At 68.2% G+C, this 57,423-nt stretch carries 49 protein-coding genes and 1 riboswitch (2 of these 50 only partly in view); of the genes, 19 read left to right on the forward strand and 30 right to left on the reverse strand.

What is annotated here, in order from left to right; genetic code table 11:
- Positions 1 to 158: the beginning of a M14 family zinc carboxypeptidase gene (locus ACIQCY_RS06075; protein ID WP_400482993.1), read on the reverse strand. Its footprint begins 1,255 nt before the window's first position; the window shows 158 of its 1,413 coding nt (coding positions 1–158); it begins with the start codon at positions 156 to 158; its stop codon lies off the left edge, out of view.
- Between the two features lie 82 nt (positions 159 to 240).
- Complete coding sequence (locus ACIQCY_RS06080; RefSeq protein WP_400482994.1) at positions 241 to 1,827, reverse strand: ABC transporter substrate-binding protein; 1,587 nt, start codon at positions 1,825 to 1,827, stop codon at positions 241 to 243.
- Positions 1,828 to 2,031: 204 nt separating this feature from the next.
- Here ACIQCY_RS06080 and ACIQCY_RS06085 point away from each other — a divergent pair, with 204 nt between their 5' ends.
- The 6 genes from ACIQCY_RS06085 (at position 2,032) to ACIQCY_RS06110 (ending at position 7,016) form a co-directional block, all read left to right on the forward strand.
- Positions 2,032 to 2,646, forward strand: coding sequence for an FMN-binding negative transcriptional regulator (locus ACIQCY_RS06085; protein WP_400482995.1), 615 nt, complete (start codon positions 2,032 to 2,034; stop codon positions 2,644 to 2,646).
- Positions 2,643 to 4,133: an amidohydrolase gene (locus tag ACIQCY_RS06090; RefSeq protein WP_400482996.1), complete on the forward strand. Its 1,491-nt coding sequence runs from the start codon at positions 2,643 to 2,645 to the stop codon at positions 4,131 to 4,133. Before ACIQCY_RS06085 ends, ACIQCY_RS06090 begins: the two co-directional genes overlap by 4 nt.
- Positions 4,134 to 4,201: 68 nt before the next feature.
- Complete coding sequence (locus tag ACIQCY_RS06095; protein ID WP_400482997.1) at positions 4,202 to 5,053, forward strand: helix-turn-helix transcriptional regulator; 852 nt, start codon at positions 4,202 to 4,204, stop codon at positions 5,051 to 5,053.
- A 99-nt stretch (positions 5,054 to 5,152) separates the two neighbouring features.
- On the forward strand, positions 5,153 to 5,773 hold the full coding sequence (gene hxlB, locus ACIQCY_RS06100) for a 6-phospho-3-hexuloisomerase (RefSeq protein ID WP_400482998.1): 621 nt from the start codon (positions 5,153 to 5,155) through the stop codon (positions 5,771 to 5,773).
- 42 nt (positions 5,774 to 5,815) lie between these two features.
- On the forward strand, positions 5,816 to 6,439 hold the full coding sequence (gene hxlA / locus ACIQCY_RS06105; protein WP_400482999.1) for a 3-hexulose-6-phosphate synthase: 624 nt from the start codon (positions 5,816 to 5,818) through the stop codon (positions 6,437 to 6,439).
- 166 nt (positions 6,440 to 6,605) lie between these two features.
- Positions 6,606 to 7,016: a hypothetical protein gene (locus ACIQCY_RS06110; RefSeq protein ID WP_400483000.1), complete on the forward strand. Its 411-nt coding sequence runs from the start codon at positions 6,606 to 6,608 to the stop codon at positions 7,014 to 7,016.
- Between the two features lie 56 nt (positions 7,017 to 7,072).
- Here ACIQCY_RS06110 and ACIQCY_RS06115 read toward each other — a convergent pair whose 3' ends face one another.
- The 9 genes from ACIQCY_RS06115 to ACIQCY_RS06155 all read right to left on the reverse strand — a co-directional run bounded on the left by ACIQCY_RS06115 (position 7,073) and on the right by ACIQCY_RS06155 (position 18,046).
- Entirely contained in the window at positions 7,073 to 7,720 is a 648-nt protein-coding gene (locus tag ACIQCY_RS06115; RefSeq protein ID WP_400483001.1) for a class F sortase, read from the reverse strand.
- 39 nt (positions 7,721 to 7,759) lie between these two features.
- Positions 7,760 to 8,176: an excalibur calcium-binding domain-containing protein gene (locus ACIQCY_RS06120; protein ID WP_400483002.1), complete on the reverse strand. Its 417-nt coding sequence runs from the start codon at positions 8,174 to 8,176 to the stop codon at positions 7,760 to 7,762.
- Positions 8,177 to 8,403: 227 nt separating this feature from the next.
- A complete protein-coding gene (locus ACIQCY_RS06125; protein WP_400483003.1) occupies positions 8,404 to 8,877 on the reverse strand; it encodes a cupin domain-containing protein in 474 nt (157 codons plus the stop codon).
- A 189-nt stretch (positions 8,878 to 9,066) separates the two neighbouring features.
- Positions 9,067 to 10,194 (reverse strand): hypothetical protein, encoded by a 1,128-nt coding sequence (locus ACIQCY_RS06130; RefSeq protein ID WP_400483004.1) that lies wholly within the window; start codon positions 10,192 to 10,194, stop codon positions 9,067 to 9,069.
- Positions 10,195 to 10,663: 469 nt separating this feature from the next.
- On the reverse strand, positions 10,664 to 12,082 hold the full coding sequence (locus ACIQCY_RS06135) for a hypothetical protein (protein WP_400483005.1): 1,419 nt from the start codon (positions 12,080 to 12,082) through the stop codon (positions 10,664 to 10,666).
- A gap of 139 nt (positions 12,083 to 12,221) precedes the next feature.
- The gene (locus tag ACIQCY_RS06140; protein ID WP_400483006.1) at positions 12,222 to 13,307 is read right to left on the reverse strand and encodes a putative glycoside hydrolase; all 1,086 of its coding nucleotides are present in this window, start codon (positions 13,305 to 13,307) and stop codon (positions 12,222 to 12,224) included.
- The gene (gene pelF, locus ACIQCY_RS06145) at positions 13,304 to 14,998 is read right to left on the reverse strand and encodes a GT4 family glycosyltransferase PelF (RefSeq protein ID WP_400483007.1); all 1,695 of its coding nucleotides are present in this window, start codon (positions 14,996 to 14,998) and stop codon (positions 13,304 to 13,306) included. Before pelF ends, ACIQCY_RS06140 begins: the two co-directional genes overlap by 4 nt.
- Before the next feature lie 88 nt (positions 14,999 to 15,086).
- A complete protein-coding gene (locus tag ACIQCY_RS06150) occupies positions 15,087 to 16,550 on the reverse strand; it encodes a hypothetical protein (protein WP_400483008.1) in 1,464 nt (487 codons plus the stop codon).
- A gap of 461 nt (positions 16,551 to 17,011) precedes the next feature.
- Positions 17,012 to 18,046 carry a nitronate monooxygenase gene (locus ACIQCY_RS06155; protein WP_400483009.1) on the reverse strand — a complete coding sequence of 345 codons (1,035 nt, stop codon included), beginning with the start codon at positions 18,044 to 18,046 and terminating at the stop codon, positions 17,012 to 17,014.
- A gap of 129 nt (positions 18,047 to 18,175) precedes the next feature.
- Here ACIQCY_RS06155 and ACIQCY_RS06160 point away from each other — a divergent pair, with 129 nt between their 5' ends.
- Together ACIQCY_RS06160 and ACIQCY_RS06165 are read left to right on the forward strand one after the other, a co-directional pair.
- Positions 18,176 to 19,411, forward strand: a complete 1,236-nt coding sequence (locus ACIQCY_RS06160; protein WP_400483010.1) for an amidohydrolase — start codon at positions 18,176 to 18,178, stop codon at positions 19,409 to 19,411.
- Positions 19,408 to 20,817 carry an amidase gene (locus tag ACIQCY_RS06165; protein WP_400483011.1) on the forward strand — a complete coding sequence of 470 codons (1,410 nt, stop codon included), beginning with the start codon at positions 19,408 to 19,410 and terminating at the stop codon, positions 20,815 to 20,817. The genes ACIQCY_RS06160 and ACIQCY_RS06165 overlap by 4 nt, the downstream gene beginning before the upstream one ends.
- A gap of 15 nt (positions 20,818 to 20,832) precedes the next feature.
- On the opposite strand, the gene ACIQCY_RS06170 is transcribed toward ACIQCY_RS06165, so the two are convergent.
- Entirely contained in the window at positions 20,833 to 22,020 is a 1,188-nt protein-coding gene (locus tag ACIQCY_RS06170) for a hypothetical protein (RefSeq protein ID WP_400483012.1), read from the reverse strand.
- Between the two features lie 40 nt (positions 22,021 to 22,060).
- Positions 22,061 to 22,888, reverse strand: coding sequence for a nuclease-related domain-containing protein (locus ACIQCY_RS06175; RefSeq protein WP_400483013.1), 828 nt, complete (start codon positions 22,886 to 22,888; stop codon positions 22,061 to 22,063).
- A 279-nt stretch (positions 22,889 to 23,167) separates the two neighbouring features.
- Between ACIQCY_RS06175 and ACIQCY_RS06180 the strand changes: the two genes are divergently transcribed.
- Positions 23,168 to 24,184 (forward strand): exonuclease domain-containing protein, encoded by a 1,017-nt coding sequence (locus tag ACIQCY_RS06180; protein WP_400483014.1) that lies wholly within the window; start codon positions 23,168 to 23,170, stop codon positions 24,182 to 24,184.
- Between the two features lie 3 nt (positions 24,185 to 24,187).
- Here ACIQCY_RS06180 and ACIQCY_RS06185 read toward each other — a convergent pair whose 3' ends face one another.
- A complete protein-coding gene (locus ACIQCY_RS06185) occupies positions 24,188 to 24,775 on the reverse strand; it encodes a TetR/AcrR family transcriptional regulator (protein ID WP_400483015.1) in 588 nt (195 codons plus the stop codon).
- Positions 24,776 to 24,887: 112 nt separating this feature from the next.
- On the opposite strand from ACIQCY_RS06185, the gene ACIQCY_RS06190 reads away from it, so the two are divergent.
- The gene (locus ACIQCY_RS06190) at positions 24,888 to 26,141 is read left to right on the forward strand and encodes an MFS transporter (RefSeq protein WP_400483016.1); all 1,254 of its coding nucleotides are present in this window, start codon (positions 24,888 to 24,890) and stop codon (positions 26,139 to 26,141) included.
- The gene (locus ACIQCY_RS06195) at positions 26,142 to 28,616 is read left to right on the forward strand and encodes a beta-glucosidase (RefSeq protein ID WP_400483017.1); all 2,475 of its coding nucleotides are present in this window, start codon (positions 26,142 to 26,144) and stop codon (positions 28,614 to 28,616) included.
- A 112-nt stretch (positions 28,617 to 28,728) separates the two neighbouring features.
- On the opposite strand, the gene ACIQCY_RS06200 is transcribed toward ACIQCY_RS06195, so the two are convergent.
- The 8 genes from ACIQCY_RS06200 to ACIQCY_RS06235 all read right to left on the reverse strand — a co-directional run bounded on the left by ACIQCY_RS06200 (position 28,729) and on the right by ACIQCY_RS06235 (position 38,854).
- Positions 28,729 to 31,281 carry an AMP-binding protein gene (locus ACIQCY_RS06200; protein WP_400483018.1) on the reverse strand — a complete coding sequence of 851 codons (2,553 nt, stop codon included), beginning with the start codon at positions 31,279 to 31,281 and terminating at the stop codon, positions 28,729 to 28,731.
- Positions 31,278 to 32,468 (reverse strand): ABC transporter ATP-binding protein, encoded by a 1,191-nt coding sequence (locus ACIQCY_RS06205; protein ID WP_400483019.1) that lies wholly within the window; start codon positions 32,466 to 32,468, stop codon positions 31,278 to 31,280. Before ACIQCY_RS06205 ends, ACIQCY_RS06200 begins: the two co-directional genes overlap by 4 nt.
- Positions 32,465 to 34,165, reverse strand: a complete 1,701-nt coding sequence (locus tag ACIQCY_RS06210; protein WP_400483020.1) for an ABC transporter permease — start codon at positions 34,163 to 34,165, stop codon at positions 32,465 to 32,467. Before ACIQCY_RS06210 ends, ACIQCY_RS06205 begins: the two co-directional genes overlap by 4 nt.
- On the reverse strand, positions 34,162 to 35,184 hold the full coding sequence (locus ACIQCY_RS06215) for an extracellular solute-binding protein (RefSeq protein ID WP_400483021.1): 1,023 nt from the start codon (positions 35,182 to 35,184) through the stop codon (positions 34,162 to 34,164). Before ACIQCY_RS06215 ends, ACIQCY_RS06210 begins: the two co-directional genes overlap by 4 nt.
- A gap of 136 nt (positions 35,185 to 35,320) precedes the next feature.
- Complete coding sequence (locus ACIQCY_RS06220) at positions 35,321 to 36,166, reverse strand: ABC transporter permease (RefSeq protein ID WP_400483022.1); 846 nt, start codon at positions 36,164 to 36,166, stop codon at positions 35,321 to 35,323.
- A gap of 7 nt (positions 36,167 to 36,173) precedes the next feature.
- A complete protein-coding gene (locus ACIQCY_RS06225; RefSeq protein ID WP_400483065.1) occupies positions 36,174 to 37,169 on the reverse strand; it encodes an ABC transporter ATP-binding protein in 996 nt (331 codons plus the stop codon).
- Complete coding sequence (locus tag ACIQCY_RS06230; protein ID WP_400483023.1) at positions 37,169 to 38,383, reverse strand: outer membrane lipoprotein carrier protein LolA; 1,215 nt, start codon at positions 38,381 to 38,383, stop codon at positions 37,169 to 37,171. Before ACIQCY_RS06230 ends, ACIQCY_RS06225 begins: the two co-directional genes overlap by 1 nt.
- A gap of 210 nt (positions 38,384 to 38,593) precedes the next feature.
- Positions 38,594 to 38,854, reverse strand: coding sequence for a GlsB/YeaQ/YmgE family stress response membrane protein (locus tag ACIQCY_RS06235; RefSeq protein ID WP_400483024.1), 261 nt, complete (start codon positions 38,852 to 38,854; stop codon positions 38,594 to 38,596).
- Positions 38,855 to 39,032: 178 nt separating this feature from the next.
- Between ACIQCY_RS06235 and ACIQCY_RS06240 the strand changes: the two genes are divergently transcribed.
- Complete coding sequence (locus ACIQCY_RS06240; RefSeq protein ID WP_400483025.1) at positions 39,033 to 39,530, forward strand: PGPGW domain-containing protein; 498 nt, start codon at positions 39,033 to 39,035, stop codon at positions 39,528 to 39,530.
- Between the two features lie 41 nt (positions 39,531 to 39,571).
- Entirely contained in the window at positions 39,572 to 39,982 is a 411-nt protein-coding gene (locus ACIQCY_RS06245; protein WP_400483026.1) for a four-helix bundle copper-binding protein, read from the forward strand.
- 61 nt (positions 39,983 to 40,043) lie between these two features.
- Here ACIQCY_RS06245 and ACIQCY_RS06250 read toward each other — a convergent pair whose 3' ends face one another.
- From ACIQCY_RS06250 to ACIQCY_RS06275, 6 genes are all read right to left on the reverse strand, one after another.
- On the reverse strand, positions 40,044 to 41,270 hold the full coding sequence (locus ACIQCY_RS06250) for a helix-turn-helix domain-containing protein (protein ID WP_400483027.1): 1,227 nt from the start codon (positions 41,268 to 41,270) through the stop codon (positions 40,044 to 40,046).
- A gap of 353 nt (positions 41,271 to 41,623) precedes the next feature.
- On the reverse strand, positions 41,624 to 42,073 hold the full coding sequence (locus ACIQCY_RS06255) for a hypothetical protein (protein WP_400483028.1): 450 nt from the start codon (positions 42,071 to 42,073) through the stop codon (positions 41,624 to 41,626).
- Positions 42,074 to 42,168: 95 nt separating this feature from the next.
- Entirely contained in the window at positions 42,169 to 43,014 is an 846-nt protein-coding gene (locus ACIQCY_RS06260) for an NAD(P)-dependent oxidoreductase (protein ID WP_400483029.1), read from the reverse strand.
- A gap of 70 nt (positions 43,015 to 43,084) precedes the next feature.
- Positions 43,085 to 43,912, reverse strand: a complete 828-nt coding sequence (locus tag ACIQCY_RS06265) for an SDR family oxidoreductase (protein WP_400483030.1) — start codon at positions 43,910 to 43,912, stop codon at positions 43,085 to 43,087.
- A gap of 62 nt (positions 43,913 to 43,974) precedes the next feature.
- Complete coding sequence (locus ACIQCY_RS06270; protein ID WP_400483031.1) at positions 43,975 to 44,640, reverse strand: SDR family NAD(P)-dependent oxidoreductase; 666 nt, start codon at positions 44,638 to 44,640, stop codon at positions 43,975 to 43,977.
- Between the two features lie 51 nt (positions 44,641 to 44,691).
- Positions 44,692 to 45,831 carry an ROK family protein gene (locus ACIQCY_RS06275; RefSeq protein WP_400483032.1) on the reverse strand — a complete coding sequence of 380 codons (1,140 nt, stop codon included), beginning with the start codon at positions 45,829 to 45,831 and terminating at the stop codon, positions 44,692 to 44,694.
- A gap of 204 nt (positions 45,832 to 46,035) precedes the next feature.
- Here ACIQCY_RS06275 and ACIQCY_RS06280 point away from each other — a divergent pair, with 204 nt between their 5' ends.
- The 5 genes from ACIQCY_RS06280 to ACIQCY_RS06300 all read left to right on the forward strand — a co-directional run bounded on the left by ACIQCY_RS06280 (position 46,036) and on the right by ACIQCY_RS06300 (position 51,850).
- On the forward strand, positions 46,036 to 47,322 hold the full coding sequence (locus ACIQCY_RS06280) for an ABC transporter substrate-binding protein (RefSeq protein ID WP_400483033.1): 1,287 nt from the start codon (positions 46,036 to 46,038) through the stop codon (positions 47,320 to 47,322).
- 1 nt (position 47,323) lies between these two features.
- On the forward strand, positions 47,324 to 48,250 hold the full coding sequence (locus tag ACIQCY_RS06285; protein WP_400483034.1) for a carbohydrate ABC transporter permease: 927 nt from the start codon (positions 47,324 to 47,326) through the stop codon (positions 48,248 to 48,250).
- A complete protein-coding gene (locus ACIQCY_RS06290; RefSeq protein ID WP_400483035.1) occupies positions 48,250 to 49,155 on the forward strand; it encodes a carbohydrate ABC transporter permease in 906 nt (301 codons plus the stop codon). The genes ACIQCY_RS06285 and ACIQCY_RS06290 overlap by 1 nt, the downstream gene beginning before the upstream one ends.
- A gap of 113 nt (positions 49,156 to 49,268) precedes the next feature.
- On the forward strand, positions 49,269 to 50,927 hold the full coding sequence (locus ACIQCY_RS06295; RefSeq protein WP_400483066.1) for a glycoside hydrolase family 13 protein: 1,659 nt from the start codon (positions 49,269 to 49,271) through the stop codon (positions 50,925 to 50,927).
- A 233-nt stretch (positions 50,928 to 51,160) separates the two neighbouring features.
- Positions 51,161 to 51,850, forward strand: a complete 690-nt coding sequence (locus tag ACIQCY_RS06300) for a DUF1992 domain-containing protein (RefSeq protein ID WP_400483036.1) — start codon at positions 51,161 to 51,163, stop codon at positions 51,848 to 51,850.
- Positions 51,851 to 51,857: 7 nt separating this feature from the next.
- Here the strand turns inward: ACIQCY_RS06300 and opgC are convergent, their stop codons facing one another.
- On the reverse strand, positions 51,858 to 54,446 hold the full coding sequence (gene opgC / locus ACIQCY_RS06305) for an OpgC domain-containing protein (protein ID WP_400483037.1): 2,589 nt from the start codon (positions 54,444 to 54,446) through the stop codon (positions 51,858 to 51,860).
- Positions 54,443 to 56,506, reverse strand: a complete 2,064-nt coding sequence (locus ACIQCY_RS06310; RefSeq protein ID WP_400483038.1) for a glycosyltransferase — start codon at positions 56,504 to 56,506, stop codon at positions 54,443 to 54,445. Before ACIQCY_RS06310 ends, opgC begins: the two co-directional genes overlap by 4 nt.
- 293 nt (positions 56,507 to 56,799) lie before the next feature.
- A riboswitch (cyclic di-GMP riboswitch) is annotated at positions 56,800 to 56,874 on the forward strand.
- 17 nt (positions 56,875 to 56,891) lie between these two features.
- Here ACIQCY_RS06310 and ACIQCY_RS06315 point away from each other — a divergent pair.
- Positions 56,892 to 57,423, forward strand: partial view of a hypothetical protein gene (locus tag ACIQCY_RS06315; RefSeq protein ID WP_400483039.1) — the start only. Its footprint extends 656 nt past the window's final position; only the first 532 of its 1,188 coding nucleotides appear in the window; the start codon lies at positions 56,892 to 56,894; the stop codon falls past the right edge of the window.

Genomic DNA, 57,423 nt, shown 5'->3' on the forward strand with positions numbered 1-57,423 from the left:
CCGGGATGCGCAACGGCGATGGCGTCGAAGCGGGCCAGGAGGTCGTCGACGCAGGGGAAGTCATGCAGGGGTGCCATTCTGGTGGCCCGGTCGAGGATGTCGCCGATCGAGCCGGTGACGACGTCGGCCGTTCGGGTGCTGGTGGCGGTACTGGTCATGCGGGGACGTTCCTCCCTGATCGAACGGGTGCAGCTCGGTGGCGGGCCGCCGGATCCACGGGAATCCGGCGGCCCGGTTCCACTAGCCTGCGAGCTCGATGTGCGTCAGTCGCGGGTTCCCGACGGGGGACGTCACCAGCTCACTCACCTTGTCCGAGACCACGTACGAATAGGTTTCGAAGAAGAGGGGCGGTGCGGGGAACTCGGCAAGAATCAGTTCCTGCACGGCGGCGTAGGCTTCGCCGTCCTCGGTGGCCTCGGCGTCGGCGGTGTCGATCGCAGCTTTCACCTCGGGGTCGTACCAGGGGATGCAGTTGGCGCAGCCACCGTTCTCGACGAAGAACGGACGCATCGTTGCCTGCTGGCTCGGGTACAGGGCGCCCCAGCGGGAGAAGAACGGTCCGTCGATGGTACCGGCGGTCCGGTTGTCCGAGAACTCGGCCCAGTCAGCGCTCGGCACCGCCGAGGCATCGATGCCGAGGTTCTGGCGGAGATTGTTCGCTATGGCGTTGTAGAACTCGTCCAGTCCGCCGCCGCCGGGGAAGGAGATCTCCATGGTGCCCTCGAAGCCACCCGCCTCGTCGAGCAGGGCGGCCGCAGCCTCGGGGTCGTACTCGCAGAACTTCCCGCAGATGCCCTCGGGAGTCCCGGGCTCGATGGCCGGCGTGAAAGCGGTGGCGGGCGTGTTGGCACCGCCATAGATGACCTCGTTGATCGTCTCTCGGTCGATGGCCATCGAGATGGCCTGGCGGACCCGGATGTCCTGGTATCGCTCGTCCCACAGCGGAAGGCCGAGGTAGGAGATGCCGGGTGCCTCGAAGGAGTAGAAGGCGTCCCCGAAATCCTTACTCGCCTGAGGCAGGCGGCTGGCGGGCACGCTGGCGACGTCGAGGTTGCCGGCCTGCACATCCGTGTACGCGGTCACTTCGTCCGTGTAGGGCACGAAGCTGATCTGGTCGGTCGTCGGGGCGTCCCCGGCGTAATCCTCGAAGGCCGTGACCACGATGGTCTCGTTCTCGACGTAGTCGTCGACCATCTCGAACGGCCCATTGCCGACCGGGTGGCTGTTGTAGGCGTCGAGGTCCTCGAACGCCGACGGGGGCATCGGATACATGGCGGTCTGCGCCTGGCTGAGCTGCAGCGGGAACTGGCTGTCGGGGCCGATGAGTTCGACCGTGAACGTGAGATCGTCGACGACGGTCAGCCCGGACATCTCTTCCGTGGCGGGCTCGCCCTCCGCGGGGTTGAGGTCGGTATAGCCGACGATGTTCGCCACCTGGCCGGAGTTCTCGAAGGCGTTCGGGCCATAGGCGACGGTGTTCCAGGAGTCGACGTAGGACTGCGCCGTCACCGGAGTTCCGTCGTGGAAGGTCCAGCCGTCCTTGAGCGTGATCGTCCAGGTGGTGTTGTCGTCGGATTCGACCGACTCGGCCTGCACGTAATTGAGGGTGCCGTCCGACTCGAGGAACGTGAGCGGAGCGAATACGGCCATGGAGAAGTCGTAGGCGACCAGCTGGCGACCGGGCGTGAGGGTGCCGGGATCGGTGACACCCATCGTGATGGAGCGGTCTTCGGAATCAGAGGCTTCACTTCCTCCTGACGAACACGCTGACAGGGCAAGCAGAGCGACCGTAGTGGTCGCCGCCATGGTGAGCAGTTTCTTTCTCATCGTTCTCCTGTTTCGGGGGCAGAACCCGGTGCTGGACGGGAGCTGAAGCGGGAAGTATCCGTCGGCACGGGGGTCGGCGGTATCGCCAGCAAACTCGGCACCGGGCGTCGGGTCAATGCATTCCGCGTCGAAGTTTCATTACTTAATGAAACCTGAACAAGATGGAAACAAACCAAAAAACAGTTTCGTGGCAGAGTGACGAGCATGCGCCACACGCCACACTTCGTCCTGTCCGACGTCGGCGAGGTCAAGCGACTCGTCCGCGAGAATCCCTGGGCGACGATCGTGTCCTCACCGGCCGGCGGACTCGTGGCGTCCCACTATCCGGTGATGCTCGAGGAGACGTCCGACGACAGCATCAGCATCATCAGTCATGTGGGGCGCCCCGACGAGCAGCTGCACGACCTCGGGAACCACGAGGTACTGGTGATCATCCAGGGCCCGCACGGCTACATCTCACCCGGCTGGTACCCCGAGGACCAGATCATCCCGACCTGGAACCACGTCACGGCCCACCTGTACGCGACGCCGGAGATCCTGTCCGAGGAGGAGAACTTCCGGGTGCTGGGGAGGCTCGTCGATCACTTCGAGGGCGTCATGCCGGAGCCCAGCTCACTGACCCTGGACCCCGAGGCATCGCGCCGCGTCGCCCGGGGAACGGTGGGCATCCGCCTGCGCGTGACGCGCTTCGACGCGAGGCTGAAGCTCAGCCAGGACAAGGCTCCCGCGGTGGTCGAACGGATCGTCGACGAGCTCGAGCACGGCGAGCACTACGCGAACCCTGCCCTCGCTCGCGAGATGCGGCGCGTCCACGGATGAAGAGCGAGACGGGTGACGTCCTGCTCCGCTCCGCCCGGCTCGTTGGGACGGCGGGAGATCCGCTCGACATCCTCGTCGAGGACGGCGTCATCTCGGCGATCGGCGGATCCATCGGTTCCCGCAGGGCCCGGGTGGTGGAGGTCGATGGGCGGTGGGTGTCACCGGGTCTCTGGGACTCGCACGTGCACATGGGCCAGTGGGCCCTTCTGCGACAGCGGCTCGACCTGTCCTCGGCGACATCCGCCGCTGGTGTGGCAAGGCTGGTGGCCGAACGGCTGCGGGCGGCGCCACCGCCCGCCGGACAGCCCCTGATCGGCTACGGCTTCCAGGACGGGTTGTGGCCTGATGCACCGTCGGCACAGCTGCTCGATGCCGTCAGCGCCGACGTCCCAGTTGTCCTGGTGAGCAAGGACCTCCATGCTGCGTGGCTCAATTCGAGGGCCCTCGCCCACCACGGTTCCGCCGGCCATCCCACGGGATTGCTGCGCGAACAGGCCGCGTTCGACGTCAACACCCGCATCAGCGCGGTTCCCGACGATCACCTCGACGCCTGCGTGGCAGAGGCTGTCGACGCGGCGGCCGCCCGCGGCGTCGTCGGCATCGTCGACCTCGAGATGACGCTGTCCATCGACCGGTGGGTGCACCGTGTCGCCGGCGGCACGCGCGGCCTGAGGGTGCGGGCGTGTGTGTACCCGCAGGATCTCGACGCCGTCATCGCGCGGGGCCTGCGCACAGGGGACGTCATCGACGGCACCGAGGGCCTGGTCACGATGGGACCCTTCAAGATCATCACGGACGGGTCGCTGAACACCCGCACCGCGTTCTGTCACGACCCGTATCCCGGACTCGAGGAAGCAGACGGAGGGCACGGGATCTCCACCGTGGACGGGCCCGGCCTCGTCGATTATCTGCGCCGCGCGTCGTCGGCCGGGCTCGTGCCCGCGGTCCACGCGATCGGCGATGCCGCGAATACCCTCGCACTCGACGCGTTCGAGGAGGTCGGCTGCGGCGGCAGCATCGAGCACGCCCAGCTCGTCCACGCGGACGACGTCGGGCGGTTCGCACGGCTGGGCATCACGGCCAGCGTCCAGCCCGAGCACGCGATGGATGACCGCGACGTCGCGGACCGCTACTGGCCCGGGCGGACGCACCGGGCCTTCGCCTTCGCGAGCCTGGCGGCAGCAGGGGCGAGGATCACCCTCGGCTCGGATGCACCCGTCGCCCAGCTGGACCCGTGGGTCTCGATGGCCGCTGCCGTCTCCCGGGCGCGGGACGGGCGGGAAGCCTGGCACCCGGAGCAACGCGTGCTGTCATCGGTGGCCCTCGCAGCATCCACCGACGGGCGCGCGACGCTCCGAACAGGGTCGGTCGCCGACCTCGTGATCACCGAGCTGGACCCGCTCGTCGCCAGCGACGCTCAGCTGCGGAGCTTCGACGTGTCGGCGACGATGCTCGGCGGGCGCTGGACGCACTTCGCCCTCGACTGACAGCCGGAGCGGCCCCGGGATAGATGCCGGAGTCCGGCCGACGTCCCGGGTACGGCAAAATGGAAGGCATGGACCGGGCCGCAGAGATCTCCGCTTTCCTGCGCTCGCGACGCGCACGGCTATCCCCAACCGAGCTCGGAGCACCGTTCGACGGCAGGGTGCGCCGCGTGCCCGGGCTCCGCCGGGAGGAGGTGGCCCGGCTCGCCGGGATGAGCCCGGACTACTACATGCGGATCGAGCAGGGCCGCGGTGGCGCGGTGTCGCTGGAGATCATCGATTCCATCGCCCTGGCCCTCCGCCTGGACACGGTGGAACGAAATCACCTGCTGAACCTCTGCGGCACGCCCACTCCACACCACACGCCGGGCCTGGAGCCCCAGCGCGTGCGTCCCGGGCTGTACGACCTGCTCGCCGTCATGGAGTCGGTTCCCGCGATCATCCTCGGACGACGCACCGACGTGCTGGCCAGCAACCGCCTGGCGAGGGCCCTGATGACCGACTTCGAGGCGATTCCCGCCTCGCGCCGCAACTACGCCCGCTTCATCCTCCTCGACCCGAAGGCCCGCGAGCTCTACCAGGACTGGGAGCAAGTCAGCGAGCAGACCACCGCGATGCTCCACCTCGACGTCGGACGCTTCCCGGAGGACCGCCAGCTCGCAGAGCTCATCGCCGATCTCCGGAAGGGCTGCCCGGAGTTCACCCGGTTCTGGGACGACCAGAACGTGCACGAGAAGGACCAGGGCGAGATCCGCTTCAACCACCCGGTCGGTGGGGAGTTCGTGCTGCACTACCAGACCCTCCTGGTTCCGGGGGAGGCGGACCAGAGCGTCTGCACCTACTACGGGGCGCCGGGATCCAGCAGTGAAGCGGCGCTCGCGCGCCTGGCCGGAATGACGACGTCGTCCCCTGCACCTGCCTGACCGGTCCGCCGCTGTGGCACAGACCACGGTCCAGGCTAGCCCTGCGAAAACTAGGTCCAGCGGGGTAGGTCTTGCGCGCTGGGACGCTCCGGGGGAGTGATGGACTGGAGTCCGGACCAATCCCCACAGGCAGGAGCACCACCCGTGACGAAAACATCGGATACACCGTCGGTTGCAGCCGGCCTCCGACTGATCCAGGACGAGCTCGCCGGAGCGGCGGACGGACTGCAGGAGGACCAGGTCGCAGCGCTGGCTACCGAGATCCAGCGGGCCCGGCGCGTGTTCGTCACCGGGGGAGGCCGTAGCGGTCTCGCCCTGCGGATGCACGCGATGCGCCTCATGCACCTCGGACTCACGGTGCACGTGGTGGGCGAGACGACGACGCCGGCCATCGCCTCCGGTGACCTCCTGATCGTCGCTTCGGGCTCCGGTACCACCGCCGGTGCAGTGGCCGCCGCCGAGACGGCAGTGTCCGTGGAGGCACGCGTCGTGGCGCTGACCACCGACGGCGAGTCGAAGCTCGCGGGCCTCGCCCACCACGTGGTGGTCATCCCCGCTGCGCAGAAGACGGACCATCGCGGCACCGCATCCCGCCAGTACTCCGGCAGTCTCTTCGAGCAGGCACTGCTCCTGGTCCTCGACGCCACGTTCCACACCCTCTGGAAGGCCGACGGCACCTCCGCCGAAGACCTGTGGCCCCGGCACGCCAACCTCGAATAGGCGCGCCCCTCCCTCTCATCCGCAGCTAGCAAAGGAAACACCATGAAACTGCAACTCGCCATGGACGTACTGACCGTCGAAGACGCCCTCGAGCTCTCCGGGAAGGTCGCCGAGTACGTCGACATCATCGAGCTCGGCACCCCGCTGGTCAAGAACGCCGGACTTTCCGCCGTGACCGCCATCAAGGAAGCCCACCCGGACAAGATCGTCTTCGCGGACCTGAAGACCATGGACGCCGGCGAGCTCGAAGCCGACATCGCCTTCAAGGCCGGCGCCGACCTCGTGACCGTCCTCGGTGTCGCGGACGACTCCACCATCGCCGGAGCCATCAAGGCCGGCAAGGCCCACGGCAAGGGCGTGGTCGTGGACCTCATCGGCGTCGACGACAAGGCAGCACGCGCCAAGGAGGTCACCGACCTCGGCGCCGAGTTCGTGGAGTTCCACGCCGGACTCGACGAGCAGGCCCAGGACGGCTACGACCTCAACACCCTCCTGGCCTCGGGCAAGGAGGCCGGCGTCGCCTTCTCCGTGGCCGGAGGCGTGAAGCTCGCCACCGTCAGGGATGTGCAGGCATCGGGTGCGGACGTCGCCGTCGTGGGCGGCGGCATCTACAGTGCCGACGACCCGGCCCAGGCCGCGAAGAAACTGCGCGCAGCGATCAGCTGACCGACCTGGTTGCACCCAAAAGGCCCGTCCCGACGACGTCGGGGCCGGCCTTTCGGCTCCCACGGCTGTGCCGGCAGGTGCCGGGTTTTTCGCCATTGCCTCGTCGAATCTGTAATGTGCCGAGCACGCGTGTGATCACAAGGGGGTAGTGAGCATGGGGCACGGAGTGACAGTATCGCGGTCGGCGCCGGCTGGAACGCCAGGGCTGGCGGCGGAGACGGAGCCGTTCACGGCGGCGATGCGTGACGGCGTCCTGTGGGTGAGCTGGAACCGGAGCACGAGCGTCACCGACGAGGACGCACGGGCGCTGGTGCGGCGCGCCGATGCGGTCTGCCCGGGCCTCTGCCCGCCCATGCTGGTCCAACTCAACGGCATGGTCTCCCTGAGCCGCTGCGCACTCCAGACCTTCGCGACCGAGCTGAACATCGCGGCGATGGCGATCGTCGGGCCGTCTGCCGTCGATGAGACCCTCGCCGAGTTCTTCATCCAGGTCCACGAGCCGCCCTACCCGACGTCCCACTTCACCTCGACCGACGAGGCGCGAACCTGGCTCACCGAGCATCCGCACGCCCCCTGACGAGGGCCGAGCGGGCCACCTGGCGGTCCTGTGCATCCTCTCCGCCGGAGGCCGACCTATCCGGCGATGAGCGTCGCGTAGACCACGTAGTTGTCGTCGAAACGACCCGACTCGGGGTCGAAACCGTCGCAGGTGATCAGGCGCAGCTCGGCGCCGGCGGTGTTGCCGTACACCTCCTGCGTGGGGAAGGCGTCCTTGGCATACTGCTCGCCGCGCTGGAAGGCGAATATCGCCGTCGTGCCGTCCTCCCTGGTCACCGAGACGGTGTCACCCTCGCCCAGGTCCCGCAGGTCCGCGAAAACACCAGGGCCGCCGTCGGTCGCGTTCACATGCCCCAGGAGGACCGCTGGTCCACGCTCGCCGGGCGTGGGGGAGAGGTTGTACCAGCCGGACGGAGCGCCCGGATCACCCGGCGGCACGTCGAGCGTGCCGTCGTCCCGCAGTCCGAGGGAGATGAGCTCCGACGTCGTGCCCGTCGACGGGATGTGGACGGAGACCGGGCGGGACGCCGGCAGGACCTCCGGAAGGTGCTCCACGGGCTGCTGCGACGAGGCCTGAGGAAGCCCGGTGGGTGCTGGACCCGCCGTTGCGGAAGGTTGTCGGAACGCAGGATCGGGTGCCGCGGCGCACCCTGCCAGCAGGCCGACGGCGATCGCCACAGCAGCGACAAGGCTCCTGCGGCGATCGCCTCGCCTGATCGTCATGGGCAGTGCGTTTCTGTGCTGTGGTCCTGGTCCTGCAGGTCAGGCCCCGGTTCCGCGGCGGCGGACGACGAAGGTGCCGCCGGCCACGGCTGCGAGCAGGAGTCCGGCGCCGAGGGCCAGCGGCGCAGTCCCGGTAGCAGGATCCTGGGCTACACCGGTGTCCGCTCCGCCGACGGGCATCTGGCCCACCTGCGTGGGTTCCGCTCCCCGGATCTCCGTGGTGCCGCCCGGGACGAACTCGGGACGGTAGTCGTAGAGATCGCTCTCGCAGGCAATACCGTCGCCGTCGACGTCGAGCGCCGCGCTGTAGGCCGGCGATCCGACCGGGATGTTGTAGACAGCCGCAGCGGCTGCCTGGTCACAGTTCTGGTAGGGGAAGGCGTGGGCCGGCGCTGCCGACAGTGCGGTGAATGCCGCTGCTGCTCCCAGGGTGATCGTCGCGGTGCTCTTCTTCATGATTGCCCCTTTGCACTCGAGAAATCGCTCCTGGCATCGCCGGAGCGGATGACAGCAAAAGGTATAGCACATGGACTATCTCGATGGTCCTCTGTCTGGAACTGTGACAGCTCTCGCATCGGCTGGTTCACACCCGAGCACCATCAGCAGAGCGGTCGCCCACAGAAGATACTGTGCAACGGACGAAGGCAGCCCAACGCTCGGCGGTGTCTTCGCGGTGCAGAGACTCAGGCGCTCTCTTCGCCCTTGTCGTCGACTTCCTCGACCCACGACGGCGGGTCGTCGCGGCCCTGCTCCTCATCCTTCTCGGCGTCCTCCGGTGTCTCCTGCACTATGCCCTGCGCGTGATGCGTGGGTGCATAGATGGTGTACAGGCGCAGTGGTTCGTCCCCGATGTTCTCGACGTCGTGCCATGTGCCGGCGGGAACCTGAATGCTCCAGCCGTCCTCGACGTCCTGCCGGAACGGGAGGTCGTCCTTCGAGGGGCCCATTTTCACGCGGCCCCTCCCGGCATCGATGCGCAGGAACTGGTCGGTACCGTGATGCACCTCGAGGCCGATCGCGCTGCCGGGCTCGATCGACATGAGCGTCACCTGCAGGTGCTTGCCCGTCCAGGCAACGCGGCGGTAATCGGCGTTCTGCGTGGTAGCACTCTCGATGTGGAACGCATTCGGGTTCGGTCCGTTGTCGGTGATGTCCATGAACGCATTCTGTACCACTCCCCGCCGGGGTCGCCAGATCGGGACCACGGGGCCGAGCCGGTTCGCCCAGCGAAGGGATCAGGGGTATGCGGTGGGGCATCGAGAATTCGGACATCGATGACGGCGAAACCATCGCCCCTCCCACCCGGCGGGTGAGAACCGGGATGGTCAGTGGAGGCCCGGGGTGAGCTACCGGACCATGAGCTCGAAGGGCGACTCCGCCGCACCGGTCCAGCGGTAGAGATCGAGCACGGCGGTCTGCTGGGTGACGCCGTCCTCGACGACCCTGCCCTGGGTCGCGATGTAGAAGTAGCCGCCACCGAGGGACTCGAGTCCGACGTCGGCCGTGAAGTTCCAGCCGCGGATGCCCGTGGGCTCGTGCTGGAGGCCCTGCTGGAGGAGGGGCAGGAGCAGGCCTTCCTCGTGGGTCGGCTGACCCTCGAGGAGGCCCCGGGCGGGACGCGACGAACCGTCGATCGCGTACAGCGAGTAGTTCGGGAACTGCTCCTTCACGCCCTTGTAGACGCCGAGGAGCCAGGTATGGGTGGAGGCGTCGTAGTCGAGGTTCTGCACGCCGTAGGTGGTGTTGCCGGTGTAGACGAAGTACTTGCCGTCGGTGCTGGCGGGCCCGCTGGTGTGGGGGGCGGCCTGCGTGAGGGGCCGCTCGTACTTCTTCCAGCGCGTGACGTCGTACTGCAGCAGCACCTGGTGGTCGTTGTCGGTGCGCTCCGTGTTCGAGTAGACGCCGTAGGCAACCGTCAGGAGCTGCTTGCCGCTCTTGCGGCCGAACGCCGGGCCGAAGGAGACGCCGTCGATCCCGCTGCTGCCGTACCGGTGGTCCGGGGTGTCGGCGATGTTGCCGTCGAAGACGCCGTTCCCGTCCAGGTCCGCGGTGAAGTCCTGCACCACTTCGTCGAGGTAGACGGCGGTGACGATGCCGTCGGTCTCGGCGTCCATGTCCAGCCCGGTGATCCTGTCCACGTCGAAGATCGCGATGTAGAAGGACTCCGCCTCCTTGTACTCGAGCGACCCGTAGACGCGGCCGTCCTTCTCGTTGAAGTCGAGGTCGCCGAGGTGCCCGGTGAAGCCGGTGACGGTGCCGAGGACGGTTCCGTCGAGGTCGGTCTTCACGAGCATCGAGGTGAAGGAGTAGTAGACGACCTCGTTCTCCGTGTCGACGGCGATCCCCTGGACGTGGCCGGCGGGCCAGGCGCCGCCGTCGATCGTGGCGGGGAAGTCCTCGACGGCCGGCTTGGCGGCCCCGGTGACCAGGACGGCGGACAGCAGGACGGTGAAGGCGCGGAGAAAAGGGTTCACGGGTGGCTCCTCGTCGGGCAGCGGTGGTGTCGGTTCCACGCTGTCGAGGGGGAGTCACGGGCGGGTGGCCCCTACCGGGACTGGAGGTGAACAGCCTACGAAGGCTGTGGTCTCAACCGGCCGACGCGCCGCCCGAGGGGAACCGGCGGCGCCTTGATGAAGCTCCGGTCTCAGGAGAGCTCTCGACGCCGCCGATCCACTCGAGAACAGCCTTACCGCTGGGGAACGAAGGCTGCCTCACGCCAGCTTCTTCTGGTCTCAAGAGAAGAGCAGCGATTGGGCGGGACGACATCAGCCCGAAAGAGAGGGCGTATCGTCGCCCCCGATACACGATATGGGAACCGCTGAAGCGAGGCGCGAGTACTGCATACCTAAGGTTGGATGCTCAGACACTGGTTCCCCTCGCGCTACTACTCGCAGTAGGCGAACCACCACAAGTAGTACCTGCTTCAGGTTCTGGTCCCGCCGTTCATCCGATGGTTGCAGATCGCGCCGGGACGCTGAGGGTTTTACCGTACGCGGTGACGGAGCGGGTGATGGTCGTGGTGTTGACCGCGACGACGCTCCCGTTGGACAGTTTCACCACGTTCACCCCGGCGAACCTGAGCGGTGCTGCGGTGGCATAAGCGCCGGAGTTCGCTGCCCGGGTCAACGCAGTCACCTGCGAGTCGGGCAGAGTGACCGACGCTGTGGTGACGGTTTCGAAGTTGGCGTCGTCGTCCCAGGCGTTGTCCTGGCATGTGGGCTCGGCCTGAGAATGCGTCACTGTCATTCCCTTGGCTGCCGCCGTCCGTGTCTGCAGCAGGTGTCCGAGGGTCATGCGGTGATCGAGTGTGCGGCGATTCTTCGCAGCGGCGACGACCGCGGCCCGCGCTCCGAATGAGTCGCGGAGGCACGGCGCCACATTGCCGATGTCGGCTCCCTGGCGGTATGCCGTCGTCGGCAGTTCTCGCAAGGGCACGGAGTAGTCGTGCTCGACCACGGGCATGCCGGCGGCGGTGATGGCCTGGTATGCGGCGCTGGCTTGTTCCAGGTCCACGAGCGGCAGCGGACTGCCCGTGCCGCTGGCCACGACGTGCTCGCGGAGGGCGAAGTCGACGCTGCGGGTAGCGGCCAGTTCCTTCGCGAGGTTCACCTGGTTGCTCCACGCGGGGTAGACACCCAGGTTGAGTGCGACGGGGACATCGCGGCCCATGGCGCGCGTGAGGGTCGCGTCGAAGCGCTGCACGGCTGCGATCAGCGCTCGGCCATAGGCGTCGTCGTTCACCCACGGACCCCACTGACCGACATCGACCATGTCCTGTCCGTGGGATGGTGACATCGAAGCGTCGTCCAGGAAGATGCCGTCGAAGCGGGCCGGAGCGGCGTTCGTCGTTCCACGCTGGGCGTCGGTCGTGAGGATGGTATGCGCCGTGGCTGCGCATGCGTCCGCGTAGGCCGGTGACAGGTCGGCGACGGTGAGGTACGAGAAGCCGGGATAGCTCGCGAATCCATCCTCGTTACGGGCGACTCTCGGGTTGGTCGTGGTGACGGCGAACTGTCGGCCGGCAGCCGTGGCGGTGTCCGCGCACGAGTTCTGGAAGACGCCGTTCCACGACTCGAAGTCCCTCATGGCGCCGATATTGAGATAGGCGAGGAACCTGGTGCCCGGATTGGCCGCTTTCATGTCGGGGAGTGTGCAGTCTCCTGGTGCATCCGTGGTGGCCATCATGGGGTCGACGATCGCGACGGAGACCTTGCCGGTCAGGGCTGCTCCGGGGCACAGGAGCTGGCCTTGCCGGTAGCCCTGGAGGTAGGCGGGTAATTGCTGCCCGGTACTCGTTGTCAGGCTGCCGGCACTCGCAGGAGATGCGAGTGAACCGACAGCGAAGACGGCGGCAAGTGCCATGGAAACGAAAGTTGCCCCGACGGCATTCAGCTTCATATCCACATAGTGGGTCACAGCGCTCGGCAGAAGCTGCCCCCAAGGTGGATTCTGAGGAATCCTGCGGAGATCCTGACGATTAACCCTGCCAGGACCTCCCGTGTCAGGGGGAGCGGCGGAACAGGACACCGCGTTGCGGGGGCAATACCATCGTCGATGGTGCCGGGTGTCCGTCCGCATCCACCATGCCCGCAGGGATCCGCACCTTCCGGCGGCGCCGGCCGTCGCGGTTGAAGTTCACTGCCGCGAAACCACCGTCGAACTCACGCCACCATGCATGATTCTTCCCCTTCGGCTCAGTGCGTGGTGAGCCGAACTGCCAGTCGAGTTCCGGAGCGTACTGGGTGCGACTGTAGTCGTCATGCGCTGTGGCGGAATAGGCGCCCCTGCCTCCGCCGAAGATCCAGAAGGCGGACAGTCCGTAGGAGAAGTTGGGGTGTCGGTCATCGCCGTCAGTGGGTACGCGCAGGATCGACAGCCCGGGCCCGGCCGCTTGCGGCAGCTGTGCTTCCGCGGTCACCGGGTCGAACAGGTCCACTGGGCTGTAGCCGAGCCAGACCTCCTCGAATCCTCCTCCGAATGCTGAATGCGCGTCCCACCTTCCCGGCTCGCGTCGAGACTCCGCGATGTTGGGCACCAGGATCTTGCCTGCTGCATTCAGTGCCGCACCGGCAGCACGCACGAGTTCACTGAGAGCGGCTCGCACGTCGGCCATGTCCGCGGCACCGTCGATCGGCAGACGCAGACCGTAGTAGTCCTCGAAGACGTCATTGTCTGCCATCACCCCGTCGAACGGCGACTCTCGCAGTTCCTGGACGACGTTCTCAACCCAGCGGCGCTGGTACTCGCGGTCCCATACCCGCAGCTGCCAGTGCCCAGGGTAGCGTTCCCACTCGATGCGGGAACCGTCCAGCCGGGTGGCAAACCAGTGCGCGCCGTCGCCTGACCCCTCCTCCGCTTCAAGGTAGGAGACCCCGGAGGTGAAGATCGGACCGGGTTCGTAACTCCTGGTCGAGGACAGGCACTTGTAGCAGAGCACCGTCATGTCGGGCCGGAGCCGCTTGAGCTCCTCGGCAGCATCCGTCTCCCAGGGTTGCAGGATCGCTACCCGGTAATGTTCCGCAGCAAAACCCAGTTGCCCGGCCTCGAGCGGGTCACCGTACCTGATCCAGGCGCCGACCCCCGTCATGAGCTCGCACGGGTGAAATCGTCGAAATCGCTCGCCGAGAGCGCACGGAGATCGGTGATGTCACCGACCGTCCGGTAGATCTCGTTGTAGGAGGACATGATCTCGTGCATCTGGAAGAACTCCTGCACCCGGATGCGCGCATTCGCTGCGTACTCGGCGTAGCGTTCACGGTCGCCGATGACAGCGCGGACGTTGTCCGCCATCTGCTGCACGTCACCGGCGAGGACGAGTTCACCACAGGATCCGATCTTCCGCCCGTCAGACGTGAGGAGCTCGTCACCGATCAGCTGGCGCATCCCGCCCACATCCGTTCCGACAGTGGGGATGCCGGCTGCCATGGCCTCGAGCACCACGATGGGCTGGCCCTCGTTGTAGCTGGGCAGGACCAGCAGATCGAACTGGTCGAGCATGTCGCGGACATTGACCGTGCCATGGATCGTGACGTGGTCCTGCAAGCCGAGGCTTTCAATCTTGGCGAGACAGGCCTCGTAGTACTCGGGCACGTGCTCGGTGGGGCCGAGGACGTCCAGATGCAGGTTCGGGAAGCCTTTGCGAACCAGGATGTCCATACTGGAGACCAGGTCGAGAAGCCCCTTGATGGGCACCACGCGGGCAATGTAGACGAGCTTCCATGTGTGGTCATCGCCGATCTGCGCCAACTGCTGCTGGGCCTCGAGCCGTGCGCGGTACTTGTCCTCGAACTCCTCGATCACCATGGCGTTGGGTACCACGACCGCCTTATCGATGTCCGTGCCCAGGCGGGCGGCTTCCGTGATCGCCGTCGGGTACAAGTAGGTGATGATCGCCGCACTCGGGTAGCAGAAGTGGCCCATTTCGATCCACCATGCCATCCACGCGCGCTGCTCCGGGGTGACGTCGAACGTGCGGTAATCCTCGGAGGTGATGGAGAGCGCCATGTTGCGGTCCAGCAGGGTGTTGACGGTGTCCCGCACATACAGGTTGTGCTCCGTCAGCAGGAACGAGGTGTCGTGGTCGCGGGCTGCGGATGCCCCGAGGAGGGACGCGTAGCCGGTGGTGTGCGCGTGATAGACGCGTGCTTTCGGCATCGTTTCGCCGAGAATCGCGAAGGCGAGGGACAGGAAGTTGCGTAGCGTCCAGAACGAGTTCGCAAGGGACAGATTCAGCTGCGGCATCCGGATCGAGAGGGCTTCCATGAATTCGCGTGTCCCCAGCAGCGCCCACAGTGGGTAAGTACGGGTGCGCTCGTTGAACCCCTCGTCGATGAGCTCCCACAGCGGTTCCACCTCACGCCGTTCGGATAGAGCGTAGAGAGCGTCGAAGAGGCGGTTGGCAAGTGCCGCGCGTTCCACAGCATCCATGTTGAGGTCCTTGGCGGATACGGCCATGAAGTCGTGCCGGTGCTCCTGCATGCTGAGATACACCGGACGCACCCATACGACGTTGTCCGGCATTCCGTACAGATCCTCGTGCGGAGCATCGGAGTCCCAGGTGATGTGAATGATTCCGTAGGTGAGGTCGGGGTTGTGGGTCACGATGTCGTGCACCACGGCGGATACCCCTCCCTTGAGGTAGGGGTAGGTGGATTCCATGACGATCGCGACGTCGACATCCTCGTAGTGTCGCAACGCTGCGGTCTGGGCCGGCGGGACGATGACAGCAGACTGCTCGAGCGCTGCGCGGCGGGCCTTCGGGGTCTTGAACACGTACATGGTTCTTCCTTGTCAGGTGGTGAGACGGTGCAACGAATGGGAGGTGGAGGCCGGACGCCCGAAACCTGGGCGACTGAAGCCCGGGGGACTACCAGGAGGTGGCATGCCGCCAGAAAAGCGTGTATTCGGGCTGTGTCCAGTGGCGCTTGTAAAGCACCCAGGCCACGGCCACAAGGACGAGGTCCGCCACGACGAGAGCACCATAGGCGAGTGCAGCGCCGCCAGAGGTTTGCGTAACACCAATCAGCAGGAAGGCCGCCACGCACAGAGCGAGGTGGATACCGCCGAGAACCTGTGGGAGTGCCTTCTCACCGATGTAATCCAGTTCGTAGCTGAGCAGAGTGAGAATCATGAAAGCCCACGAGGCAACACCGACGGAGACGGCCAGGAGCACGTTCACCGGTGCGATGCCCTCGAGGAGCAGTGAGATCACGAGTGTGAGGACCATGCCCACTGCTCCGGTGCTGAGGATTGCGCGATCCACGGTCCGGCTGAGTCTCTTTGACCGCGTGGCCAGAACGGTGAGCGGCTCCTCCGCGATGGTTCGATGCAGGGAAGTAATGGCTTTGTCTACCCGCGGGGCGAGATTCACGAAGTAGTAGTTGTAGGCGACGACGGCGGGCAGCATCGCCAGGAACACGATCACCACCTGGAAGTCGCCGTCCGTGACGAGGAACAACACGAACTTGTCGGCCCAGAGCACCGCTCCGAGCAGCAAACCGCGGACCAGGTCGGTCGAGAAGTCACGGGCTCCGAGTCGACGGCGGAAGCTGACCGCACCCAGCCCGCGGCCCATGGCCGCGATCTGCGTGAGCGCACCGAGTAGCGGCGGAAGCCACCAGATGGTGGGAGCCACGAACAGAGCGGCAGCGTATGCGACCCAGGCGATGGCCCAGAGTCCGCGGCGGTCTCCGACATTGGCGAGCACGAGGGACTGGACGAACAGCAGGTGAAGGGCACAGAGCGCGGCATAGGTTGCCAAGGCGGTGAAGGACCAGCGTGTGGCGAGCCAGAGCGGAAGCGCGAAGACGATCACGAGCGGCAGGGCCTGCACGAACATGGCAGGCCATGTGGTGCAGAAACGACGGGTGATGGCCGTCATGTCTCTTTCCGCCATGAGGTCTCCGATGGCGCGGTACGCCGGCAGGCACGCAGCTTGCGCGAGCCACGGCACGGTGATCGACGAGGCCAGCACCACCAATGTCAGTTGGACACCACCCACGTTGACTGCTGCCATCGTCGGGCTGACCAGCGGGTAGACCAGGTTCAGCAGGATGACGGGCGAGAGATATAGCAGCAGGCCAGCACCGGGACGGGCGCCGCCCCCGCGCTCTGCCCGCTCACCTCCCGAGGTTGATGCGTCGGGGCGCGCGAGTATCAGCAATGCCAACATCAGCAGGAGGACACCGGCTGCGAGAAGGGCATAGGACCACCCGGTCGGCAGGATGGTGTCAGCCAGTGGCACGAGGGCGGTGAGGATCAGCGCCACGACGATGACGATCGTCCGACGTCGGGCAAAGGAGTCCTGAAGGAGAGACTGCAGAGAGGTCATTGTTCTTCCCCTGGCCGCTCGTATCCCGGCATTCCAGCGGGGAAGGCGACTTCGTGTGAGACGTGAATGAGAGACGGTTTGTCCAGCAGCGCCGTAGCCGAAGCCGGGTATGGCGCACCTGAGTGCTCATGAACAAGCAGTACCGGTCGAAGTCACGCCCAAAGGGCAAGGGTGCGTCATCGCCGGCTCTACCAGCGAGCACCGCAATCAACCTATGACCTGAGCAATCTCGTGGCATGCGTAGGTACTACGCAACCAAGAGGTCCAACTACTCGTACTGCCAACTCCGGGTACTTGGTTTCCATAGAAGGCCCAGTGCTGACGGCGATGTCCAGAAGTCGTCTGTGATCAACATCACTGCGAGCGAGAGGCTCATCGTAGTCGGGTGAGTGGCCGGGGCTGAAGCCGTCCGGGACGCAAGGTTCACGACAACCAGCCGCACGGGAACTGCGGTGGACGAATCAGGGTGCGAGGTCGGCGACGATGTCGGCGGCCGGCCCGGTCCGGGCGGAGCGGTAGCCGGTACCCGCCCAGAGGTGTAGGGCCTGCAGGTCGTTGGCGGCTGCCGCAGCTGCTCGCAGTGGTGCCGTGATGTAGTGGATCTGCGGGTACGCGTGACCGGCGCGGTCGTGGCGGTCCATGAACCTGTTGCGCAACCCGCGGGCCGGCCTGCCGGTGAAGGCCCGGGTGACCCTGGTTTCGGTGAAGGCCGGGTCCTGCAGGGCGGAGCGATGGGCCGGGTTGGTGCCTGCTTCGTCCGCCAGGAGCAGGGCGGTTCCGACCTGGACGGCGGCGGCACCGGCATCGAGCATCGCGCGGACCTGATCGCGGGTGCTGATGCCGCCTCCTGCAATGAGTGGGAGGTCGACCGTGTTCCTGATGGCGCTGATGAGTTCGGGGAGCGGCTCGGTGCCGGGTTCGGCGGCGGGGTCGAAGGTCGCCCGGTGGCCGCCAGCCTCGGGGCCCTGCACAACCAGGATCCGTGCGCCGCGATCGGCCGCGGTGCGTGCTTCGTCCGGAGAGGTGACGGTGACGGCGGTGTGGACGCCGAGCGCGTTCAGCTCGTGCAGCACGTCGGCCGGCGGACAGTCGAAGGTGAAGGATACGACGTCGGGTCTCAACTCCCGGACGACGTCGAGCTTGCCGTGCCAGGCGTCGTCGTCCCACCTCGCTCGGCCGACCTCGATGCCGTGCCGGTCGGCGTAGTACTTCAGTTCCTGCCGGTACGCCTCGAGCTCGTCCTCGTCCACGTTGTTCGCGGACACGACGAAGAGATTCACCCCGATCGGGCCCCGGGTGAGTGCCCTGGTGGTGGTGATCTGATCCGCGAGCTGCTGCGGCGTCTTGTACCCGCCGGCGAGGAACCCCAGACCGCCGGCGTTGGTGACGGCGGCGGCGAGGTCGGGGGTGGAGGGCCCGCCGGCCATGGGCGCGCCGACCACCGGCCGCTCCAGGTCGAAGGGCAGGGAAACAGGACCGGACAGGGTCACGCGCATGCTCCTCTCATCAACGACCACAACCTACCCCTGATCCACGCTGGGTCGTGCTGCTCGAAAGCCAGCAGGCGGGGCACGAGTCGCGCTACCGTCATTCCAGTGCTCCGTCAGCCACCCCGAAAGGACACCATGACCATCGATACCGCCGTCTTCGATCTCTCCGACGCCGACACCACCGCCATGCACGAGCTCTACCGACACCTGCACGCCCACCCGGAACTCTCGATGCAGGAAACCCACACCGCGGCATTCATCCTCGAGAAGCTGACCCACCTCGGGCTGGAGACGTTTCTGTGCGGCGGCACCGGCGTCGTCGGGATCCTGCGCAATGGCGACGGACCGGTGGTCGGCTACCGCGCCGACACGGACGGCCTGCCGATCGCGGAGGACACCGGCCTCGACTACGCGAGCACGACGTCGGGCACCCTCGCCGACGGGACCGGCGTCCCGGTGATGCACGGCTGCGGCCACGACACCCACATGACCGTCGGCCTCACCGCCGCACAGCTGCTGGTGGAGAGCCGAGAGGCGTGGTCCGGCACCGTGGTGTTCATCTTCCAGCCGGGGGAGGAGACCGGCGAGGGTGCGGAGGCCATGGTCGAAGACGGCTTGTGGGACAAGGCGCCGAAGCCTTCGATCATCTACGGGCAGCACGTCTGGCCCGGGCTGGCCGGCACTGTGAACATCAGCAAGGGCACCGCCATGGCGATGGCCGACTCCTGGAAAGTGACAGTGCTCGGCAAGCAGGCGCACGGCTCGCAGCCGGAGCAGTCGATCGACCCCATCGTGCTCGGCGCCCACATGGTCGTCCGGATCCAGACGATCGTCTCCCGCGAGGTGCACCCCATGAAGTCCGCGGTCGTCACGATCGGCACGTTCCACGGAGGCCTGAAGGAGAACATCATCCCGGCGTCCGCGGAGTTCACGCTCAACGTGCGGACGTTCGACGTCGATGTGCGCGAGTGCGTGCTCGGCTCGCTGCGGCGCATCATCAGTGCGGAGGCCGCGGCGTCGGGTGCGCCGGAGCCGACCATCGAGGAGATCACCAGCTTCCCGCAGTGCTACAACGACCCGTCCTCGACGGAGGACCTCATGGCGGTTCTGGGCGAGGTGCTGGGGGAAGACGCCGTCGTCGAGGCCCCGCCGGTGATGGGCAGCGAGGACTTCGGCCTCCTCGCCGAGGCCATCGGGGTGCCGAGCGTCTACTGGTTCTTCGGCGGGCACCCGCAGGAACTGCTCGACGGCGACGGCCAGGTTCCGGGCAACCACTCGCCGTACTTCGCGCCGGTGATCGAGCCGACGCTCACCACCGGCGTCCGCGCGGCCATGGCGGCGTTGCTCTCGAAGCTGGGGAATGCCGCGTGAGCACTGCGCTCTCCGACCTGTCCGCCGTCGAGCTGACCGGGGCCATCCGCCGTCGTGAGCTGTCAGCGCGTGAAGCGCTCGAGGCGCACTTCGATCGCATCGATGCCGTCAACGGGACGATCAACGCCGTCATCACGGAGGACCGGCAGGGCGCGGCAGCGCTCGCGGATGCGGCCGACGATCTCACGGCGTCAGGCGCTGACCTGCCGCCGCTGCACGGCCTGCCGATGACGCACAAGGACACGCACAACACCAGGGGGTTGCGGACCACGCAGGGCTCGCGCGTGATCAGGGACTTCGTGCCGACGTTCGACGACCTGATCATCGGCCGCCTCAAGAAGGCCGGCGTCGTCACGACGGGGAAGACCAACGTGCCGGAGTTCGCCGCCGGCGCGCACACCTTCAACGAGCTGTTCGGGACGACGGTCAACCCCTATGACACCTCCCTGAGTGCGGGCGGCAGCAGCGGGGGAGTGGCGGCGTCGATCGCCGCGCGAATCCAGCCACTTGGAGACGGCAGCGACATGGGCGGCTCGCTCCGGAACCCGGCGTCGTTCTGCAACATCGTGGGCTACCGGCCGTCGATCGGCGTCGTTCCGTCCCTGCCCACCCGCAACGCCTGGGCGTGGCTGAACCGCAATGGCCTGATGGCGCGTGACGTCGAGGACATCGCCCTGGGGATGACGGCGATCGCGGGTGCCGACCCCGCTGTTCCGTACCCGTACCCCGTCCCGGGATCGTTCGGATCGTCGCTGCAGCGGGACCTGACCGGGCTGCGGATCGGCTGGTCCTCCGACTTCGGGCTGGGCGTGCCGGTCGACCGTGAGGTGCTGCGGGTCCTCGAGGGCCAGTTGCAGGTCTTCATCGACCTCGGCGCGATCGTGGAGGAAGCGGCGCCGGACCTGCGGGGCGCGGACCAGGTGTTCGGGACGACGCGTGCGTTCGACTTCGTGCTCGGTCTGGGTGATCTCGTGAAGAAGCACGGCGACGCGATCAAGCCCGAGATCCGCTGGAACGTGGAGCAGGGACTGCGGCTGACGGCACAGGACATGATCGACGCCGCCCTCGCCCGGACCCGTCTCGACACCAGTGTGCGGCGCTACTTCGGGAAGTATGACGTCTTCGCGAGTCCGACCGCGCAGGTGCTGCCGTTCGATGCGTCCGAGCGGTATCCGACGTCGGTCAATGGCGTCGAGTTCGAGACGTACCTGGATTGGATGCGCTCGGCCACCCTGGTCTCGGCGACCGGCCTGCCCGCGGTGTCGGTGCCCGCGGGCTTCAGCGACGACGGCCTGCCGGTGGGCCTGCAGCTGGCGATGCCGCACGGGAGCGACGTCGAACTGCTGCAGGTGGCGTATGCGTTCGAGCAGGCGACGGGGTGGGCGAAGCGGGCACCGGAGCTTTAGAGGGCACCAAGGAGTCTATGCGCCGGATCCTTTCCGCACCCTGACGACGGACGGATCAGCGCCATCCTTCACCGCAGCTATCCCTGCTGCGGTCGCCTGCGCCAGGCACCACTTCCCGAGACTGCCCAGCGACAGACTCGCGAGAGTGCGATCACCTTTGAGGCGTTGTCCCACAAGAGCGCCGAATTGGCCCACATGGACGCCGCTCGTACGCAACTGCCCGTCCTGCAGTGCAGCGAGGAAGGCAGCCCGCACATGCTCCGGTCCTGCGGAAGACAAAGGGACGTGCTGAGTCACGTGCCGCTGTAGGTGCCCGTTGTTCGACTGCGTCATTTTTGCTGATTGGGCAAGGGGTAGTGCTGCCGTCCGATTGACCGCGGGTGCAGCGGCTGGTGCTACTGCCGGGGGCTTACCTATCGCGGCAACCGGCGCTACGACCGTCAGCCTGACGGAAGGTTCCAGCGCCTGCGTTACGGGTGCCGCTGCGGACGGGAGCCCCTGGTCGATGAGTGCGGCGAGCTCGAGATGGAGCGCGGACAGTTCGCGGTGGATCGCCGCAATTCTCACCTGCGGACTCAGTGCAACGGGAGCGGGCGGTGCGATCTTCTTGCGCACCGTGTGGCTGACCGAACACCGGAAGAGCTCGGCCAGCGCCTCGGCGAGAGCGATCTGCGCAGTGCCGCCGGCAGCCATCAGGGGCACCGTGACGGCCCTGCGCTCGACCATGAGGGCGACGTCCTCCAGGGACCCGTGCACCACGCCGTAGCGCAACCGCTCCCGCCGCGTGGCCTCGCTGATCTGCGGGGAATAGACGCTCGGGTACACATTGATCGAGTGCTGGTCGGCCGACGGGAAGTGGTTGTCGCAGATGCCCAGACGCAGCGCGCGACGGACGGCGTCGAGTTGCTTGCCGACCTGCTCGAGAGGATTGGGCACGACAGACCGGTTTCCGAGCGTCCACGCTTCCCCGGCGTCCTTCACCCAGGCCACTGCCGCCGGAAATCCCTTCCACTCGCTGAGGATGAAGGTGCCTTTGATCGCGTTGTAGAAGAGCCAGTCCACCTCAGCGATCGGCAGTCCTGGCGCATCGACCCGGCAGTTGCTGAAAGCCCAGACGTGATCGCCCAGCAGTTGGTGCAGGCGGTTCACCTCACGGGGGTCCGCCGTATGCGCGGCGCTGTTCTTCGAAGGAAAGTGGAGCACTGGTGATCTTCCTGTACGGAAAGGAGCTGACTACTGCTGGTCAGAAGGGCGGCAGGATGCCCGCGGCCGACGCGAAGAACGTCGCGGGCACCGCGAGGAGCCAGCCGATCCGCCGTCGTCGTGCCTGCTCCACCAGCCGGTGCAGCGCCTCGAAGGGCCCGACGACGTCGGTCGGGTCGCGCAGTACGGGCGGGGTGCGCCGCCACGTCGAGGGCTGCGCTGCGGCCGCTGACAGGAGGGCGACCTGCTGCTCGGTGTACAGGACCGGCCGCCGTGTCAGCCACCGGAGCAGCTGACCTTCGGTGAGCACCGCGACGGTCCGGTGCTTTTCCTTCACGGTGACCTGGCGTGCGCCGACGACCACGATCGCGGCCGAAACGGAGACCGAACTGAGGACAGCGGCGGAGAGCAGCTTCCCTGCCCGTGCTGCCTCATGCTCCGAGTTCCGCACGTAGGGGTACCGCGTCCCGGCGACCAGAAAGGTGCCCTTCGCCGTCCAGATGGTCTGGCCCGCATGGCGCTTGGTGTTGATCGTGAAGATGCCGGTCGGGCCGATCACCACGTGGTCGATGTCGGACGACTTCTCGCCGACCGGAACGGCGTGGAGGACCGTCCACTCCGGACCGAGGGAGGCGAGGGTGCGACCGACGGCGCGTTCGCCGAGTGCACCCCAGTACCAGGGCAGGCTGTCAGGACCCAGTGGCCGGACCCCGAACACCCGTGCCAGCGGCCCGCGAGCGTCGCCCGAACCGTGGACGTCGAGCAGTTCCTCCATGACCGACTGGCCGGGTACACGCCGCTTGAGCAGGCCCAGTGTCTCGGGTTCCACGTACGCCGCGTCGCCGTCGAGCGGGGCGGCCGCACTCACGTTCTGATTCCCGAATCCATGCGAGCCCCCCTGGGCATGAGACCCGGGCGAGCTGAGCCTCGCCCGGGGTAGGACGAATCTATCGCCCGACCTGCAACGACCGCGCCGGTCGACGCGCCGATTGGCAGCAGGATTACCTCAGCATTTCCGCACCACGAGGAAGACCGCGTGACGGCCACGAAACGGGCAACGCGACGGAAGGCGCGGGGCGGGGCGGGGCGAGGGGGCCGGTAGGCTGTCCAAGGCCGCGGATAGGCGGCGACAGTCTCAGGGGGAACAGTGCAGGGTCTCGACTTCACCGCGATCGACTTCGAGACGGCGAACAGCAAGCGTGGCTCGGTCTGCGCAGTAGGCCTGGCGAAGGTGAGGAACGGCGTCGTCGTCGACAGCGCGTCGTGGCTGATCAAGCCCCCTCCGTCCGTCAGCGACTTCGCTTCGATGAACATCGCCGTCCACGGCATCCGACCCGGTGATGTGCGCACCGCTCCGGGATGGGCCGAGAGCCTGCAGCGCATCCTGGTATTCGCCGGGACCGATCGGTTCGTCGCCCACAATGCGCCCTTCGACCGCTCGGTGCTGCGCGGTGCGTGCGCGGAGACGGGCCTGGCGGTGCCCGAGAACTCCTTCTCCTGCTCCGTCGACCTGGCCCGTCGCCTTCTCGGCCTCGAGCAGAACAGACTGCCGGACGTCGCGAGAGCTCTGGGGCTCGGCGCATTCAAGCACCACGATGCCGGCAGCGATGCCGAGATCTGCGCGGCGGCCGTCGTCGCCATCGCGCAGAAGCACGCACTTCACTCGCTGGACCTGCTCTGGCCGGCGAAGAAGCCGACGTCGTCGAGCGGTTCGCACCGCTACGCCAGGACCCCGACCCTCGCCGAACTGCCCCGGGCCAACCGTCAGGCCGACCCCTCGAACCCCCTCCATCATCAGGTGGTGGTCTTCACCGGGAACCTAACCACCATGACACGGGAAGAAGCGATGGACCGGGTTGCTGCCCTCGGAGCGACGCCGGCCAACAATGTCACGAAGAAGACGACCATGGTCGTGGTCGGTCAGGAGGATGCCAGCCGGCGCACTGTCTTTCTGACACCGGGTAGCGGCAAGGAACGGAAGGCGCTCCAGTACATCGGTGCGGGCCAGACCATCCGCGCCGTCAGCGAGCGCGAGCTGCGCGAGTGGCTCGGCCTGGACCGGCCCGAGGACCCGATCGGGGAGACACCGGCGGACGTGCTGGGAACACTCGAGTCGGCGGTCACCGGCCTGCTCGCCTGGGTCGGACGACGCAGGGTGACGTAGGGCTCAGGCGCCAGGCGCCTTCAGCAGCGCGATCGCCTGCCGCAACCCCTCCTGCATGCTCACGCCCTTGTCGTAGAGCCACTGCACCTGGATGCCGTCGAACACTCCGATGAGCAGGCGGCCGGCCCATTCCGGATCGACGTCCGTACGGTATTCGCCCGACCGCTGGCGCTCCGCCACCTCCCGGGCCATTTCGCGTACCAGCATCTCGTAGCGCTCACGGAAGTACCGATGGGACGCGTGGGACGCGTCATGGGCGGTCGCCGATGCCACCGCATAGAGCGCCGTCAGCCCCGGCTGCTGCTCGTTCCGCTCGGCGACCACCGGGAGGTCGTCCACGCTGACCCGTGTCTCGCCCATCAGCTCACGCGCCCGTTCGTCGCGCTCGGCGAGCACGGCCTGCTGCAGCTCCTGCTTGCTGCTGAAGTAGTGGAAGAGCGTTGCCTCCCGCACGCCGACGAGCTCCGCCACCTGCTTGAGCGCCGCACCCTCGAAGCCCTCCGTGGCGAACACGTCTGTCGCCGTCTGCACGATCGTGCGTCGGCGCTCTTCGCCTTTTGCGTACGGTCCCCGGAGTCCTCGTGTAGTCACCGACCCAGTCTAGGAGGGGCAGGGGCGCACCGGACGTCAAAATCTAGTAACACTCAGTTTTAGCGTGTACTCTCGATCCAATCCCAACGACGGGCCCTTACAAGGAGGCAACGTGGCCAACCTTCCAACTTTCGTCCAGGACGCACAGTCCACCCAGCGCGCAAGCCGCGCGTTCATGATCGGACTCCCGATCGCGAGCGCAGGCCTGTGGATGGCGGTCCTCGCACCGGCACTCGTTGTCCTGGCGATCAAGATCGCAGAACTCACCACTCCCGACACCCGCGCCGGCGCCTACAGCCTCGTGGCCGGCGTCGGAGCCCTGATCGCCCTCCTGGCCAACCCGGTGTTCGGCCGCCTCAGCGACCGGACGACGTCACGGTTCGGCATGCGGAAACCCTGGATCGTCGGCGGTTCCCTCGCAGGGCTGGTCGGCCTGTTCATCCTCGGCTCCGCCACCGGCGTCACCGGCGTGCTGATCGGCTGGATCGTCGCGCAACTCTCGTTCAACGCCGCGCTCGCGGCCCTGGTCGCCGCACTGCCGGACCAGGCTGCTGCCGACCAGCGCGGCAAGATCTCCGGCCTCGTCGGCATGACGCTCCCCATCGGCCTCGTCGCCGCGGCCTTCTTCGCCCAGCTGTTCGACACCGCCTTCCTGATGGCCGTCGTCCCCGGTGCGGTCGGCGTGGTGATCGCCCTGGCCTTCGCGTTCACCTTCAAGGACCGCGTGCTCACCGAGAAGCCCAGGGACAAATACACGATCAAGGACTTCCTCGGCTCGTTCTACTTCAACCCGGTCCAGCACCCCGGCCTCGGCTGGGCCTGGTTCACCAAGTTCCTCGTCTACATGGCCTACTGCTGCGGCCTGCTCTACATGCCCTACTTCCTCAGCGACCACCTCGGCGTCGCACAGGACGACGTAGCCACCCTGGTCTTCCAGTTGACCCTTGTCAGCGCCGCCGGCACCGTCGCCACCAGCTTCCTCGGCGGCTGGATCAGCGACCGCATCGGGCGCCGCAAGAACCTGGTGATCCTCTCCGCCGTCGTCATCATGGCCGGGCTGATCATCATCGCCACCAGCAGCGACTTCAGCCAGGTCCTTCTCGGCCAGGCCGTCGCGGGCATCGGCCTCGGCTGCTTCACGGCGGTCGACGTCGCCCTCATCGCCGACCTGCTGCCCGCGGACCAGTCCGAGAACGCCAAGACCTTCGGCGTCTTCAACATCGCCCAGGCGCTGCCCCAGTCCCTCGTTCCCGCCATTGCCGCACCGGTCATCGCCCTCGCCGGCTACCCCGGCCTGTTCCTCGGAGGAGCGGTGGTCGGACTCATCGGCGCCGCCCTCGTCACCCGCATCAAAGGAGTCCAGTAAATGACTGTCACCGCAACGGCACGCGTCGCCGTCGACCCCCGCATCCGCGAGCTCGCCGAGAGCCTGACCCTCGAGCAGCAGGTGAGCCTGCTGACCGGCGCGGACGTGTGGAGCACCGTCGAGATCCCCGAGATCGGCCTCCGCCGCGTGGTCCTCAGCGACGGCCCCGCAGGTGTCCGCGGTGAGGACTTCGACGAGCGCCACGACTCGATCAGCCTGCCGTCGTCGTCCTCCCTCTCCGCCGCGTGGTCCGTGGACCTCGCGCGCCGGTACGGGCAGGTGCTCGGTCAGGAGGCACACCGCAAGGGCGTCCACGTGGTCCTCGGACCCACGATCAACCTGCACCGCTCACCGCTGGGCGGCCGGCACTTCGAGTGCATGAGCGAGGACCCGGTGCTCACCGCGCAGCTCGCCGCGGGCTACGTGACCGGCGTGCAGTCGATGGGTATCGGCGCCACCCCGAAGCACTACATCGCCAACGACGCCGAGACCGACCGCTTCACGGCCGATTCCGTCGTCGCCGAGCGGCCCCTGCGCGAGCTCTACCTCGCGGCGTTCGAGCAGGCGGTCACCGAGGCGAAGGCCTGGCTCGTGATGAGCTCCTACAACTCCGTCAACGGCACGACGGCGAGCGAGAACCCGCTTCTCGAGACCCCGCTGTCCACCGAGTGGGGCTTCGACGGCGTCGTGGTCTCCGACTGGACCGGTGTGCGCTCCATCGACGCCGCCGAGGCCCACCAGGACCTCGAGATGCCCGGCCCGGTAGGACACTGGGGCCCGAAGCTCGTCGCCGCCGCCGAGTCCGGCGAGGTCTCCCGCGAGGCGATCCTCGAGAAGGTCACCCGGATCCTGCGCCTCGCCGCGAGGGTCGGCGTCCTCGACGGGTTCGAGCCCGCCGTCACCGATGTGCCTGCGGAGATCGACGGGCGCGCGTTCGCCCGTGAGGCCGCGATCCGCGGCTCGGTGCTCGTGCGCAACGAGGGCAACGTGCTGCCGCTGGACCCCTCGACCCTGAAGCGCGTCGCCGTGATCGGCCACAACGCCTCCGAGGCCCGCACGCAGGGCGGCGGCAGCGCCACCGTCATGCCGCTGCGCATCGTCTCGCCGCTCGAGGGCCTGCGGGAGGCACTGCCCGACGACGTCGAGCTCACCTACTCGCGCGGCGCGAAGGTGGCCGACGGCCTGCAGGAGTTCCCGCGCGCGTCGCTGCACAACCCCGTCGCCGGCGTCCCGGGCCTCCGCGTGACGTTCCTGGACGCGGCCGGCGTCGAGCTCTCCGCCGAGGACCGCCTGGCCTCGCACCTCATCTGGTTCGGCAAGGGCATCCCCGACGGCACCGCGAGCATCCGCATCGAGACCGAATGGGCCGCGCCCGACGACGGCGTGCACCACCTCGGCGTCGGCACCGTGGGGCAGGTCAGCCTGGCCCTCGACGGCGAGACCGTGTTCGACGGCGAACTCGTCGACGAGCACGACGTCCTCGGCGCCGCGCTGTTCTCCCCGCCGCAGAAGACCTTCCCGGTGACCACGACGGCGGGCCGGCGCGTGTCCGTGGAAGCGGTCTTCACACTGCCTGCGAGCCAGGTCATCCCGTTCTCGGCCATCCTGCTCGGTGAGGAGGCCGTGGTGGACGACGCCGAGGCCGAGATCGCGGCTGCGGTGGAAGCCGCCCGCGAGGCCGACGTCGCCGTCGTCGTCGTGGGCACCAGCGCAGCCATCGAGTCCGAGGGCTTCGACCGGAAGGACCTCGACCTGCCCGGGCACCAGGACCGCCTCGTCGCAGCCGTGGCCGCCGTGAACCCGCGCACCGTCGTCGTCGTGAACTCCGGTTCACCCGTGCTGATGCCCTGGCGGAACGAGGTCAGCGCGATCCTGCTGGGCTGGTTCGGCGGCCAGGAGTTCGGCGCGGCCATCGCCGACGTCCTCCTCGGGGCCGAGGAACCCGGCGGGCGCCTCCCGACCTCCTGGCCCGCAGCGCTGGAGGACGTGCCCGTCCTCAGCACGACGCCGGTGGACGGCAAGGTGCACTACGAGGAAGGCATCCACGTCGGCTACCGCGCCTGGCTGAAGCAGGCCGCCGACGGCGGCGCGAGCCCGGCCTACCCCTTCGGCTTCGGCCTCGGGTACACCACCTTCGATCTCGGGACGGCGTCGGCTGACGCGTCGGTCGCGGCGGGCGAGGGCCTCACCGTGCGCGTCCCCGTGACGAACACCGGCTCACGCTCCGGTCGCGAGGTCGTGCAGGTGTACGCCGCACGGCCAGACTCCGCGATCGAGCGTCCCGTGCGCTGGCTCGCCGGGTTCGGCTCGGTGGAACTCGAGCCGGGTGCGTCGGGCACGGTCGAGGTCGCCGTTCCCGCCCGTGCCTTCGAGCACTACGAGGACGGCTGGCAGTACGAGCCGGGCACGTTCCAGCTCCTCGTCGGACGCTCGGCGGAGGGCGACTTCCAGGAGCTCACGGTCCTCGTCGGGTAGTTCGACGAGGAACGGCCCCCGACGTGACGTCGGGGGCCGTTGCCCGTTGTGGGCATGCTGCGTGAGGAGCGGGCACGCCCTGGCGAGGAGTGCGAGGCGGAACCGGTGGCCCTCAGGCGTCGATCGGTTCCCGCGCAGTCGCTCCACGGCGTCCGCGCCCCACTCCCGCGACCGCGCCGGGCAGCCACCGGCAGAACGCCCAATAGGCGACACCCACGGGGAGGCACCCGACGACCGCCACGACCTGGCCGAGGGGAAGCAGCACCGGGTAGACGAGCCAGTGCGTGAGGTAGATGTACAGCGACGAGGCGGCGAGCCAGCCCGTCACCCGGCGCAGGACCGAGGGCACCGGCAGCGCCGGCACCCAGGTGATCAGCAGGAGGCCGGCGATGATCGTCGCTTCACGGAGCGGATGGTCGAAGAACCCCGGCACGGTCAGCGCCGCGAGGGCGGACACGGCCCACCGCTGGTAGGTGCCGTTGGCCCGGCCCACCGCCCACCCGAGGGCGAAGAGCCAGAACACGGGCAGGGGCTTCGGCAGGCCCGGGTCCACGATGTCATACCGGCTGAGCAGTGCGACGGCCACGAGGCCCAGGGCGAAGACGAACGGGGCGCGGCGCTCGAGGCGGTCCACCCAGGGGACGGCCAGCAGGGCGGTCACGCCGACGAGCACGTAGACGAGCATCTCCACGAACCAGAAGTGCCACTCGCTGGTTACCTCCTGGGGGCCGATCATCCCGTTGAGCAGGAAGATGTTCGCCACGCTGTAGTTGTCGGTGAGGACATAGGCCACGGCGATGAATGCGACCGACGGGACGATCACCCGCCCCAGGCTCCGCACCTGCCGCCGGAGCCGTGCACGCCGGTCCCCGGAGAGCTGGAACCGCGCGAAATTGAAGCCGGCGACGACGAAGAGGAGATGCGCGGTGTGGAACGTGAAGAGTTCGACGTGGGCGGCCACGATGCAGACCGTGGCCACAGCCCGCAGCACGATCGACGGCTCCAGGAAGGAGACGAGCCGACGGCCCCGTGGCTTCCCGGGAACGGACAGCTCGCCCACGGTCCGCAGGTGCCAGTCCTCGGGCAGCCGGCCCAGGGCCGCCTCCAGCCGGACGGAGAGGGCCACATAGGAGAGGGAATCGCCGTCGAGCGAGACGAAGGTGTCCGTCGCCCGCACGTCGGCGCGGTCCAGGCACTCGGCGAAGATGCGCGCGACGTCGTCGGGCCCCTCCCGCTCGGGACGCCTGGCAGAGGCCTTCGGCGCGGCCAGGTCACGGACGGCCGGGTAGTCGATCTTGCCCGTGGCCAAGCGGGGCAGGCTGTCCGCGGCGTGTACCTCGACCGACGCCCGGGGGAGCCCGAGGTCGGCGGCGAGGACCTTGGCCAACAGGCCCGTATCGTGATCGCCCTCGACGGCGATCACGAGCCCGTCGTCGGAGCCGGTCGCGGCAGCGACGGCGCCCAACTCGGCCAGGATCCGCTCGACCTGCCCGAGGTCCACCCGCAGCCCGGCGATCTTCACGAAACGGCTCCGCCGGCCCATCACCTCGTACAGGCCGTCGGCGTGCCGGCGGGCGAGGTCCCCGGTCCGTAGCTCGTGCACCTCGCGGCCCAGCGCGAGGTCCTCCGGGCCCTCGGCGTAGCCCAGCATCACGTTCGGCCCGGAGTAGACCAGCTCGCCGTACTCCAGCCCCTCGACCGGCTCGAGCCGGAAGGAGCCACCCGGCACCGGGATGCCGATGGTTGAAGGATGCTGCGCTGCCAGGTCCGGTGGGAGGTAGGCCATGCGGGCGGTGGCCTCCGTGGCCCCGTACATGACGAAGAGGTCCCAGCCGCGGCGCTGGCCGACCTCCGCCCAGGAGCGGACCTTCTCGGGTGCGAGGCGGCCCCCGGCCTGGGTGACGTACCGCAGGCTCGGCAGATCCAGCTCCGCGAAACCCACCCGGTCGAGCAGGTCGAAGGTGTAGGGAACCGCGGCGAAGGAGGTGGCACGGCGGTCACGGAACACGTCCCAGAAACAGGGGTCGACGACGGACAGATCCGTGAGCACGAGCCCGGCCCCTCGGGAGAGGTGGCTGTTCACGACCGAGAGCCCGTAACAGTAGGAGAGAGGCAGGGTCGTGGCGGCGCGGTCGTCGACGCCGATGCCCAGGTATTCGGCGATCGACCTCGCGTTCGCCTCGAGGTTCGCACGGGACAGCCGCACCAGTTTCGGTGAGCCGGTGGAGCCGGAGGTGCTGAGCAGCAGCGCCAGGTCCGGATGCAGGTCATGGCGGGTGCCGGGCCAGCGTTCCTCGAGATCGAGCGATCCGGAGCCGGTCCGGAGCACGACGTCGGGTTCATAGGCTTCGACGAGGGTGTCCAGCGCGGCCGGCTTGTCCGCCGGCACCACCAGGAGGGGATGGCCGGCTGTCAGGGCCGCGAGGTAGGCGACGATCGACTCGACGTCGTTGCGTGCGGCGAGCAGCACGAGCCGGCGCTCCGGCCCCAGACGGGACACGACGTCGTCGACCCTGCCTGCGAGCTCCCGGTACGACAGCACGCCGTCGGCGGTGAGGACGGCCGGGCGCTCGCCGTGGCGGGCGAGGTCCGTGAAGGTGGCCTCGGACGGGCTGGACAGGCTGGACGGGCCGGACGGGCCGGACAGATCGGATTCAAGGGTCATCGCGGTACCTCGGAGGAGACGGTGTGGTGGCGCGGCCGGCCCGTTCCCGCAGGATTCGGACCGAGCTTGATGCTGTTGCTGGGCGGGGAGGTGACGGCGTGGTTGCCCACGAGCAGGGTGGGGGAGATGCCCGCTGCCACCGACACGGCCACGGCGGTGCCGACGGGATAGCGCACGTCGTGGGGCTGCCAGGACCGCACGGTCCGCCCGGAGGCGAGCCGGACATGGTGCAGGACGAACGCACCGTGGTACTCGACGGACGAGACCCTCGCCGTGGCGTCCGCCGCGGGACGGAGAGCGACCTCGTGCGGACGCAGCACGACGTCGACGTCGACGTCGCTGTCCGCCCACCCCGGCACCGTGGATACGATGCCGATCTCGCACGTGAGCAGGGCCCGGTGCACGTGCGCGGGCAGGAAGTCCGCGTCACCCATGAACGAGGCGACGAACCGGGTGGCGGGCTGCTCGAAGACCTTCTCGGGCACGTCCGCCTGCTCGATGACGCCGTTGTTCATGACCACCACGCGGGCGCCCACCGACAGGGCCTCGGTCTGGTCATGGGTGACCAGCACGCCCGTGGTGCCGGTCTCCTGCAGTGTGGCGACGGTGTCCCGGCGCACCTGGGCCCGCAGGGACTCGTCGAGGCTGGAGAACGGTTCGTCGAGGAGGACGACGGCGGGCCGCGGCGCCAGGGCGCGGGCCAGGGCCACCCTCTGCTGCTCGCCGCCCGAGAGCTCGTGCGGATACCGGTTCGCCAGGTGAGCCAGCCGGACGAGGTCCAGGAGGTCCCCGACGCGCGCCCGGCGCTCGCCCCGGGGCAGCCGGTCGAGGCCGAACTCGATGTTCCGGCCCACCGTCAGGTGCGGGAACAGGGCGTGGTCCTGGAACACGAGTCCGACCCGGCGCCGCTCCGGGTTCACGAAGAGCCCCGCGTCCGCGACGACACCGCCGGCCACGGTGATCCTGCCGGCGTCCGGCCGCTCGAGTCCCGCCACGAGCCGCAGCGTCGTGGACTTCCCGCACCCCGAGGGTCCGATGAGTGTGACCAGTTCGCCGGCGGCGACGGAGAGCGTCAGGGCCTCCACGCCCCGGGTGGGGCCGTAGTGCTTGGTGACGCCCTCGAGTCCGAGCGCCGGTGGTGCCTCCGGGCCGAACCCGGCCTCGGCGCTCGCGGTGGGTGATGTCACTGCCGTACCTTTCCTGGGACGGTGCCTCGTGCCTCGTGCCGGCGCGTGGACCGGACGAGCACGAAGACCGGGATGATGGCGACCGCCACGATGACCAGCGCAGGGAGGGAGGCCTTCTCCCAGAAGTTCTCGCGCGCGAGCTCGTACACCCAGACGGACGCCGTGGTGAAACCGAAGGGCCGCAGCAGCAGCACGATCGGCAGCTCCTTCACGGCGTCGATCACCACGAGCATGAGGGCGACGGCGACACCCGGCCGGGCGAGGGGCAGGTGCACGCGGGCGAGGATGCGCCGCGGCGCGGCCCCGAGGCTGAGGGCCGAGGACGTGACGGTCGGCGAGATCTTCTCGAGGCTCGCGCTGACGGACTGGTAGGCCGGGGCGAGGAACCGGATCACGTAGGCGTAGAGGATGCCGATCACCGAGCCCGTCACGATCAGTCCCGTGCCACCCGGGACGCCGGCCCACTCGAGGGCGGAGTCGGCTGCCGCGAAGGACAGGAGGACCCCGATCCCCACCACCGCGCCGGGGACGGCGTACCCGAAGGTCGTCAGCTGCGCTGCCGAGGAGATTACCCGGCCGCCGCCCATGCGCACCGCATGCCCGACGGTCAGGGACAGGATGACACAGGCGGTGGCGGTGATCGCCGCCACCGCCAGGCTGTTGCCCAGGTATTGGGCGAATCTCGGGTCCGTCAGGAAGGAGGCATCGGCGAAGGCCTGGCCGACCGCCCAGAGGAGCAGCCGTACCACCGGAATGATGAAGCCGGCTGCGAGGGCTGCCAGGCAGAGGGCGGTGGCGGCCCACCCGCGCATCCCGTGCAGCCGCTCGGGCGTCAGGCCCTGGCCACGGCTGCCGTGCTGGTGGTAGCGGGCCCTGCCGCGCAGCGCGCGTTCGGCGGCCAGCACCGCGACCGCGAAGAGCAGGACCAGTACCGCGAGCTGCGTGGCGGCATGGAAGTCGAACGTGCCCTTCCACACGAGGTACACGCCCACCGAGACGGTCTGGACGTTGAAGTACTGCACCGTGGCGAAGTCCGTGAGGGTCTCCATCATCACCAGGGCCAGCCCGGCGGCCAGCGAGGGCCGAGCCAGCGGCAGCAGGACCCGTCGCAGGGCCCGCCCCCGGCTCGCACCGAGGGTGCGGGCGGCGTCGTAGGTGGCGGGTGACTGCTCGATGAGCGCCGAGCGTGCGAGCAGGTAGACGTAGGGATACAGGGAGAGCGTCATCACCAGGATCGCCATGGGCAGGGAACGGACCTCGGGTACCCAGACGTCCGTGCCGAAGACGGCCCGCAGGAGCGACTGCACCGGACCTGCGACGTCGAAGACGGAGAGGAAGACGAACCCGAGGACATACGCGGGCATCGCGAGGGGCAGGACCAGCAGCCAGACCAGGAGGTTGCGCAGCGGGAACCGGTAGGCGGTGACGAGCCAGGCCAGTCCTCCTCCGACCACGAGCGAGCCCGCGCCTACGCCCAGCATCAGGGCCAGGGTCGTGAGCACCATTCCCGAGAGCCCGCGCGGCGGTGCCGTATCTCCCAGGCTTCCCAGTCCGTCGAGCACCACTGCCAGCACGGGGGTGACGACGACGACGGCGACCACGATGACCGCCGTCGACCACGCCGGCCGGCCGACGCCGTGCGCGCGGTAGCGACGCTCCGGGGCCCGGGCCTCGGCCAGGGCCGCCGTCCCCGTCACTGGTATCCGGCCTCGGCGAGCAGGTCGACGGCGTCGGCGTTGAGCGTTCCGTAGGCCTCGGCGTTGAGCGGCATGCGCTTGAATTCCCCGAAGCCGGCGATGACCGGCTCGGGCTGCACGGCCGGGTTGACCGGATATTCGTGGTTGGCGTCGACGAAGGCGTTCTGCCCGTCGGTGGCCAGCCATTCGATGAGCTTCTGCGCGTCCTCCGGGTTGTCCGCCCCCTCCACGACTCCCGCGCCCGAGATGTTCACGTGGGTGCCGGCTCCCTCCTGGCTCGCCCAGAACAGGTCGACGTTCAGTTCGGGCTTCTCCACGAGGGTGCGGGCGAGGTAGTAGTGGTTGTTGATGCCGACGTCGCACGTGCCGGCGTCGATCGCCTCGAGCAGCAGGATGTCGTTGCTCATGATGGCCACGTCATTGGCAACCCACCCCTTGACGATCTCGAGCGCGCGGTCCCGGCCGTGCAGTTCGATCAGGCTTGCCACGAGTGACTGGGTGTAGGCGGAGGTCGCATCCCGCATGCAGAGCCGGCCCTTCCACTGGGGGTCGGCAAGGCCCGCGTAGGTGTCCGCCGGGTCGAAGGCGGCGGGGTCCACGGCGTCGGGGTTGTAGGTGACGGTCCGGGCGCGCATCGCCAGCCCGTACCACCGGCCCTCCGCGTCGCGGAGATCCTCGGGGACGGCGTCGTCGAGTACGGAGGAGTCGATCGAGGCGAGTTCGCCCTGGCGCGCACCGTTCCACAGGTTGCCCGCATCGACGGTCAGGAAGACGTCGGCCGGAGTGTCCTCACCCTCCGCCTTGAGCCGTTCGAGCAGCTCCGCGTCATCCCCGCTGATGAACTCGACGGTGATGCCGGTCTCCTCCGTGAACTGCCCGAAGGCGCCCTCGAGGTCGTAGTGGCGCGCCGAGTAGATCTGGAGGTCGGCGGATTCGGTGCCGATGGCACTGCACCCGGTGAGGGTCGATGCGACGGCGGTCAGGCCGGCGAAGGTGGTCAGTAGCGGGCGCGGGTGCATCCGGATCTCTTCTCAGCAGGGGCGGATTGTCCGTCGAGCGTGCGGCAATCGACGTGCAAAGAGCAAGGATAGCCTAACTTAACTCGTCCTCGGATAGGTCATCGGCCGTCATCCGCACGGCCGGCGGGACCCGGAATCAGCTCAGGATGTCCTTCGTGCTGAACCGGCCGTACGCCAGGGTCCCGAACACGGCGATGTACCCGAGCTGCAGCAGTGCGTTGTCGGCGAACGAATTCCAGACGATCGGCTGCCGCAGCAGGTCCGCGAAGCCCAGCCAGTAATTGGTGAACAGCCACGGGTGCAGCCATTCGAGCTGGGGGAGTGCACCGAGGATCTGCGCGACGGCGGCCAGTGCAGCCGTCGCGGCCATGGCGCCGACGGGGATGGTGGTCAGCGTCGAGATGAACAGGCCGATCGCGCTGAGGCCCAGGAGCGAGACGGTGACGTAGAGGGCGAGCAGCAGCAACCGCACGAAGTACCCGGGGATGCCCACGGTATCGCCGGAGAGCAGCGTGACGGGCCCGACCGGGAACAGCAGTGCGCCGATGATCGCGCCGGTGACGACGACGGTCAGGGTGGCGACGAAGCAGAACAGCGCCGCCCCCGCGTACTTCACGAGCAGCAGGCGGATCCGACCGGCCGGCGCCACGAGCAGGTAGCGCAGCGTGCCGAGGTTCGCCTCGCCGGCGATCGTGTCACCCGCCACGACGCCGATGGTCAGCGGCAGGAACAGGGGAATGGCCACCGTCAGCGCCGTCAGCGAGACGAACAGTCCGTTCTGGGTGATGCTGTTGAGGAAGGCAGGGCCGCGACCACTGTCAGCGCCGTCGGACGAGACCCGCACGACGACGGCGATGAGGATGGGGATCAGCGCCAGCGCGCCGATCATCGCCCAGGTGCGGAGCCGCCGGAACAGGACGCTGATCTCGGAGAGGACGAGGGTGAGGCCGAGACCTCCTCCTGCGCGGGGCGGGCGGGCCACTGCGGATTCAACCGGCAACGTCGAACCCCTCTCCGGTCAGTGCGACGAAACGGTCCTCGAGGGAAGCGCCGCTCGCCACGAATCCGCGCACGCGCACATCGGCGCGGACCAGGGCGGCGTTGACGGTCTCGGGCTGCAGCCCGGGTACCGAGAGCTCGGCGGTGACGACGTCGTCGCGCCCGTGGAGTTCGGGCCTGAGGCCGAGGCCCGTGAGCACGCGGTGGGCATCGGCGGAATCGGGCGTGGTGACGCGGACGCGGGAGGTTCCTCCGGAGCGGAGCTCGTCGAGGGTGCCCTGCGCCACGAGGCGGCCGGCGCTCATGACCGCGATCATCGTGCACATCTGCTCCACCTCGGCGAGCAGGTGGCTGGAGACGAAGACCGTGGTGCCGTCGTCGGACAGGGACTTGATGAGGTTGCGGACCTCGCGTGTTCCCTGCGGGTCGAGGCCGTTGGTGGGTTCGTCGAGGATCAGCAGGTCGCGTGGGGCGAGCAGGGCGTTCGCGATGCCGAGGCGCTGTTTCATGCCGAGCGAGTAGGCGTGCGCGCGCTTCTTCGCGGCGTGGCCGAGGCCCACGCGCTCCAGGGCGGCATCGACCCGGGCGTTCCGGGTGGCAGGCTCCGTGTGGCGGTCGGCGGCGTCGAACCGCTGGAGGTTCGCCCGTCCGGAGAGGAACGGGTAGATGGCCGGCCCTTCCACGAGGGCGCCGACCCGCGGCAGCACCGCGCGTGCGTCCTTCGGCATCGCGCCGTCGAGCAGCCGGATCTCGCCGCTGGACGCCGAGGCGAGGCCGAGGAGCATGCGGATGGTGGTGGTCTTCCCCGATCCGTTGGGACCGAGGAAGCCGAACACGGTTCCGCGGGGGACGGCGAGGTCCACGCCGTCGACGGCCTTCTGGCGGCCGAAGACCTTGGTCAGCCCGCGCGTCTCGATCGCGAACCCGTCTCCAGCCGGACGAGGACCCGCACGCTCGGTGCGGGTCCTCGGGGGAACTTCGTTGATCACCGCTGCGACGCGGCGACGAGCTGGTCGACGCCGACGGCACCGGCCAGGATGCGGCCGTCGTCGGTGATCAGGACCGAGACGAGGGACGTCTGCAGGGCGCGGCCGCCGTCGACCTCGGTGAGCGCCTGCTCCAGGAGTGCCTCCGCGCCTGCGACCTGCTCAGGGTCCATGCCGGGCTTGATGTCCATGATCTCCCCCATGCCCGTCTCGGCCGGGCCGGCACCGAGTCCGAGGTGCGCGGCGCTGCCTGCGGGCAGCTCGACGATGGTGCTCCAGCCCTCGCCGATCACGGTGGGCTGCTGCTCGGGAGCGACGGGCTGGTCCTTGGCGTCGACGTCGTTCCTGGCGTCGACGCGGGCCTTCACCTCGTCGGCGGAGGGGACTTCCGTGACCGTGGCCCCTGCGGGCGGGGTGAACTCGAAGATGCCGGCGTCGGGGGTGCTGAAGTCCACGGAACTGAAGCCGGCCGCGAAGGCCGCTTCCTCCTGGCCCCTGGCTTCGACCGTCACGTTCAGCGGGACGCCCGTCTCGGAATCGACGCTCACCGCGATGGAGCCGATCAGGGTAGCGGCGTCCTCCGGCGTGAGCACGAGCTGGTAGGCGCTGCGGCCCGCGACCCGGCTGGTGCCGTCGACGGTCACCTCGGTGCTGGGATCGATCGCTGCGAGGAACACCTCGGCGAGCTCGGCAGGCGTGCGGGGCACGTCCTGCAGCTCGGGGTACTCGGCGATCTTCTCCTGCAGCTTCGCCTCGAGCTCCGCCTTCGCCGCCTCCCTGTCGGGCAGGGTGGCGTGGGTGGCCTCGTTGGACTGGGAGTCGTAGTACCAGGCGTCGCTGCCGTTCACGACGACGTCGCGCTGGGCCAGCTGGTCGAGCACCTGGACGCGCGCCTTGTCCGTCCCGTCGACGTAGACCTGGGCAGTGTGCTCGCCGGTCAGGAGTTCCAGGGCTGTGGAGGTGGGATCGGAGCTGGACGTGCCGCCGGGGGGAGTGGCGATGCCTGCCATGTCGGGGAGGCCGAGATCGGAGGACTGCTCCACGGTGCCGGAGTAGGCGTCATCGGAGCTTGTGGCGACGAATTCGAGGAGTTCCTGTGCGGTCTTCGCTGGGAGTTGCGATTGGGCCTCGGCGACGGCTGAACCGCTGACGGCGGCCGTGACGATGACGACCGGGACGATGCCGGCGGGAAGCCAGCGCCAGTTCTTGTTCATGATTGAGCCTTCCGAACGAATCTGTGCCCCATCTGGCGCCAACGCTACACCTGCAAGCTGGGAGTCGTGGGGGCACGCGTACCGGGTGAACGAGCGGGAGGCCCGAGGCGTGCCATGGCGCGGAAGTGGGATGAACGACGTCGTGCTGCACGGATCGCCGGGTACGCAGGAGGGGCGGCCGAAGCCGCCCCTCCTGCCCTGCTTGTGGGCCTAGCGCGTGACGCGACGGCGCCCGGCAACCGACTCGGCGACGCCGATCAGCAGCACGGCGGCGATGACGGACACGATGAAGCCGAAGATGTTCAGTTCCCACATGTTGCCGGTTCCGACAACGCTGGCGATGGCACCGCCGATGACGGACCCGACGAGGCCGAGCAGCAGCGTGGCAAGGAGCCCGAGGTTCTGCTTGCCGGGCTTGATGAGGCGGGCGAGCGCTCCGATGATGAGCCCTGCGACGATGAAACCGATCATGGTGAATCTCCTTCTGGTTGACCCGCTGCGCGCGGGAAGCCTGCGGTTCCGGTGGTGGCGCCGTCGGAGCTGCGCTTGTCCCCGTAACGCAAGGGCACGCGCGCAGGTAGTCCGGTGTTGCCACCACCGCCGATCAGTTCAACGATAGAGGAATGCGAAGCCTGCTGAGGAATTTCTGATGCTGAGAACCGATAGACGGCGGCGCCCCCACGGTGCACGCTTCGCCGGACGGACCCGGCCGCGCGGTGCGAGCCGCATCATCGGGCTGGTGGTCGGATGGCTGCTCGTGCTGGTCGGACTGGCGGCCCTGGTGCTGCCCGGTCCCGGGCTGCTGGCCCTCGTGGCGGGCCTCGCCGTCCTGGCCCAGCAGTACGAGTGGGCACGGCGGTGGCTCCAGCCGGTGAAACGGAAGGCCTTCGCAGCGGCCGCCCGGGGTGTGAAGAGCACGCGCAACATCGTCCTGAGTTTCGCGGGCGCCCTGGTCCTGGTGCTGCTGGGCGTGCTGTGGGGTGTCCATCCAGCCACTCCCGGCTGGTGGCCGCTCGATGCGCGCTGGTGGCTGCCCGGTGGCTGGAGCGTGGGATCGGGGCTCATCGTCTCCGGGCTCCTCGCCGCGGCCTTCATCGTCTACAGCATCCGACGGTTCCGCCCCAGCCCCGAGCCTGTGAACCCCTGACACCCGCACGTCCCGCCCAGCCGCACCAGAAGGAGCACGCCATGTCCAACGCCCGTTCCATGCTCGACACCTACCCGCAGGATCGCGACGGGTTCGACAGCACCCTGCTGGCCGAGTGCATCGACGCGTGCTTCGACTGCGCGCAGACCTGCACCGCATGCGCGGACGCATGCCTCGCGGAGGACATGGTGGCCGAGCTGCGGAAATGCATCCGGACGAACCTCGACTGCGCGGATATCTGCGACACGACAGGGAGGGTGCTGTCCCGTCACACCGGGTACGACGCCAACCTGACGCGAGCGGTCCTGGAGGCCTGCCGGACCGCCTGCAGGGCGTGCGGGGACGAGTGCTCGCAGCATGCCTCCATGCATGAGCACTGCCGGGTCTGCGCCGACGCCTGCCGTCGGTGCGAAGAGGCGTGTGGCTCGCTCCTCGCCGCGCTCGTGGAGTAGGACGGCCGACGCGCTTCTTCCCGCTCACGCACGAGCACGAAGGAAGGTGGCAGCTGATGGCTCAGGCGGTGAGGGCGCGTACCTGGTCCATCAGTTCACGGGCCTTCTCATCGGCGCCGGCCTCGGAGTAGAGCTGCGCCGCCTGCGTCAGGTGGTGCGCGGCCTGCGTCGAGGATCCCTTCGCCGCGTAGTACTGGCCCAGGCTGTCCTCGAGTTCGGTCGCAGCCTCGAAGCCGAGGAGCTCGCGGTGGCCGACGACGGTCCGGAGGAGCTCCTCCGCGGACACGAGGTCGGCTGTCATGATCGCGAATCGGGCCTTCGCGAGCGTGAGTTCGAGCCGCTGGCCCTGGGTACCGACGAGCTTCAGGCCGACGTCGGCGTTGCTGATCGACTCACGGACGGAGTCGTCGATGACGCCGGCCTGCAGTTTGAGTGAGGCGCTCGACATATGGAAATCGGCCCACAGCTCGAAGTCCGTCTGGGGCAGGAGCAGCCTGGCCGCGAGGGCGTGCTGCTCACGACCGATCTCCACCTCCCCGCGTCGGAAAGCGACGTTGCCGATCGCCCATGCACCTCGGGCGATGAGGAGCGATGGCACCGCGGGCGCATCCTCGCTGATGGTGAGGCTGGTCGCGACGTCCCACGCCTCGTCGAGGTCCCCTTTGACCGACAGCGCGGCGATGAGGATGAAAGCCGCCTGCAGGCGGGCAGGTGCATGGTCGGGAAGGTCGACCGCGGAGGCTACGGCCCGGCGGGCGAGGTCGAGGGCTTCCCGCAGCCGACCCGTATTGCGGGCGATGGTGGAGAGCAGGCCCTCGACGACGGACCGGAGCTCGGCCGTAGCAACCATCAGCGACGAGTTCGCCATGCGCTGCAGGACGTTCTCGGCATCCTCCAGTCGACGCAGTGCGATCAGCGACTGCGCCTGCAGCATCGACATGTCCCACCAGGCAGGAGCGTTCCGCTGCTCATGGGCGATGCAGGCGGCATATTCGGCTTCCGATGCCGCCAGGGCGTCGTCCTGCATGTCCCGCGCGTAGTTCGCCGCGAACATGGCGATGGTCAAGGCCGGCTGGTCATCGGCCGACGGCGGCTCGACCCACCAGTTCAGAGTCTGCACATCCATGCCCAGGCGGCTCGCAAAATGCTGCACCATCTCGGGTGTCGGCTGGCGCTGGCCCCGCTCGAGGAGGGAGATGTAGTGGATGGAATACAAGCCCGCGCCCAGTTCGGCCTGCGTCAAGCCCTTGGCGATGCGTGCCTGCCGCAGCATCTCACCGAATCGCATGTTGTCCCCATCCGCATGTGTCGCCACGCCGACCCGCTCCCCAGACAGGGTTCGATTCGTGACTGCTCATGTCTAACAGATGCCCGGGACAATATAGAAAACGACGGAGGGGAACCTGCTGCTCAGCGGTGACGGATCCGCTTCGGCAGCACCGGCGACGCCAGCAGCGTGAGGATGGATGGTGGGGGAGGATGTTCGCGAACATCGCCCCGTCGGTCAGGAACAGCGCACGGACGGCGAAGCGCGCCCGGCCGAGCCGATGCGCCGGGTGCTCCATCGGCTGTTGCATGGAGGCACGGCTGCTCATGGTCGGACGATCCTCTCGCGAAGCGGCCGGAGGCGGCGCCCGGGCCTCAGGCCTCCGGAGGCAGTGCCTCGTGGTGCTTCCTGCCCTTGGTCCGGCGGTCTTCCTTCATCTCCGCTTCGAAGAGGTGCCGCTTGCCCTCGACGAGGGTGTCACGCGCTTCCTTCTCGAAGGACTTGAACTCGGAGTAGTAGTTGTCGTCGTAATCCTCCATGATCTGGAAGGTCCACCGTCCCTCGATCACGTTGCGCCCGATGATGTCACTCACGAGCCTGTCGGCGATCTCCGTGTGGCCGGCCTTGCGGAACAGCTCTTCGGCCTCCGAGAGGTTGAGGTCCGCCGTGCCGGTGAGGCGGTGGAAGTTGTACAGGAAGCCGCGCGCGTTCTCCACGACCTCGAGGGCTTCGGAGAGTTTGCCGAGCGCTTCGACGGTGAGGTCGGAGACGCCCTCGGGGCGCTGGTGGGTTGCGTCGGGACCGGGAGTATCAAGGTTAGCCATACAGGAGTACGTACCCAGATGTCCCGGCGCTCACACAGGCCGCCGTCGACTAGCCGAATGCTGCTCCGGCTTCGCCTACCTGCGCCTACCTGCGCCTACCCGAGCTCCGGCTTCGCGATCACGGCGATGTCGTCATCGCCCGAGCCGGCACGCTGCGCGTCGGTGAGGGACTGCAGGACAGCCGTCACAGCGGGCAGGGGATCGGGGGTTGAGCGCAGCATGAGCCGTGCGTCCTTGGCGAGCAGGTCGGCGGAGAACTGGGTGTCCCCGAACGAGCCTCCGGTGATCACCGGACCCTTCATCCCGGCGATCACGCCGAGCCCGGTGCCCTTCAGCAGGTCGAGCACCGCTGCGGCGTCCAGCCCGTTCGCCTTGCCCAGGCGCAGGGCCTCGACGAGGCCCTGCAGGGAGACCCCGAGGGCGAGGTTCGCGAGGAGCTTCCCCGTCGCCGCGTCCGACGGCGTTGCGACGCGGCGGAGGCGGTCGCCGTCGCCCCACAGGGCGGCAAGGGGTTCGACGACGTCGACATCTTCGGGCGCGCCTCCCAGCAGGACGCCGAGCTTGCCCTCCCGTGCCGGGGCGAGGCTCCCGATCACGGGGCCGTGGACGTACCGGACGCCGGCGGCGGACGCGTAGTCGGCGAATTCGCGGGCATCCTCCGGCGACACCGTGGTGACGTCGAACCACACGGCCTCGGCGGGGATCTCCAACCCGGAGAGCACCACCTCACGCACGGTGTCCGGCCCGAAGAGCACGGTCATCACGACGTCGGCGTCCCGGACGGCGTCCTCCGCGGAGCCGGCCTGCGTGGCCCCGGCGTCCGTCAGGCGTTCGACGGCGCTCGCCGTGCGGTTCCAGGCCGTCAGCTCGTGGCCGGCACTCAGCAGGTGTACGCCGAGTTCGTAGCCCATGCGTCCGACGCCGAGCAGTGCGATCTTCATGAATCCTCCATAGGTGGTGGGTGTCCTCAAGCTATTGTCCGTGGACGATCAGGCCCGTGCCCGGGTGCTGTCAGTCCCTGCCGCCGTGCGCCTCGAGGGCCACCGGCTGCCACTGTTCCCACGAGGCCAGTCGCGATTCGTAGTCGGCCTTCGCGATGCCCAGCGGAGCCTCGCCGAAGAAGGCCCTCAGCGGTGGCTCCTCGGAGTCGACGATCGTGAGGATGGGCCCGCGGGTCGCCGCCGGGTCCCCTGGCGTGCCGACACGGCTCGGCCGGTTCGCCGCCTGTTCCCTCACGCCGTCGTAGGCGGGGATGGCCGTGGCGCGCTGGGCCGAGCTGCCGCCCCAGTCGGTCGAGAAGCCGCCCGGCTCGATCAGGGTGACCTTGATGCCGAAGCCGGCGACCTCCTGCGAGAGCGCCTGGCTCAGTCCCTCGAGGGCCCACTTCGACGCGTGGTAAGCACCGACCGTCGGGAAGGCGGAGATCCCGCCGATCGAGGACACCTGGATGATGTGGCCGCTGCCCTGTTCGCGCAGGTACGGCAGTGCCGCCTGGGTGACCCAGACCGCCCCGAAGAGGTTCGTCTCGAGCTGGTCGCGCAGTTCGGACTCCGCCAGTTCCTCGACCATGCCGAACTGGCCGTAGCCTGCGTTGTTGATGACGACGTCGAGCCGGCCGAAGCGTTCCTGCGCCCGCTGGACCGCGGCGAAGACGGCAGCCCGGTCGGTGACGTCGAGTGCGATGGGCAGCACCCGGTCGCCGTACTGCTCGACGAGCGCCGTCAGGCTGTCGGTGCTGCGCGCGGTGGCGGCGACCGAATCGCCGCGCTCGAGGGCTGCCTCAGCCCACTCGCGGCCGAACCCGCGCGACGTCCCCGTGATGAACCAGACCTTGCCCATGCTGTGCTCCTTGCTGCTGCTGCTGCTGATGGCGGCGCTGAGGCCGTTGTCGATGAGGAGGGTCAGTCCGCGCTGATCTGGCGGCGGAACGTGTCCCGTGCGGTGTGCAGGTCCCAGAGGACGTCGGCGAGGACATCGGGCCCCTTCTCCGGATCGCCCTCGATGATGCGGCCACCGATGATGAGCTGCGACACGTGGATGCCCTCCTCGCCCAGCACCTCGTGCAGCAGCTGGGCATAGGCGGCCTGGCCTGCGAAGGCCACCGATGTTCCCGTGACGCCCCGGCCGGGCTTGACGGCGGACCCGCCGTTGACGAACAGGATGGTCCCGCGGTTCTCGCCGAGGAACCGCATGCCGGGCAGGACCTGGTGGACCGCGGCCACGGGGCCGTAGATGGAGAACTCGACCGGGCCTTTGAGGTCCGCCGGCGTCGTCTCGAGGACCGGCCGCATGAAGTCCTTCTGCGGCAGCGGGCTGTACTGAAGCACCTCGATGGGGCCGAGTGTCTCGGTCGCGGCCTCGAGCGCGGCGGCGATGGATGCGGGGTCGCGGACGTCCGCGGCGAAGCCCCGGGCATGGACCCCTGCCGCACCGAGCTCCTCGGCGAGGGCGTCCAGCTTGCCCTGGCTGCGGGAGATGAGGGCCACGGAGAACCCCTCGGCTCCGAAACGGCGTGCTACGGCGGCCCCGAGGCCGCGTCCTGCTCCGATGATTGCGAGAGTTGTCATACTCCGTGCAATTCATCAGGCGGCTTCATAATTCCTGCTGCGGTGTTTTTCCTACTGCAGGGTCCCGAGGATGGTGCGCTGGATGACGACGGCGGCAGCGCCGCGGGCCCACTGTGCGAAGTCCGACGGCTGGCGGCTCAGCCGGACGGGCGCCGCCTCGGGATCACGGTGGTATTCGATAGAGCGCCGCAGGGGCTCGGACGCGACGTCCGCGAGGTCCATGCCCTCACCGGACAGCACCACGAGTTCCACCATGGTCAGGTTCGCGACCGCCGACACCAGGAGGCCGAGCGCCTCGCCCGCCGCCTGGACGACGGCTCCGGCCACGGGATGCCCCTCCCCGGCGAGCCCGAGGATCTCGTCATACGTGCGCTGCTCGCCCGTGGAGGCGGCGAACTGGGAGCAGATTGCAGGGATGGTGAGCACGGCCGAGGAGCACCCGCGGTGGCCCTCCCTGCACCGCGGCCCGGTGGGGTCCAGGGGATAGTGCCCCACGAGGCCGAGGCCGGCATCGGGAGGTGCGATGACGGTGTCGTTGATGACCAGTCCGTAGCCGACGCCCGCGCCGACTGTCAGGACCGCGAAGTCCTTCTCCCCGCGCCCCGCGCCGAACCACTGCTCCGCGATGGTCAGGGCGACGACGTCGTTCTCGACGACGGCGGGCAGCCCGGTCCGTTCCTGCACGAGCCCTGCGAGGGGAACGTCGCGCCACCCGAGGAACGGGGCCCGCAGCACCGTGGCATCGGAGTCCACCTTGCCGCCGATGCTGATGCCGATGCCGCTGAATTCCTCGAGGGGCCCCAGATCGGCCAGCGCGCCGACGATGGCGTCGATGACATCCTCAACGTCGTGGCTCGGCAGCGCGCGCTCGCTCGAGCCGACGACGTCCGCCTTGAGGTTGGTGGCTACCGCCGAGGCGGCCCCCCCGGTGAGTTTGACGCCCACGAACCGGTGGGCGTCGGGGCTGACCTCGAGGGGGCGCACGGGCCGTCCGATCGCGGCCGCGGTCACCTCGTCCGATTCGCGGAGGACACCGGCATCGAGCAGGGGCTTGCTCAACCGGGTGAGGCTGGCCACGGAGAGGCCGAGGCGGGCCGCGAGGTCGGCGCGGGAGATGGGTCCGCGGATCAGGACTTCGCGCGCGAGCGCCCGGGCGGGGCTGGAGGGTGCGAGCGAGGTGACCGCGTCCATGATGTTCCGTTCGCAGGGGGTACTTATTTTCAGAGTATCGCTAATGGTGGGTCTCCTGCACGCTTCGCCTCCTGTTCGACTCGAGAATGGGCTGTCGATGTGATGGTTGACACGGCTGTTATTTCTGCCGTAAAAATAACAAGTGCCCAGATCGACGACGAGGCGTCCAGGCACGCCATCACATCGCACGAAGGAGAGCCCGTTGTGAAGCTTCCCCCCGGCCCCGCGAGGCGAGCCGTCCGATTTGTTGCCGGAGGAGCTGTCCTGGCGCTCGCCCTCTCGGGATGCGCTGCCCAGGACGACGTCGTCACGCTCGACTTCTTCCAGTTCAAGCCCGAAGCGGTGGCGAACTTCAGCTCCATCATCGACGAGTTCGAAGCCGCCAACCCCGGCATCCGCGTGGTGCAGAACCATGTGCCGGACGCCGACACCGCCATCCGGACGCTGCTTGTCAAGGACAAGACGCCCGACGTCCTGACGCTCAACGGCAACGGCCGCTACGGCGACCTCGCCAAGGCCTGCGTCTTCGCGGACCTTTCGGACCTGCCCGTCGTCGAGCAGGTCCGCCCGGCTGTCACCGACATCATCGACGACCTCGGCTCGTGCGACGAAGGTGAGGTCAACGCCCTGCCGTTCTCGAGCAACGCGAGCGGCATCCTCTACAACAGGGACCTCTTCGCGCAGTACGGCGTCGAGGTGCCTCTCACATGGGACGGGTTGCTGGAGGTGGCAGAGACCTTCGAGGCGGCCGGGGTCACGCCCTTCTACACCACCATCAAGGACGCCTGGACCATGGGCCCGGCGTTCGTGAACCTCGGCGGCGCGCTCCAGCCCGACGGGTTCTACGACCGACTGCGCGCCGCGGGACCGGACGTCGCATCGGGGGAGGTGTCCTTCTCGAAGGACTATCCCGAGGCGGTGGAGAAACTCACCACCCTGTACGGCTTCGGGCAGGACGACGCCGCCAGCCGCGACTACAACGCCGGTAACGCGGCCTTCGGTGCGGGTGAGGCGGCCATGTACATGCAGGGCAGCTACGCCATCCCCGCCATCCGGGCCGCCAATCCCGATGCCAACATCGGATCCTTCCCCTACCCGGCCACCAACTCCCCCGAGGAGACCGTGGTGGTGTCCGGCGTCGATGTCGCGGTGTCCGTCGGGCGCGACACGGAGCATCCGGAGGAGGCGAGGCGGTTCGTCGAGTTCCTGATGTCGCCCGACGTCGTCGAACGCTATGCGCAGGAGCAGAGTGCGTTCTCTCCGCTCGCCACGGGCGCCGAGACCACGGACCCGGCCCTCGCGGGCCTCGCCCCCTACTTCGAGGACAACCGCATCATCGGCTTCATCGACCACCAACTGCCGGCGAGCCTTCCCCTGCCCCAGTACCTGCAGGAGCTGGTGCTCGGCGGCCGGCCCGAGGACTTCCTGTCCACCATGGACCGCGAGTGGAGCAAGATCGCCGCACGCACCATCCCGAACGAGAAGGACTGACATGAGCACTCCAGTGAGCAGCCCGGCTCGGCCGGGCACACCGCCCCCGCGGGCGTTGCGGCAGGATCGGCGCGTGCCACGGGTCTTCTACCTGATGGTGCTCCCCGCCCTCGCCCTCTTCGCCGTGTTCCACACCGTGCCCCTCCTCACCGGCATGTTTTTCAGCCTGACGAACTACGCAGGGTACGGCGAATGGTCCTTCGTGGGACTGAGGAACTACGCCAACCTCTTCGGCGACGATCGCATCTACGGGGCGTATGGATTCACCTTCCTGTTCGCGATCGTCTCCACCGTGGCGGTGAACATCGTCGCGCTCGCGGTCGCCATCGCGCTCAACGGGCGCATCCGCTTCAAGACCGGTTTCCGGGGCGTCTTCTTCATCCCGAACATCCTGTCGATCCTGATCGTCGGCTACGTGTTCAACTATCTGTTCTCGAACTCCGTCCCGGCGATCGCCGAGGCCCTGGGCATCACGTCGCTGACCACGAGCATCCTCGCCAGCCCCGACACGGCGTGGATCGGCGTGGTCATCCTCTCCGTCTGGCAGGCCGCCGCCTTCAACATCATCATCTACCTCGCCGGCCTCCAGACCATCCCGGCCGAACTCTACGAGGCTGCCTCCCTCGACGGAGCCTCGCCGTGGAAGCAGTTCACATCGATCACGTTCCCCCTGATCGGAGCGTTCTTCACCATCAACATGGTGCTGAGCCTCAAGAACTTCCTGCAGGTGTTCGACCAGATCGTGTCCCTGACGGCCGGTGGCCCCGGGACATCCACAGAGTCGATCTCCCTGCTCATCTACCGCGGAGGGTTCCAGGGCGGGGAGTACGGCTACCAGACAGCCAACGCCGTGATCTACCTCTTCGTGATCATCGCCATCTCATTCATCCAGCTGCGGGTGCTGCAGCGCAGGGAGGCTTCGTTCTGATGACCACCACATCCTCCTCCGCGGCCCGCCGCGTGCTGGCGAACGAACCCTTGCACGACGGCGTCGCTACCCGTGCCTTCCGCCCGGACCGCCGACGCGTCAACTGGTGGCTGACGGCCCTCGTGGCCGTGTGCGCACTGACGGTGCTGGTCCCGCTCTACCTGACCGTGGTGACGGCACTGAAGACCCCGGACCAGCTCGGAGGTACGGGCTTCGGGCTGCCGACGTCGGCCCGCTGGGAGAACTTCGCCGAAGCGTGGACCCTTACGAGCTTCCCCCGGGCACTGCTCAACACCGGCCTGATCACGGTGGGCACGGTGCTGCTGACCCTCGTCACCAACTCGATGGTCGCCTACGCCATCGCGCGGAACATGCACCGCAGGTTCTTCAAGGGGCTGTACTTCTACTTCATCGCCGCCCTGTTCGTCCCGTTCCCGATCATCATGCTGCCCGTGGTGAAGCAGACCGCCATCCTCGGACTCGATAACCAGCTCGGACTGATCCTGCTCTACACGGTGTACGGGCTCTCGTTCAACATCTTCGTGTACGTCGCGTACATCCGCTCCATACCGCTCGAACTCGAGGAAGCAGCCCTCACCGACGGCGCCACCACCTGGACCGTGTTCTGGCGGATCATCTTCCCGCTGCTCGGCCCCATGAACGCCACAGTCGGCATCCTCACCTGCCTCTGGGCCTGGAACGACTTCATGCTGCCGCTGGTCATCCTCTCCGATCCGTCAGCGCAGACCCTGCCGCTCGCACAGTTCGTCTTCCAGGGGCAATTCAATACGAACTACCCGGTGGCATTCGCGTCCTACCTCATGGCGATGGCACCGTTGCTGATCGTGTACCTCTTCGCGCAGCGCTGGGTCATCTCCGGCGTGATGCGCGGATCCTCCAAATAACGCCAGCCCGACCCATCGAAAGGGACCACTTCGTGACTTCCACCGTCAACCCCGACGTCGAATCCGCCGTCGACGCCTCGACCGAGCTGTCCGCCGAAGCGTTCGCCGCCCGCATGCAGGACCCGGACTGGTGGCGCCAGGCCGCCGTCTACCAGATCTACCCGCGCAGTTTCGCCGATTCCAACGGTGACGGCATCGGCGACCTGAAGGGCATCACCTCCCGGATCCCGTACCTGAAGTCCCTCGGCGTGGACGCCGTGTGGCTCAGCCCGTTCTACCCGTCGGCTCTCGCCGACGGCGGGTACGACGTCGACGACTACCGCGACGTCGACCCCAAACTCGGCACGCTCGAGGACTTCGACGAGATGATCGCCGCCCTGCACGAGGCCGGCATCAAGCTCGTGGCGGACATCGTGCCCAACCACACCTCCAACCGCCACGCCTGGTTCCAGGAGGCGCTGGCCTCGCCCAAGGGCTCGGCGGCACGGAACCGCTACATCTTCCGCGACGGCAAGGGCCCCGACGGCGCCGAACCGCCCTCGGACTGGGAGTCCGTCTTCGGCGGTCCGGCCTGGGAGCGCACGGAGGACGGCCAGTGGTACATGCACATCTTCGCCAGGGAACAGCCCGACCTGAACTGGGACAACCGCGAGGTCCGCGACGATTTCCTCACGACCCTGCGCTTCTGGTCCGACCGCGGCGTGGACGGCTTCCGCGTGGACGTGGCGCACGCGCTGACGAAGGACATGACCGAGCCGCTGCCCTCGAAGGCCGAGCTCGGGCCCGAGGGTGGCAACAACAACGGCCGACACCCTTTCTGGGACCGCGACGAGGTCCACGAGGTCTTCGCAGAATGGCGCAGGGTGTTCGACGAATACACGCCGCCGCGCACCGCCGTCGCCGAGGCCTGGGTGCACGCCGACCGTCGGGCCCGCTACGCCAGCCCCGAGGGACTCGGCCAGGCGTTCAACTTCGACCTCCTCAAGGCGGACTGGAACCCGCACCAGTTCCGCGACATCATCACGAAGAACCTCGTCGAGGCTACGTCCTCCGGTGCGTCGTCGACCTGGGTCTTCTCCAATCACGACGTCGTGCGGCATGCCACGCGCTACGGACTGCCGCCGGCAGGACCGGACGGCACGAGCAAGCCGGGCCAGGGCGGAGAGGGTGGCCAGGACGGTTCGGCCTGGCTGATGAGCGGCGGTACGGAACCGGTGCTCGACCGTGAGCTGGGGGAGCGCCGGGCCCGCGCCGTCTCGCAGCTCATGCTCGCGCTGCCCGGCTCCGCGTACCTGTACCAGGGCGAGGAGCTCGGCCTGCACGAGGTCGCCGACATCGCCGACGAGGACCGCCAGGATCCCACCTTCTTCCGCAACAGGGGAGTGGACGTGGGCCGTGACGGCTGCCGCGTGCCGCTGCCCTGGACGAAGGACGGCCGGTCCTTCGGCTTCGGCTTCGAGGGGGCGCACCTGCCGCAGCCCGAGTGGTTCGGTGAGTACGCGGTGGAGGTGCAGGAGGGCGATCCCGCCTCCCACCTCAGCTTCTACCGCCGGGCGCTGCAACTGCGCCGCGAGCTGCAGGGCGACGAGGACTTCGAGTGGATCGAGGAGTCCTCCGCCGACGTCCTGCACTTCACGCGTCCCGGCGGCTGGCACTGCGTCACCAACTTCGGTCCGACGCCGGTGGACCTGCCCGCGGGAACCGTGCTGCTGAGCAGCTCGCCCCTGGCGGACGGCAAGCTGCCTGGCGACACGACCGCCTGGCTCGCCTAGCGCGTCCCTGACGGCGAACGAAGTCGGGCCACCTTCACGGAGGTGGCCCGACGTCGTCGACCGGCTCGCCCCGCGTCCCTGGCGGCGTACTGCTGCGGCTTCGCGCTCGCGCTTCGGACGGGACAGTGCGTGTCGTGCCAGGACGCGCCGTCGGAACGGGCTGTCGCCGCCGAAGCACGTGCACGAGCCCGCAATCCTCCGGCCGCCAGCCCGTTCGTCGGCAGGAGAATCGGTTGCACGCCCCTCCGCGGCCTCGGAATACTGGAAGGACCGGCACGAGCGAGGCGGAGGGCGGCGGCATCAGCAGGTCCCAGGAACACGAGGAGAGGCTGCGCAAGGCGGCCCAGTACCGTGCTGCCCGGGACGGCGGGGGAGTGGCCGACGCCATGGCCGAACGGGAACGCCAGGACGACGACGGCGACGCGGCGCCGGACGGGGAGCTGGCCCCGCTGCGGGAGGGCGAGGACGAGGCCAAGCGTGCGCGCCTGATCGTGGACCGTGCTGTGGCGCGCGGGGACTTCGACAACCTGGCGCTCGCCGGCAAGCCGATCCCCGGCCTGGGGGAGGCCCACGATCCGGACTGGTGGGTCAAGGGACTGATCCAGCGCGAGAACATCACCGGGCTCGGTCCGCGGGCCATCCTGCTGCGCACGGAGGACGCCGAACTCGACGACCGCCTCGACCGCCAGTACACCGAGAAGCAGGTCCGCGAGGTCCTCGAGGACTTCAACTACCGCGTGATCGACGCGCGGCGCCAGCTCCTCGGAGGTCCGCCCGTGATCACCAGACTGCGCGACGTCGATGCCGAGGTGGAGCGCTGGCGGGAACGCCGGGAGGCGGCCCGCCGCACGGCGGAGGCCGCGGCTCCGCCGGAGCCGCCCAAGGCCTCCTTCTGGCGCAGGATCTGGCGCGGCACCGACTGATCTCCGGCTAGTTCGGGATCACCCGGAACAGCACCTTCTTCTTCACCATCGCCCAGATGGCGAGCGTCACCACGGCGTGGATCACGAGTCCCTGCCAGGCACTCGTGCGGTCGAGCCCGGGGATGTTGGCGACCGCGAGCACGAAGTACACGTGGACGATGAACACGTACAGGCTCGCGCGGCCCAGCGGGATGTAGAGCCAGCCCGTCAGCGTGTTGATGGGCTTCCAGAACGAGGTCAGGATCACGTGCGCCGCGAGGATGAAGAAGGCGAGGTTGAGCAGCCGCCCCGGTTGCAGGAACACGCGCACGTACCCGGATTCGTACAGGGTCTGGTAGAAGCCCGTCGGGATGAAGGGGAGATCGAGTCCCAGGGTGTAGTTCAGCCAGAGGGTTCCCAGCGCCAGCGCGTAGGCACCCGTCGCCACGCCCACGAAGATCTTCCCCCGGTGGGTACTGAGCGCGTCGATGATGGCGCGGCGGTGATACCCGAGGACGACGCCGTGGACGAAGATCACCTGCCAGGTGAGCAGCGGGAAGACGTCCTGGAACTGTGAGGGGAGGACGCGCAGGTGGAAGATGCTGTCCACGATGTAGAGCGCCCAGCTGATGGCGAGCACCAGCCACCACAGCTTTCTGCGGAGCATCAGGACGAGCAGCGGGACCGTCAGTGTCAGCACCACGTAGAGGCCCATGATGTTGAAGGCCCACGGTCCCATGGTGAGGAGCAGGAGGTCCCGGATCGCGTACCCGGCCGGCGGGTAGTCGAACAGGCGCGTGATGTTCGGGTAGAGGTCGTACACGCGGCCTGCGGCCTCGGTACCCGCCCCGCCCGTCCCACGGTCCGTGAAGGTGGTCAGCACGGTCGCATCGATGAAGGGGACGAGGGACAGCAGGTAGACGGTGAGGACCACGGCCAGGGACGTGAGGTAGAGCTTGAGCGCCCTCCGGGTGGTCCCCTTCGCAGCCTCCACGGCACCGCGGCGCTCGACCGCGATGGGGTGCACCATCCCGAGCACGACGCCGGACAGCAGGACGAACAGTTCCGCGCCGGTGATGGTCCCGATGAGGTTGCGGGAGATGAAGGACCAGGGGCCGGCGACCTCGATGTGGGTGACGACCACCGAGGTGATGATCCAGCCGCGCAGCAGGTCGATCCGGGCGTCCCGCGGTGCATGCTCGTCCGGGTAGCGCCACTGCGGGACCACACGCTTGGCCAGTCCGGCCAGGAGCACCAGGGCGAAGAGCCCGACGACGCACAGCACGAGCCAGCCCATCACGGCGCTGACCGGTGCGCCGGCCTGCCACACCTGCCTGGTGGACTCGTTCGCGTCCTCCTGCGGAACCACGTCGGTGATCGGGCCGAGCCGAACCCCGGGTGCCGCGTCGAGGGTACTGCGGAGGGCCGCCGCCGTCGCATCGTCTCCGCCGAGGCCCCAGTCGACCGTGTGGCCCTGGGCCTCGGGCTCCGGGCGCGATGCCTCGAGCCAGGCGACCATGCCGATCTCGGGGTACTCCTCGGCGATGGCGGGGTCGAACACCTGGTTCAGCCATGCCCGCTTGATCTCCGCCTCCGGAGCGCTGTCGGAGTCTTCGGGATCGTGGAGGGCGGCCGTCTGGACGAGGAACCGCTTGCCCTTCCCCGCGGCGTACTCCTTCGCGAAGTCGATCCGGGGAGCGCCGGGAGCCGCACCGTAGGTGCCCGCGAGCTGGTCCGCGAACTTTCCCGGTTCGGGCAGCACGGAGGTCGTGATCGCGCCGGAGTACTCGCGCGTACCCTTCGCGTCCGTGGTCGCGCCCTGCTCGTAGCTGCCGAAGTGGTACAGGGACAGGCCCACCCAGTCCACGGCGTCGTCGCCGGGGTAGTAGGGCCGGTAGGGGTCGTCGCCCTCGTCGATCAGGCCGTTGCCATTGGTGTCGAGGGCGGTGACGGTGCCGGAGCCGAGGCCCTCCACGGCGCCGTAGGCCTCGGTGAACGGGTAGCCGGCAGCGTACGACGGCGCCCAGACCATCGCGGCGGACGGCACCCGCGCGTGGACCTCGTCGGCCAGGGTGCGGAAGGCTTCGACGTAGGTGTCGGGTTGCTGGCCCCAGCTGAACCAGGTGCCGTTCATCTCCGGGGCGAAGCGGAGGAAGAACCCGGTGCGGAATTCGTCGCTGATGCGCCCGAGCGTGTCCGCGAGATGATCGGCGTCGTCCTCCGTCAGCTCGGCGAGCGGCTTCGACGGCTCGAGGGACACGACGGCGACGGCACCGAGGGACGCCTCCTGCCGGACCAGATCGATCAGGTCGCGCTCCGCGTCGGCATCGAGCGGGTAGGCGACCGGCCGGCTGAAGAACGACGGCGTGATCCCGGTGCGGTCGGCATACGCGCGGGCGTTGTCGACGGACCAGTCGAGCTCGGGCCCGAAGTACCGGCCCTCCGTCAGCCCGGTCGGATCCTCGACGGGCGTCCGGTCGTTTTCGGCGGTGGTGGCGGGCAGGACGGCCGTGGTCGCCTGTGCCGGCGTGACTCCGGCCAGGAGTCCCAGCGCCAGCGTCACCATCAGGGTCAGGCATGCCGTCCACTGCTGTCGCCCCCGACGGGGAGCCGTCATCCCTTCGCTTCCTGGCGGGCCTTCGCCTTCGCGATGTCCGCCTGGTAGTGCTCGTAGCCCCGGTAGCGGACGGCCTCGATGATGACACTGAAGATGACGAGGTCGAAAATGACCCAGACGATGTTGACGGACGTCCCGAGGATGTCCGCCTGTCCCATGAGCATGCGGACGACGCCGACGATCACGGCGGCCACCAGCAGGCCCATGGCCCAGAGCTGCGGCTTCACGAGGTCCCACCGCAGCGTGTTGTCCTGCTGCAGGGTCTTGGGGGTGACGGCGAAGTCGAGGCTCCGCCCGAGGTACACGTTGCCGAACGCCGAGGTGATCGAGCGGATCCAGACGGGGAACAGGGCGAGCGAGTACTGCTGCCCGCGCCACGTCTTCACGCCCTTGCCGACCACGGCGAACAGCAGCTGGTTGACCAGCAGGAACGGGATCAGCCGCACGAAGAACTCGGTGCTGATCGAGTTGACCGGCAGGATCCCGAACAGCAGGTAGATGATCGGTGCCGCGATGTAGACGAGCGCTGCGAAGCCGGACAGGTAGCTCCACATGGTGGCCCAGTACATCAGCTTCTGGGCGATCGTGAGGCCCTTCTGCGCGAACGGGTTCTCGCGGAACATCACCTGGATGGTCCCCTGGCCCCAGCGCAGGCGCTGGGTCAGCATCGAGTTGAGATCCTCGGGCGCGAGCCCGTCGGCCAGCTTCTCGTGGTGGTACGCGGATTCCCAGCCGAGCGCATGCAGGCGCATGCACGTGGCCATGTCCTCGGTGACGGAGATGGTGGCCATCGGCATCACGGCCTGCGCCTCGCCACTGCGGTCGGCGTTGACCGATTCGATCAGGACGCGGACGGCGTCGATCGCGGCGAGCGGGGACCACGAGCGCTGCGCCAGCTGGTCGAGCGCGGCGTCGTCGACGACGGCGAGGCCGGGGGTGCTGGCGGAAGCGTCCTGCAGCCCGGCCTCCAGGCCCTCGATGTCGAGGTCCTCGAGCGAGGCCAGGTCCTCGTGGAAGGCCGCGATGTCCGCAGCCACGAGTCCGCGGGTGACAGCCACGACCCGCTGCTGGAACTCGTAGGTGACCTCGGAGATCCCGTCGCCCTTCCGCAGGCGGCGACGGACCCTGCGCAGGTCCTTCGCCACGAGGTCCAGGGCCTCGCCCACGCGCTCGTTGTGCGCGCCCAGGTTCTTCTTGGCCCTCGCGATGACCTTGTCCGAGGTCTTGAGCGCCTTGTGCAGAGCGAGTTCGATCTCCGTCACGTAGCGCGTGACGCCGAGCTGCATGAGCGCCTCGCGGCGGATGATGGCGTTCGAGCCGCAGAAGAAGGCCGCGTTCCACCCGTCCTTACCCTGCTGGATGGGGCCGTAGAACAGCGGTGCCTGGCTGCCCAGCGGATCCGAGTCCGGCACGTTGATGAAGACCTGCGGCGTCTGCACCAGTGCCATCTTCTCGTTGGTGAAGTAGCCGAGGGTCTTGTCGAGGAGGAGCGGATCGGGGATCTGGTCGGCGTCGAGGATGACGAGGAACTCGCCGTCCGTGGACATGAGTGCGTTGTTCAGGTTGCCCGCCTTGGCGTGCCGGGGCATGTCCTTCCAGTCCGCGGAGCGCGTGATCCACCCGATGCCCTCGGCTTCCGCGGCCTCGCGGACTTCGGCGCGGTTGCCGTCGTCGAGGATCCAGGTGTTGTGCGGGTAGCGGATCTTCTTCGCTGCGCGTGCGGTGGTGAGGACGAGGTCCAGCGGCTCGTTGTAGGTGGTGATGAAGACGTCCACGGTCAGGCCGGGCGGGGCCTCGGGGGCCTGTCGCTTCCGCAACCTCCACACCGTGAAGCCGAAGAGCAGGGAGTCGATCAGGGAGTAGGTCTCCGCCAGCACCAGCGGGATGGCGATCCACCAGGCGTCCCAGTTGATCGAATAGAGCCACCGCCACGCGATGTAGTTCAGCCCCAGGACGGCCGTCACGAGGACGATCGCCCGGATCAACAGCGTCCGGCCGCCGAACGAATCGTCCTGCTTGTCTCGATGTCCGTCATCGACGGACAGATCATCTGGTGACATGATCCCCATGCTTCAGCACACTCCACTTCCTGCTTCCGTGCGCGCGGGCACTGCTGCGGTGACTTGTGTGCGCCGGGCCGGCCGCACTGAGACGCTCACCGGGTCCGCGGGGACCATGAAGCATTAAACCAAGGTACCCGAGTGGAGGCATGGCGTCCGCCGGGCGGCGGGAGTGCGTCAATATTGAGCAATACCTGCGCTTATGGAAGGTCCTTCCGGAAGGGGCATGCGGGAGGATTGACGTGTCGAGGGACCTGCCACCAGGACCAGCGGCACCGCTGGATGCACCCGCTCAGCGATAAGGGCAAAACCGGTGCGAACCGGTGACGCAAAGCCACGGGACCCACGGGGTCAGCCGGGCCATCGAACAGCAAAGGTCTCAGCCATGCCTCCTTCGACCCTGTCGTCCCGTGCCCGCCGAGGGATGTCGGGCGGCCGGAGATCACTCCTGGGCGCCGCCCTGGCGGCCGTCCTGCTGATGGCATCGGTCCCCGGGCCCGTCACGGCCAACACCACCCCACTGGCCGTAGATCCCGGACCGGTGGGCGACTTCGCCTGGAAGGGCTTCAACTGGGAGAAGCGCCGGTCGAACGGCGCCCCGAACTACAACCAGCAGTTCGCCGCCGCCAACGTGAGTAGCCCGGACGCCAATGGCCACGTGACCATGACCCTCTCCAATCCGACCGGGGAGTCGACCATCGGCGCGGAGTTCAACACCACGCGGCACGGCTTCGGCTACGGCACCTACAGCACCACGATCGAGAAGGACCTCACCACGCTGCAGAAGGAAGTGGTGTGGGGCTGCCTCTTCACCTACGACCCGGCCGTGGCGCCCGGTTTCAACGAGATCGACCTGTGCGAGGCCAGTTCGTGGGGAGGCGGCAGCATCAACAACCAGGTGTGGCCGATCACCCAGG

Origin of the sequence: Arthrobacter sp. NPDC092385 (assembly GCF_044755105.1) — a bacterium.
GTDB lineage: Bacteria > Actinomycetota > Actinomycetes > Actinomycetales > Micrococcaceae > Arthrobacter_D.

Excerpts from the sequence above, each read along its gene's own strand:
- ACIQCY_RS06115 (WP_400483001.1), bottom strand. The coding sequence starts at position 7,720 with ATGACGATCAGGCGAGGCGATCGCCGCAGGAGCCTTGTCGCTGCTGTG.
- ACIQCY_RS06250 (WP_400483027.1), bottom strand. The coding sequence starts at position 41,270 with ATGCGATTCGGTGAGATGCTGCGGCAGGCACGCATCGCCAAGGGCTTG.
- ACIQCY_RS06080 (WP_400482994.1), bottom strand. The coding sequence starts at position 1,827 with ATGAGAAAGAAACTGCTCACCATGGCGGCGACCACTACGGTCGCTCTG.
- ACIQCY_RS06150 (WP_400483008.1), bottom strand. The coding sequence starts at position 16,550 with ATGACCTCTCTGCAGTCTCTCCTTCAGGACTCCTTTGCCCGACGTCGG.
- ACIQCY_RS06215 (WP_400483021.1), bottom strand. The coding sequence starts at position 35,184 with ATGCACCCGCGCCCGCTACTGACCACCTTCGCCGGCCTGACCGCCGTC.
- ACIQCY_RS06245 (WP_400483026.1), top strand. The coding sequence starts at position 39,572 with ATGTCCAACGCCCGTTCCATGCTCGACACCTACCCGCAGGATCGCGAC.
- ACIQCY_RS06095 (WP_400482997.1), top strand. The coding sequence starts at position 4,202 with ATGGACCGGGCCGCAGAGATCTCCGCTTTCCTGCGCTCGCGACGCGCA.
- ACIQCY_RS06285 (WP_400483034.1), top strand. The coding sequence starts at position 47,324 with ATGAGCACTCCAGTGAGCAGCCCGGCTCGGCCGGGCACACCGCCCCCG.
- ACIQCY_RS06090 (WP_400482996.1), top strand. The coding sequence starts at position 2,643 with ATGAAGAGCGAGACGGGTGACGTCCTGCTCCGCTCCGCCCGGCTCGTT.
- ACIQCY_RS06230 (WP_400483023.1), bottom strand. The coding sequence starts at position 38,383 with ATGAACAAGAACTGGCGCTGGCTTCCCGCCGGCATCGTCCCGGTCGTC.
- pelF (WP_400483007.1), bottom strand. The coding sequence starts at position 14,998 with ATGTACGTGTTCAAGACCCCGAAGGCCCGCCGCGCAGCGCTCGAGCAG.
- ACIQCY_RS06085 (WP_400482995.1), top strand. The coding sequence starts at position 2,032 with ATGCGCCACACGCCACACTTCGTCCTGTCCGACGTCGGCGAGGTCAAG.
- ACIQCY_RS06120 (WP_400483002.1), bottom strand. The coding sequence starts at position 8,176 with ATGAAGAAGAGCACCGCGACGATCACCCTGGGAGCAGCAGCGGCATTC.
- ACIQCY_RS06290 (WP_400483035.1), top strand. The coding sequence starts at position 48,250 with ATGACCACCACATCCTCCTCCGCGGCCCGCCGCGTGCTGGCGAACGAA.
- ACIQCY_RS06255 (WP_400483028.1), bottom strand. The coding sequence starts at position 42,073 with ATGGCTAACCTTGATACTCCCGGTCCCGACGCAACCCACCAGCGCCCC.
- ACIQCY_RS06265 (WP_400483030.1), bottom strand. The coding sequence starts at position 43,912 with ATGGGCAAGGTCTGGTTCATCACGGGGACGTCGCGCGGGTTCGGCCGC.
- ACIQCY_RS06235 (WP_400483024.1), bottom strand. The coding sequence starts at position 38,854 with ATGATCGGTTTCATCGTCGCAGGGCTCATCATCGGAGCGCTCGCCCGC.
- ACIQCY_RS06240 (WP_400483025.1), top strand. The coding sequence starts at position 39,033 with ATGCTGAGAACCGATAGACGGCGGCGCCCCCACGGTGCACGCTTCGCC.
- ACIQCY_RS06275 (WP_400483032.1), bottom strand. The coding sequence starts at position 45,831 with ATGGACGCGGTCACCTCGCTCGCACCCTCCAGCCCCGCCCGGGCGCTC.
- opgC (WP_400483037.1), bottom strand. The coding sequence starts at position 54,446 with ATGACGGCTCCCCGTCGGGGGCGACAGCAGTGGACGGCATGCCTGACC.
- ACIQCY_RS06295 (WP_400483066.1), top strand. The coding sequence starts at position 49,269 with ATGCAGGACCCGGACTGGTGGCGCCAGGCCGCCGTCTACCAGATCTAC.
- ACIQCY_RS06155 (WP_400483009.1), bottom strand. The coding sequence starts at position 18,046 with ATGCGCGTGACCCTGTCCGGTCCTGTTTCCCTGCCCTTCGACCTGGAG.
- ACIQCY_RS06135 (WP_400483005.1), bottom strand. The coding sequence starts at position 12,082 with ATGGCACTTGCCGCCGTCTTCGCTGTCGGTTCACTCGCATCTCCTGCG.
- ACIQCY_RS06270 (WP_400483031.1), bottom strand. The coding sequence starts at position 44,640 with ATGACAACTCTCGCAATCATCGGAGCAGGACGCGGCCTCGGGGCCGCC.
- ACIQCY_RS06260 (WP_400483029.1), bottom strand. The coding sequence starts at position 43,014 with ATGAAGATCGCACTGCTCGGCGTCGGACGCATGGGCTACGAACTCGGC.
- ACIQCY_RS06160 (WP_400483010.1), top strand. The coding sequence starts at position 18,176 with ATGACCATCGATACCGCCGTCTTCGATCTCTCCGACGCCGACACCACC.
- ACIQCY_RS06140 (WP_400483006.1), bottom strand. The coding sequence starts at position 13,307 with ATGACGGGGGTCGGCGCCTGGATCAGGTACGGTGACCCGCTCGAGGCC.
- ACIQCY_RS06200 (WP_400483018.1), bottom strand. The coding sequence starts at position 31,281 with ATGACCCTTGAATCCGATCTGTCCGGCCCGTCCGGCCCGTCCAGCCTG.
- hxlB (WP_400482998.1), top strand. The coding sequence starts at position 5,153 with ATGGACTGGAGTCCGGACCAATCCCCACAGGCAGGAGCACCACCCGTG.
- ACIQCY_RS06310 (WP_400483038.1), bottom strand. The coding sequence starts at position 56,506 with ATGTCACCAGATGATCTGTCCGTCGATGACGGACATCGAGACAAGCAG.
- ACIQCY_RS06195 (WP_400483017.1), top strand. The coding sequence starts at position 26,142 with ATGACTGTCACCGCAACGGCACGCGTCGCCGTCGACCCCCGCATCCGC.
- hxlA (WP_400482999.1), top strand. The coding sequence starts at position 5,816 with ATGAAACTGCAACTCGCCATGGACGTACTGACCGTCGAAGACGCCCTC.
- ACIQCY_RS06125 (WP_400483003.1), bottom strand. The coding sequence starts at position 8,877 with ATGGACATCACCGACAACGGACCGAACCCGAATGCGTTCCACATCGAG.